The sequence below is a fragment of the Psychrobacter sp. NPDC078501 genome (assembly GCF_044900935.1).
Taxonomy (GTDB): Bacteria; Pseudomonadota; Gammaproteobacteria; order Pseudomonadales; family Moraxellaceae; genus Psychrobacter.
The window spans coordinates 1-57671 of sequence record NZ_JBJDOS010000002.1; the positions used below are offsets into that span (position 1 = coordinate 1).

Sequence of the window (57671 nt, forward strand, 5' to 3'; positions counted from 1 at the left end):
TTTATGAGAACAGTGAGCAGCTCAGCTTTGTGGTCACTGGTGCTGATAATGCAGCCATTGACAATACCGCTGCCACGGGCACGATTGTTGATGAATCTGATGCTACAGATCCAGGTGACGGCAGTAACACCGATGGTGATAAGCCTACGGCGATTGTTACTGGAGACAGTGTGACTGAGGGTAGTGCTCTTGAGTTCACCGTGAATTTGAGTAACCTATCTGAGTCTGATACTACAGTAGAACTTACATTGGCCAATGGCTCAGCATTACTTGGTACAGACATCGAAACGCCTGTCCAAGTGAGCTTAGATGGTGGTAACACCTTCAGCACAGTTACGGTTGCCGTAGATGGCACCTTTAGTGTCGATGTTCCAGCCAATAGTACAAATGGCATTATCGTGAGTGTCCCTACGGTTGATGACAATATTGATGAACCGAATGAGACCATCACGCTTACAGCAAGTACAAGCGGACAAGTCACTCCAAGTACAGCGATTGGTACCATCATTGACAACGATGATGCGCCTATTATCTCGATTGATGGTGCGGTCGTAGTTAATGAAGATGCTGGTACGGTCACTTATACCGTCAGCTTAACCAACCCATCATCAACCGCTGTGACTGTTGACTATGCGACGAGTAATGGAACTGCCACTGCTGGAGCTGATTATGGTGCAAACTCAGGCACGTTGACCTTTGCAGCAGGAGAGGTAACCAAAACGGTAACGGTTGCTATTACTGACGACACTCTGTTTGAAAATTCTGAAAACTATACTATTGCTTTATCTAACCCGTCACTCAATGCCAGTATTGATAATGCAAAGAAAAGCGTTACCACCACTATCATCGACAACGACACAGCACCGACTATCACGGTTGATGATGAAGATGGCACGCTTACTACTGCTGACAATAGTGTTATTGAAGGAACTGGTGACACTGTGACTGGCGCTATCGATATCACTAACCCGCAAAGTGTCGCAGCGCTGACTATCAACAGTGTCGATGTAACGACAGCCACTACTGCTAACCCTATCATTATCAATGGTAGCGAAGGCAAATTGGTCATTACTGGTTACAACTCAGCCACAGGTGCGCTCACTTATGCATATACCGAAGATGGCAGTGCTGAAACGCATAACCCTGCTGGTGACAACGTATTAGATCAATTCACAGTCAAGCTTACCAACACTGCTGGTGGTACTACATCTGATACGTTAGACATTCAAATTATCGATACAGTACCTGTTGCCAATCCAGACACCAATACTATGACCGAAGAGACAGACAAGGTCACTGGTAATGTGCTTACGGCTACTGGTGCCGCTGCAACAGATGTCGCTGATAGTTTAGGTGCAGACGCAACACTCGTTACGGCTGTAGAGTCAGTAACATTTACTACGGTAGCGGTTACACAAGGAGACTATGGTGTGCTTTCGCTCAATGCAGATGGCAGCTACAGTTACGATCTTGATAATGATGCAGTGCAGTATCTTTCTGTCGATGATGAACCTTTAATAGAAACGTTTAACTACACCATCAGAGATGCTGATGGCGATACCAGCACGGCAACCTTGACTGTGACTATCAATGGTACCAATGACAGACCTGTCATCACTAATGTCGCGAATGGTAATAACATTATCGAAACCGCAGCGGCAATAACAGAACAGACAGATGATACTGCTATTACACGAACGGGTACCATCAGCTTTACCGATAGTGATAGTAGCGATGAGCCAGAGATTAGTGCTATAGCATCAAAAAACATCTACGTCTATGATCCAAGTAATTCGACATTTACTGATGCTGAGCCATTGTCAACGCTTCAAAAAGCAGCGTTAGACGGTATTTTTTCAGTCGCAAATGATACGGGTAGCTTTACAGATGGTATATGGAGTATCAATGCATCATCCACAGTGCTTGACTTTATTCCTGCTGGCGAAACCATTACTATTCGTTATGCCGTACAAGTTGACGATAATAAAGGCGTAATTACGGCTGCTGATGGTAACGAGCTTAGTACTAGTGAAATCCGCTATGTTGAAGTAACCATCACTGGTACTGATGATAGTATTGCGCTTGTAGCTGATACTGCTAGTACTAATGAAGATATTATTCTATCAGTGACGGCCGCTAATGGTATCTTTAAAAACGATACCGCAGACGTTGACGTTAATACAGAGTTAACGGTTGAAAGTTATACTATTAATGGTATGACAGACACTAATGGTATACCAGAACCCTTTAACGTAGGTGATGTTACTAACGTTACTATAGACGAAGTGACCATTGGTGAGCTGACCATAAATGCGGATGGTAGCTATACCTTTGAGCCTGCGGCAAACTTTAGCGGTACAGTGCCAGAGATTACCATTAAGGTAAACAATGGCCCTGATGCCGCAACCCCAGAAAGCGGTACAGAAACCCTAACCATCACCGTCAACCCAGTATCAGATGCCCCCAATATTGGTGACGATATTAACCTAGAAACAAATGAAGATACCACCATTGCCTTAGGCTTAACCGCACCTGTCATCGTAGACAGTACAGACTTAAGCAGTAATGCCGATGACAGCCCTGAACGTATCGGTTTGATTACCTTAACAGGTATCCCTAATGGCGCTAAGCTTAATTACGATGGCGTGAACCCTGACAAGGAAGATGGTAGTCCAATCACTATTTTCTTAAATGATAGCGATATTTTCCTTGACAGCATTAACGCTGCTGATGCTAAGTACTCAATGACCAAGAAGCAGTTTGAGGAAATGACCCTTACGCCACCTGAAGATGATGCTACAAACTTTGATATTCAAATGTCGGTAACAGAGTATGAAGTGGATAATGACGGCAATATATTGGCAGGAGTAGATGGTGCAACTTCTAATACAACTATCAAAGTTGATGTCCAAGCCGTAACTGATAGCGAAGATAAAAATGATCCTAATAATCTAGATAATCCACATGACGATAATGATGGCTTTAGTGAGTTTGGCTATACTACAGGGACAGTGGTCTCTATCGATGGGAAATACGAAGTTAGTGCCAAAGAAGGCGAGTCTGTTGACTTACCGATCACCACCAATTTTGGTGATTTAGTATCGGTAGACAGTGACAGCACCGAAAATTACGGCTTTGTCATTAATGGTCTTGAACCAGGAACAAAGATTATATTTACGCCAGCTGGTAGCAACACTCCTGATCCTGATTATATTGCAGACAGTAACGGTCAAGTATTAATTGGTGTTGATGCTCTTGATGATGACGGTAAGCCGCTCGCTACAAAACTTGCTGTCAATGGAACATCAGAGCCGAAAATTAGCATCGAAACGAATGAGTATAACTCGCTCGATATGGAGAACATTACCGTATCTTTATATACTCAAGATCATGATGCTGACTCTGATATCGTTGATACTTCTGTTGAGCTAATAAATACGGTTACAGTCGATATGACTGTGACACCTGTTGCTGGTCGAGTAACAGCCAGAAATGTTAGTACTACTGAAGATACTGCTTTTTCACTTGCTGAATTTAATTTCCGAGTCGGTGATAACTTGTCGGGCAATGAAACTATTCCAGAAATTGTTGCTGAAATTACGTTCAAGTTGCCAGCAGGTTGGTCATATACCGATAACGATGATATAGCTATAGTAGCTCCTGATAACACAATTACTATTAATATGACTAACTCACCTGATCTAAGTGGGTTTTTACTCACGCCAGCTGCACATTCTTCAGCAGATACTAACATCGAGTTCAGACTGACTAGTACAGATTTTGATGATGATGGAGGTACTCCAAACCCTAGTTTTGATACTACTATCACGACATTGACTAGAAAAGTAACAGTTACACCAGCTGCCGAAAGAATTGATGAAGACAGTGCTATATCAGACACCGATAATGATGGTACGCCTGACCTAACCATCAATCCAAATTATGACTTTAATACACAAGCGTTAGAGGACACCGCATTTGCATTGAGTGAGAGTGGATTTAACTTAGGAGATGGCTGGTCAAACCAAGACGACACAGCGGATTTCGGGGTTAATGATGGTGCTGTCACAGGTCAGACAGACTCAGAAGAAACGTTTGCGCTTTTAACCTTTGGTAATAAGGTAAATGGAGTAAATGGAGCATTTAGCTCGGTTGTCGGCGCGGTATTTACTTATACCTATGAAAACAGTGCAGGCGTAACGGTAACCGAGACTCTCGTCGATAACGGCAGTGGCGTTGAGATTCCGGCCGCCTATCTCAATACAGTCACTGTCAAGCCGCCACAAGATTATAGTGACTTTGACCTTGATGCTGGCTCAAGCACGGTCGTTAAGGTACAAGCCAAAACCATCGATTATGATGAAAATGATGGTGCTAGTGTGACGGCAACCAGTGGTGAGAGTTATCTAACCTTTACGGTTAAAGGGGTTGCTGACCCAGTCACATTGGGTGTTGACCCAGCATATGGTAATGAAGATCAAGCATTAGCTGACGACGGTGATGGTGGTAATGGTGGTAATGGTAATAACCGTGATGGATCGTCAGATGCAGTAATTGATCCTGCTCTTGGCATTGAGCTAAATATTCGTCCAAGTTCACGTGATAATGAGGGTTCTGAGAAATACGAGGTTAAAATATCTGATATTCCAGTAGGAGCAAAGCTTTATATATATGATGAGCTTAGTGATACTTACGCTTTACATTATGAAAATACAGGTTCAACTCTCGGCAGTACAACCATATCCAACTATAAGGACGTAGATGGCTTGTACTTTGTTCCTACTGAAAACTTTAGCGGTACTATACCGCTTATAGTTCAGGCAAAAAGCATCGAAGTTGATGGTAGCGAAACCGCATTTACTCCGGATCCAGGACTAACATTACCAGTTAAAGTTATTGGCAAAGCCGATCTTATCTTAAATGATGATCTGGGAACTAAAGAGGCAACGATAGTTGATAGCGATGGAAACTCTATTGCTAAAGACTACACTTATGTGGGCGTCGAAGATGCTAATGGTAACAATATAGCGTTAGTAGAGTTTTTCGATGACCCTACCAGTATTGCTGCTTATGATGGCGATGCTCCGGCTGCTGAGCAGGTCACTTATAAAGTGACAGGGCTACCTGCAGGATTCGATATTACAGGCGCCGTGTTCTTAGGTGGTAGTGGTGAGACGCGTAGCTGGTCTGTGTCTTTAGAGTCGCTTCAAAATGGTGCTGCAAAATTGGTAACGCCTGATAATTTCGCTGGTGAAGTTGGTTTTACTATTACAGGAACGACCACTGAAACAATATCAGGTAATAGTGTTACCCATACTCCTAAAGACGTATCTATTCTAATCACGCCTGATGCTGCTGATGGAGTCGTCAATAATCCGCAAGTGGTAGCGGTCGAAGATGAGTGGACGACGATAGACTTTAACGCTGCTTTTAAAACTACGGATGCATCTATAGGCGATGAAGTACTTGATACAATTACTTTAAACCCTGCTGACTTAGGAAACGTGTTATTACTTGTTAATGGTACTGCCTATACATCTGGCGACTACACCTTTAATGCCAGCGATAAAATCGAAGTAAAATACAATAGCGCTAACGAACATAGTGATGTTCCTTTTGATATTGGGTTTGATTATACGTATCTCGACACCGTGTCATTAGCAGATAATGCCACGATTAGCGAGTCTAAGACCAGCAATGCAACCGTAAATGTGACTTTCAAAGCAGTGACTGATCAACCGACCATAGAATTAATAGATGAAGCCACTGCGGACAATACTATTAATAACAATGGCTTAGATGATACGGCTTCTGTCACTGTTTCTATATCCTCACCAGATAAAGACGGCTCAGAGAGCTTTACGCGTCTAGAAGTTAGTAATGTTCCTAATGGTATCATCGTACAAGGTGGCATCTTATCAGGTGGCATCTGGTATATCGATGTGCCAAACGAAGCCATTACTACAGGTAATAACCCTACCTATGATCTGGTCTTAAAGCGTGATGGATCAACGATTAATATTCCGGCAAATACTTTTGGTATTAAGGTAACAGTCATAACCCAAGATATCAATAACCCTCAAAGTATCGACGGCGCCGAAGCAACAGCCACTGATATTTTTGAAGTTGTCTTAACGCGTAGTAATACTGAAGGTAAAGATCCTGAACCAGTAGATCTTGTCAATACGTTAACGGTCAATACATTGATAGCAGACGAAGGAATACCATTTAACTTGGGAGCACTGTTAGATGCCACACTTGATGATACCAATGCAGCCAACGTCGTTTCTTATAGTTTCTCGCTGACTGATGTACCAGAGGGTACTACTATCACTAGTGATAATAGTAATGTGAGCGTGCAACAAATTGCTGGGCAATATATTATCAGCGTCAGCGACGCTAGTAGCCTCACACCTGAAGCAGCACTTAATGCAATAACGGTGACACCGCCAGTAGACTTCAGTACCAATGTGCCTGGTGGCAGTCAAGATTTTGGCTTTGATGTGACCTTTACTGCTCTGGACAATGCAAACCGTGAAGACGCTTTGCCAGCAACTAGCGTCAGTATAGTAGTAGCGCCAGAGACTGATCTATTTGATAATAATGGTCAGACTTCAGTCGTTTCAACCGATGAAGATATAGCAGTGGATATTGTCATTGATCTTACCAACAGTGCGGATGGTAATTATGTGTCACTAGTGGATGGTAAGTTATATATTAAGATCGATGAAACAGAATTAAAAACAGGATCAGGTACTGCTGGCGAATTAGAATATAACGGTATAACGTTGACACCAGACATTGACGGTAATTATATAGTCGATCTAAACAATGACGCAGGAGACTTAGTTAATCCTCCTGACAGCGTTACTGTTCAATATACCCCAGCTGCTAATGCTGATGGTAGTGCCACCATCACTGTAAATGCTTCTCACAAAGAAGTGAGCGATGTGGCTGACGATGGTGCTGTGGTTGACTACGAGTATCAATATAATGTCGAAGTCATCGCCCAACCTGATGCGCTTAATATCTTCAAATCTGGTACCGAAGAGACTACTGCTACAGTAATAGGTGCTGAGGATACCAAGATCGCTATTCCTTATGAGATTGGTTTAATTGACACCCAAGGTGACAGCGATGGCAATGGAGGTACTGTGAAGGATAGTGCCACTGCTATCAGCCTAGATAATGTACCTGAGGATTATTTAGTTTCTTATATTAGTGGCAAAGAGGTAGATGGCAACCCTATATTTACATTGGCCAGTAATAACGGTGGCTTAAACGGTAATTTATGGACAATCGATGCAACTAAGATTGACACATCTTTTGAAGACAATATCTTTATCCAAGCGCCTGAGAACGTCAGTGGTACTGTTGCAGGTATTGAGGTGAAAGTCGTTAGTGATAGCGGCGTAGTTAGTGCCCCACTCAAAGTGACTCTTGTTGTGACACCGGTCGCGGATGAAGTTACATTTAATCCATCGACTGTACTTGGCTCTCAAGGCGAGTGGACAGCGCTTAATTTGAATGCGGCTATGGTAGATATTGATGGTAGTGAAACGGTCAATGTGATACTGAAGGGCACTAACCTGTATGGTAATGTGCTCAGTGTTAAAACTAACAGTGGCACTCCTCTAGAAGATGTTGGGTTTGTTTTTGATGAGGTTACTGGCATTGGCACTTATACCATTAGAGGCGTCACACCAGCTCAGCTAAATGAATTGCTTGTAAAAGGAGGCGCACCGTACAATGGTACGTTAAAGATTAGCTTGGAGACGGTTGAATCAGCGAATGGCGATAGCCTGACCATCGATGAAGTAAATTTACCTGTCGACATTGCTCCAACGTTTATTTTCAATGGTACTGATGCTGCTGATAAACTGATTTCAGTCAATCAAACCGCGGCACTCAAATATTCTGGTGGCGATGGCAATGACACCTTTATCGGTGGTAGCGGTAAAGATACCCTGAATGGCGATGCTGGAAATGATACGTTAATTGGTGGAGCGGGTAACGACACGATCAATGGTGGCGCCGATGACGATACGATAGATGGTGGTGCTGGTGCCGATACGTTAAATGGTGGAACGGGTAATGACACGATAGTATTTGATGCTGCTGACTTGTTGATGGATGGTGGCGCAGGTATCGATACTTTATTGATTAATATGGCCAATACTACTATCGACTTTGGTACTTTTGATTCATCTAAGTTTGAAAGTATTGAGGTTATCGATATGACGGGTAATGGCGCGCAATCACTAACCAATCTGTCGACCAGTGATGTGCTTGAGATCATTAGTGATACGGTCATGACTGATAAAGATTTAATCATCAAGGGTGATGGCGGTATTAACGGTGATTCAGTGACACTGACCAATGAATGGACCAGCAATGGTACTACGAGCCAAAGTGGCGTCAGCTATAACGTCTATAGCTTCTCTGATACCAATGGTAACCATGATCTGTTGATTCAGACTGATGTGAATACTACTATCCTATAGGTTTATTCACCTAGTACAGATTTTGATTTTTCATAAAACGTCATTGGATTCAATCCAGTGGCGTTTTTTTGCATTCATATTATGGCTTTTTCTAGATGTATTTTGGTATGTAAAGTTATATTGACTCTATTAATAGCGATTCTTGTAAACTCACTCACTAGGATCTGACCCTGGTGGGAAGTCATGGCGTAGCTGCGCGACATTAGCAGTAGGCACTGTATCTGTGAAATTATTTAGATCGCTATGCACGTATTGTGTGACAGCTGCTATTTGCTCATCGCTCATCATGCTGTGAAATGATGGCATACCGCGCAGGCCATTGATCAACACACTAATAATATAGTATTTCGATTGCATCTTGCTGTTATTGGCTAGCGGAGGGTAGTAGCCAGCGCCTTGTGCGCCTTCACCTTTTTGCATATGACAACCTGCACAAGAGTCATCGTAGAGCTTTTTGCCATTGGTGGTAAAGAAACCCGTCTCGCCTTGTGGGCTGCCTTCAAACTTGGTAAGCCATTTCTGCATGCTGGCATCATCATTCATTTTCGGTATTGAGCGTACATCGACTATATTGGTAGTAGGCTCAGCCAATTCTGCTTTGGACATATATACGCCGCCCCATGCGCCTTGATTGCGACTGGCTTGATTGTCAAAATTGTTGTCGAAAACCATGGGCGCTGTTTGCTGACTCGCGATAGTAACTGCGTTTTTTGCCTTGTACTGACTACAGCCTGACAACGTTGTTAATGCGATTGACCCGCCAACCATAACCGTCATCATTGCTTTGTCCCAGCTGAGCGAGCTAGACAATTTTATCTGGTTTACTGTCACCATATTCATGATTATTCCTAATATGCCTAGGCTCATTGTTATCATCCTTGCTTCAACGATAGGCGTGTTATACAGAAGCTTATTAAAAAGACACTGCTACCCGAGTTTCTTGGCCTTTTGATGTAAGCGTTTGGCAGCATCCATACCGGATAATATCGCGCCCTCTTGCCATGCAGGAATATGTGAGCAATGCTCTCCTGCTAACACAATACGATGATCTATCTCGCATAATGTCTCATAGTACTGCTCACGACTTGACTCGCTCCAAATACCGTAGCAGCCAAGCGACCAAGGGATACGGTGCCATGCGACAGAGGTGCCCGAGCGGAACTCTTTGGTATATTGCGGATGAATCTGTTTGCCATAGGCGAGCGCGGCATTGATACGTTCTTTAGGAGTCAACGAGTTAAATTTGTACGAAGTCTCGCCAAACCCATACGCGCCAAGTAGTACACCTGAGCCTGAGCTAAACATATCTTGTGACGGGTAGGAGATTTGTGAGATAGGCATATCGGTATAAGTGATGCCGCCATAGATCCATTCATCCTCTTCCCAAAACCTTCGTTTGAACTCCAAACCTACTTTATACGAGCTGTCATAAGGAACGGCTGCCATGGCTTGTTTCATTGGCGCGGAGACATTGATATCAATCTGCGTCAATATGGACAAAGGAATCGTACAAATGCACCAATCTGCGCGCACTGTTTTGGTGGTACCGTCAGGGCTATTACTATCGACATAGTCAACGGTAACCCCAGTTTCGTCTTGATTGATTTTGGTGACTTTGGCATTGAAGGTAATCATCTCACGGCATTCACGTGTGAACGCATCACCGATTTTCCCCATACCGCCGACAGGCTGAAACATCGTTGGTTGATGCACATGCACGGTATAGTTGCTATAAATATCCGACCACATACCTGAGTCTAGTAGCTTATCCATCGGTATGGGTGTTGATGGCTTGGCATCCGGCATCAGACCACCACCGGGATATACACTATAGCCACGATGCTTACCAGTTTCATGGCTTTTGACGTAGCGATAGTTGTTATCTAGCACGCCCCAGCCCTTGAGACCTTCGAGTAATTTTTCTTTGTCCTCTTTATCAACTGTGCTATCGAGACTGCCTTTATTCACGGCTTTGGACAGCAGTTCTGACACATAGCCACGAATATCGCCTTGCACTTCGCCCAAGCGCTGCGGAGCCCCATCGAAGTGATTGGTACGGTGTAGATAAGCGCGATCATTGGTTTGGATAAAAGGCTGCAGTGCCACACCAAATTTTTTGCAGTAATGGAAGACCGCGTAGTGGTGGATGGGCAATCGCCATGGACCACCATTGAAATAATTACCTTTTTCAAAGTCGCAAGTAACTTCAGCACCGCCTAATTCAGTGTATTTGTCACCACTATTGAGTGTCCAGCTACGTCCACCGCCACGATTTTGGTACTCAAGCACAGTCACTTTATAGCCTGCTTTGCGCAGCTCATAGGCAGCAGTCAGACCACTCAATCCTGCACCCAAAATCAGGATGCTGGCACCAGCCGGTGCGCCTTTAAGATTCATCTCTTCTTTAAAGCTCGACTCAGATGCAAACCCCAACGTGGTCATCGCTTGATACATCGCGGTCGCGCCTGCCGTCTTGCCTATCATGGAGAGCAGTTGTCGCCGCGTAGGGGATTGGAGCAGGTCATTCATAGGATTATCCTTATCGTGCTAAGTCTTTGCGTTATTATTGAAAATACTAATTTAGGCCTATTCTTTATAGCTAGCTTTTTTCTTTTATCACGTGTGTGACGTCAGCCGCGCTGACATCGCTGTTAGGTAGACCACCAAATGTGACTCGTACATAGTTAGTGATACTAGCGATTTGTGTAGGGCTTAAATCTTTTGAAAAGCCGGGCATTTTTGGTGCTGTGTTAAATGCACCTTTTGCGCCAAAAGCAATCACACCAATTAGTGCATCAGGTTTTACGCGGCGAATACTACTCAAACCAACGATGGAGGCGTAGCGTGCATCGGGCTGGGCGTAACCGTCGACGCCATGACAGCTAGCGCAATGTGTCAGATACAACTCTTTTGGCGTGTTGCTGTCCAAGTTATTATTGCTGCCGCTATTGTTGACACTGCTGACAGTATTGGTTTTGGCGCGCGCCAGATAGTCTTTTTGCTCAAGTAAGTTATAAGTAATGGAGTTGCTGACTGGCTGCGGCAGGCGAGACACATTGACTGGTATCAGATAGTCATCAGTCTTAATGGCTGGGACGACTTTTAAGTAGTCAGCCATCGCTATCAGGTCTTCGTCGGTGAGGTAGCGTGTACTATGCGCCACGGCTTCTGCCATTGGCCCGCCCGCGTAAGCGCGCTTATCAAGCGTGCCTGTACGCAGGTAAGTTACGATGTCCATTTCGCTCCAAAGGCCAATACCTGTTTCGTTGTCAGGCGTAATATTTGGTGCAAACCATTTACCAAGTGGTGCGCCAGATAAGTAGCGGTCTTTATCAAGACCTTGGGTTAAGTTGCGCGGCGTATGACAGGTACCGCAGTGCTCTAAGTTATTGACCAAATATTCACCGCGCTGCTGAGTGTTCGTCAGCCCTGAGCGATTTTCAGTAGAGGGCACATTGATGACATTCCATGCCAGCATTAAGCTACGGATATTTAACGGGAAAGGCAAATGAGTGGTTTTTTCAGGTGGTTTGTCTACGATAGGAACGGTCTGAAAGTACGCGAACAAGGCGCTGATATCCTCATCTGTCATGCCATGATAAGACGGATAAGGCATCGCAGGATAAAGCTGATGATTGGGTGCACGACCTTTTTGCAAAGCCTTTTTGAAATCGGCTTCAGTATAGTTGCCGATGCCATAGCGCGTCGATGGTGTGATATTGGTTGAATAGATATTGCCAATGGGTGTCTCAATTGGTACGCCGCCACTATAGTCATCACGGTGGCAAGCCATACAGTCAGCGGTACGCGCCACGTAAGCGCCGCGATTGGCAAGCGCACTATTAGCAGGGCTAACATTTGGTAGGGTTATTCGACTGGGCCAAGTTTCCATTGGTAGGGTAACCGTGCCTGCCATCACGACGTTAGACACTAAGCTGAATCCCAACGTTAATGTCAGCGTCAGTGTTATTACTGAAGAAAACGACAATGCTGGCACGATTTCAGAAAGTGGCTTCACAATGTCCTTATAATACCGATGAATCATGTCTAATTCCTTTTTAAGCTTTCTACAAATCACTACCTGTATCTATTAAGACAGTGGCGAAACGTTAAAAATACTACTGTCTGGCGGCTTCGATCTTGATACTTAAGTCAAGGTTTTTGGTCAGTCCGAACCAAGCGAATTTATTGATATTCCATTTTGTGCGATTAATCGTAGCAGTGAACTGGCCACCGCAAACATCCTTCCTGATGCTCGTGTTTAGATAACAACCGAACTTAGTCGCGGTTAAGCTAATTGGGTGGGTCTCGCCATGCAGTGTCAATTGTCCATCTACCCGAGTGACCTGCGGGCTTTTTTTATCTTGATTAAAATGCCATTTTGTCGATTCGAAATATGCTGAAGGAAATCTCTGCACATCAAAAAATTCAGGCCCCGTTAGACTATTATTAAAAGAAGGGTTGCCCGTATTTAAAGAGTTTATCGGTATGATCAATGAGATTTCGCCTGATCTTCGGTTTGGATCGTATTGCAATTGACCTTTGATATTATAAAAGCCACCAGTCGTGGCTGAACTCTTAAAGCGTTCGATAGCAAATCGAATATGAGTGCTGGCAGGATTAATAGCGTAACTGGCAGCTTGACTGCTATTTGCAGCGCCTACGAGCAATAATGGAATGGTCAAAAAAGAATAGATATGCGACGGTTTTGGCCTAGTAGACAACAAGCGCATAGCTACATTCCTTTGCAAGTTACTGAAATAGAGGAGCTTATTCACAAGCGCTATCCTTGCGTTTGCTTAACAATAAGCCAGTGATTGTTTATTATTTATACAGGGTTTCTCGAATACTTAGTAGTGCTATTTTAGTAAAGAGATAACGAACAAATCTGTCATGCCCGAACGTCCATTCAAAGTACTGATAAATAAGTATTGATACCTAATTATTGAAGCTAAGTACTGAATGCTAGGTGCTGACTTTAGAGTGCTCAATGTTAGACAAGCTAAGACCAGTATGTCTTTTATCATCGCTAGTGCTGTGTGTTTTACTCTTAATTGATTGTTTGAAGAATAGGGCTGCGATCGCACAGGCTATGGTTAATGACAACAGCATTGAGACCAATGTATGGCTAAAGAAATGATCGCCAAACAGCATCTTATATAGCCCCATTGTCCAGCCCAAAACGGTTACTGATATGACTATCTGGTAGCGGTATTTTCTTAATGTCGGTAAAAAAGACAGTCCATATAAAGAAAACCCTGCGCTGGCGTGAGCTGCTGGGAAGCATCTGGCAGGCGTTGCTGCTACGATGTTTTGCCAAAGATTGAGGTAGGGCAAATCCCCATTAAAAATAGCTAAGTCATTTGGGCAACTAACATGGGTGACGCCTTTGAGCGTGGCAATAGTAGCAGGTACAATAGCCAATATAATCAGTAGGTAGCCAATCTCGCGCATAGGTAAAGGAAGCATAAATTTATCAAGCTTATTATGACTGAGCTTACTGCGATCTAGCTTATTGCAGTTTAGGGCAGTAGCATTAAGCCTTGACTGTCTATACTTGATGATTAAAACCGCTATGAGATAGACAGCCAATAGAATCAATAATGCTTTGGGTAAATCATAAAAGATAAATGCATAAGGCTGCGCGCCTTTTTCGAGTAGCCAGTGACCATTGTTGTAAAAAAGCTCACTGATGCGTACATCTAATTGGCTATGCTCAAAAACTAAGGTGGCAATGATGGTTACGCACAGTAGTTTTAGCCAGTCCCAAGCCATTGAGTGGTTTTCTAAAGTCATGGATACACCTGATAACGTATATTAAGTGATGGAGCTTCCAGCATGCTGCTATAAAAAAATAGACAACTATAAAAAGACAGACAGCACCATTAACCATAAAACGGTTAAGAGAAATAACGACAAAAATTGTGCAGCAGAGCCGACATCTTTTGCTATCTTTGCGAGTGGATGCTTGGCGGTTGAGGTATGGTCGACGCAAGCTTCGATACCCGTGTTGATCAGCTCAATAATTAAAGATAAAAAAGACGCGATGACTAGCATCATTTTTATACCAAGCGCAAAAGGCATAACGATGACAGCAGCTAGCAGTACAAGATTGAGCCACACAACTTGTCTAAAAGCCGCTTCAAATTTATATGCGGCTTTAAAGCCGTCCATTGAATAGCCAGTAGCTTTTATAATGCGGAGGATTCCTGTTTTACCTTTGGCATGACTCGCAAAGCTATCAGCTGCGAGTGCATTATCATGTGCTGTTTGGTTGACAGAACTATGCTCGGCTGATGGTTCTATAAGGTTGGTATGAGTGATTTGCTTCATAGGGCATTCTTAACGGTCTATTAAAATTAAGATAGCCTGAGTATAAGACGGGAGAGGTTAAGAAAACGTTAAGAGGATATAGAGAGGTGAGAATAAAAAGTAATGGATATTGAAATTTATCATTTCCCAATCAGTAATTATGATTGGGAAATGAAGATGTCTTTGGACTATCACAAGGTTATTTATAATAAATACTAAAGGTGCTACCACCTGAGCGATTGGCCTGATGAGTGAGCTGCCAGCCCATATGTGACATGATACGCTGGACGATACTGAGTCCTAAACCTGAGCCTTCAACCTTATGTTTTGTCTCATGCTCTGACAACAGGATTGTTTGATCTTCTTTATACTGATGTTCTAATCGCTCAAACCGTTCATAGAGTAAAGGCATCATCGCTTCAGGAATACCTAAACCAGTATCAGTCACCATGATTTTTTCGTCATCGATAGTAATGGTTACTTCGCCATCATCGGTATATTGAAACGCATTTTTTATGAGATTGCCCAATGCCATTTTTAGGAGTTCGGGGCGTACGTAAGCGCTGTATTCTTGCTCAGCAATTACCTGACAAGTGACAGACTTATAACGCAGTAAGTACTTTAGGCGCTGCATTTCCGCTAAAGCGATACTGTTAATAGAGGTTTGCGGTGCATCTAACTTTTCAGGCGCGCGCGATAGTAGAAGCAGAGCGGTGATAATCTCAGAAGTTTCTTTGGCAGTAGTGCTAATACGATTGGTAAACTCATTTAAGTGGCTGTCAGCGTCTAGTTGCGAGGCCAACACCTCGGAAGCCCCCATGATAATAGTCAATGGCGTGCGTAACTCGTGGCTGACATCACCAGTAAACAGTTGCTCGCGCTTGAGGTACTGTTCTAACTTGTGGTTTTTCTCATCGATAGCCCTTGCCAAGACACCGACCTCAGATGGCAAGTGTGTCAAATCGCTTAAGTTATGATGATCGGTTTCGACAGCTCGCTTCAAATCTAATAAAGGCTTGATGATTTGTTTAGAGGACAATTGGGAGAAGATAGCGGCGATAAGTAAGCTTAGAATCACGGCTACCTTTAACGTATCTGCAAAAATGTCTTCTAGGTGCTCAAATATCGCCAAGACTGGGTAATTTCCCATCACCATTTCGGTGTTTTCTAGATAAGTCAAAATATAGGTTTGACCGTCTTGGGTGTAGGCAAAAAGATGCAGGTTGGCATGACCTGCTCCAGAGGCTTTATTAACAGTGACAGAGGTTTCTTGCACCGTGTCATTGGCTATCGCTTGTAAACTAGTAGGTGCTTTATCATAGCGATAAATCTTGATACCTGGATCAGCGATATAGATAGGCTGGTCACCGTACTTTTCTTGACTAAGCTCTAGCTGCTGCAACAGGCGAGCCTTGACCAAATCTTGCTCTATTCGGCTCTCTGCGTATAAGAAAATACTGACAAAAGCTGCGCACAGTAATAATGCGAATATGAAGTAAGACAGTCTGAACTTATTGGCTATCGAGTCTATATTGAGCATGGCATGGGACAACTTAATAGAAAAAGGCGATATATAACAGGGCTATATATAATAGAGCGACAAATACGGTACGGTAAGTCGATTAGTAAATTGGATAAGGTTTATTCAATTCATACTGCAATCATGACTACGCGCTTGCTGATTTATTAGGGTCAACAATTTGGTAGCCCACGCCAGGCACTGTGACTATCATAGGTGTGTCAAATGGCTTATCAACCTGTGCGCGCACACTATGCATATGGGTACGCAGTGCATCACTACTGGGTATGTCTAGTCCCCATACTTTTTCTTCAATCTCAGTTTTACTGACGACTCTAGGCGCTGCACTCATTAGGATGTGCAATATTTTAAAGCCAGTTGGGGTAAGCTTCAGTGATTGTCCCTCACGCATAATAGTATGCTCACTATTGTTCAAGGATAGCGCTCCGACAGCAATACTGTGGGCAAAATGATCGTCCTCGGTGCGACGTATGAGCGCTTTGATACGGCACTCCAGCTCAACCAACGAAAACGGCTTGACCAAATAATCATCAGCACCGCTATCAAACCCAGCCACTTTATCCAAGATTGTATCGCGAGCCGTGAGCATTAGCACAGGAGTCTTGTCATGCAACTCTTCCCTGAGTTTTTTACATAACTGCGTGCCATCCATACCTGGCAGCATTACATCTAGCAGTATCACGTCATAACGATTGTTTGAGGCAAGTGTTAGCCCGCTATAGCCGTTATGTGCGTTGTCCAACTCAAACCCTTTTGGCTCAAAAAAAGCATAAATATTGGCCACGATATCGGGGTTGTCTTCAATGACGAGTATCTTGTACATGATGCTGACCTAAAAAATAGTGGTTACCTAAAAGGACTGAGTAATATAAGAACGTATGTAGTGAGCTGTTTTAACAAATTATTTGGAATAACTCGCTTTTAACCACTCAATTAGAATGGGACAGTTTGAAAAAAGTTGTTTCACCTTTGACTTCATCGGTCGTAATACCAAAAAAGCTAAGCAATGTCGGCGTAATAAAATCATGCGACACTGGCTGATTGACCATGCTAGAAAGACTTTCAGTATCGATACTATTCCTGTTGGGCGACCAAACTATCGTAGGCACGTGTTTTTGGGTATCTGGTGCGAATTTATAAGGCAAGCCGTGCAGGTAGATATTATTTTCACCCAAACTCTCCCCATGATCACTAATATATACCATTACCACATCATAATCTTGCTCATAAGGTTTTAACGTATCAATCACATTATTCAAAAAATAATCGGTATAACGAATCGCATTATCATAGCCATTTATCACAGACTGAGCATCACATTTAGACAGCTCATTGGTCATGCAAACAGGGTTATACGCTTCAAACTCTTTAGGATAGCGCTGATAATAGGCGGGGCCATGATTGCCCATTTGATGCAGCAAAATAAGTGTGTCTTTCGGCATTTCTTTCTGTGAGCTGCCTGACTTTACAAGTTCATCAAACCCGTCAAGCATACCGATATCTCGGCATTCAACATCGCAGTTGGGGTTTGTGTCAGCTGTTTTATAGTCTTCAAAAGTAACGCGATCAGCCACGCCTTTTGAGCTAGAGTTATTGTCGCGCCAAACGACATTGACCCCTTGCTTGCTGAGCGTATCTAGTACGTTCTCATTATACTTGGCGGTATCGATATCATAGTCTGCTCGATTTGCATAACTGAACATGCAAGGCACAGAGTAGGCAGTAGAGGTGCCGCAAGAGACCGCATTTTTAAAGCTATAAAGGTCTGACTGCTTTGAGAGCAGGGGTGTGGTATTGCGTGTATAGCCGTTTAAACCGAAGTGATCTGCGCGAGCCGTTTCACCAACCACAAACACCATCAGTTTAGGTTTACCGCCGCCATTCACACTATTAGCAGGTGCCACGCGTTTTGCGTCTGTCGCATGCAGCGCCAAAGTATCAGGACGGCGTAACTCATCGACATAGTTTTCGCCAAGTTTGATCACAGAATAAATAGGCGTGATCGGGTTAGCATAGGAGCGAATTTGTTTATGCTGACGAAAGAAGCTGGCGTACTGGTCACCAAAGGGTAAAAGACAAGCTGCGATCAGTGCGATAGACAATATCAACGTGGCTGTTTTTTGTAGAATACTGCGTTGCCAAGTAAAGCGTTTTAAACGAATTTTGCTAATAATAAATGCTGGCAACACGCCCAGTAGCAGCACCCGAATGACCATGCTAGGGGCAAACAACCCCATCGCCTCTGCTTGATCGGTCTCTAGACTGTTGATCAGCATGTTTGTGTCAAATATCGTCCCATAAGCATCGGTAAAATAACCACAGATGGCAGCAGTAATCAGTAGCGCAATCAACACTGGTTTGGCAATGGGACGATAGCAAAGCAGCTGTAATACCAGCCACATCAGTCCAAACAACAAACCAGTAATAGACAGGATGAATCCGATGTTTTTGCTAAATGGATAGATAGCCAGCACCTGCTCAAAGAACCCAATATTTGCGGTCGCTACCAAATATAAAGCCACAATGAAAATAAGATAACTGAGACTTATCTCACGATCATAGAGCTTACTAAGGTAGCTGGTCTTTGTATTGGCGTTGGGTGCTTTGATTTTTAGCACATTGGTCTTGATGACTTGAGGTATGGACATACAGATACTTCTCAACAGATGGTAGGAAACGTCATTCCTTACCATAGCAAGTGGTCTGTTAAGAAGATGTTAAGGCAGTTGATGCTAACTATCATAAGTTGGATGTTGTGTGGATTGTTGAGACGATTTTATATATTCAAGTCAGGCAGGATTCATCATTGCCATCAACTGGGGTTTGTCCTTTATGGTGATAAAACCATAGTGCATATCGATAAGATGCTGCTTTTGCCACGATTGAATGATTTTATTGATGGTTTGTCTGGTAGTGCCAAGCATAAAGCCCAGCTCTTCTTGCGATAAGCGTAGCTCTATTTTGATGTCGTCTCCTATTTGCTTACCATAAGTGTCGATCAGTCCAATCAGCATGCTAGCCAGTCGCGCCGAGGTATTAAGTGAGGTAGCATCATCAATCCAGTCAAATGCTCGGCGGATTCGCTCGCAGGTTATAAGCGCGAGGTGCTTGTATAAAATCGGATGCAACTGCGCTGTCTGAATGACTAGATTTCTTGGGATTGAGATGAGCGTTACTTTATTAATCGTCCACGCATCATGGGTGCGAGGATTGTCATCTATGATAGATATCTCACCAAACCACTCGCCACTAGATAGATGCGCCAGTGTCATAGCATGGCCACTAGCGCTCACATTACAGACTCTAATCGTTCCCGACACGACAAAGTGTAGCGCCGCATCATCGCTGTCACCGATGGCATGAATCATTTGACCTTTTTGGTATACCTTTAACACCGCATCGCCTGCCAGTAGTGGCTGCACAATGGCTGGTAATTGACTAAACCATGGGTCGTTATTTAAATAATGATTGATATTCATAAGTGTAATGTTTTTGACAGATTTGGTTTTATAAAATGGTGTAAAGTAATCATTCAGGATATCTAACACAGTAAAGGAATACACCATGCAAACAACTATGCAAACCGCGACATCGACCGATTCAACCTCGAGTGTACACCATAATATGAGCGAACAAGAGTGGCAGATGCGCGTAAATCTTGCCGCCTGTTATCGAATGATTGCCTCTTATGGCTGGGACGATTTGGTATTCACTCATATCTCTGCGCGCGTACCAGGTACTGAGGATGAGTTTTTAATCAATCCGTACGGGATGCTATTTGAAGAGATTACCGCCTCTAGTTTGGTCAAGGTCAATAAAGCAGGCGAAAAAGTAGCGCCATCAGAGTTTGATGTTAATCCAGCTGGATTTATCATTCATAGTGCTGTGCACGAGGCTCGTGATGATGCGCATTGCGTCATTCATTTGCACACAAATGATGGCGTTGCCGTCTCAGCGCAAGAAAAAGGTCTACTACCTATCTCGCAACAATCATTATTTCCACTATCTAACTTGGCATACCACGACTACGAAGGCGTCGCATTAAACCCTGAAGAAAAAGTACGTTTGGTTGCTGATTTAGGCGATGCTCACTTTATGATTTTGCGTAACCATGGTCTGCTCACCTGTGCCGATACGGTCGCCAATGCGTTCTTATACATGTATATCATGCAAAGAGCTTGCGAGATTCAGATCAAAGCACAGAGCGGCGGTGGTGCCTTGACGCCGATACCAGCCCAAATATTGGCAGGTATCCAAGCTGCATCAGAGCAAGTCACCCGTGGCGCGAATGGCGATATCGCATGGCCTGCATTGTTGAGAAAATTGCGCCGTACTGACCCATCATTTGAGGAGTAAGTCTCTAATGATAACTCTTGATGAGTGGCAACGGCAGGGGCAATATGAATCCATTCATGGGTATCAAATCTTTACTCGGTATGCAGGGGATAAAAGTGCGCCCGTATTGCTATTGATTCATGGTTATCCTAGTGCCAGTTGGGATTGGGAGGGCATGTGGGATGCGCTAACCGAGCATTATTATGTTATCACCCTCGATATGCTGGGGTTTGGGTTGTCAGACAAACCCAAAAACGCGCGCTATCTAATCAGTGAGCAGGCTGATATTTATCAAGCGGTTTTAGAAAAACTGGGCGTTAGTGATTATCATATATTGGCGCATGACTATGGTGATACAGTGGCTCAAGAGTTGCTAGCCAGACAAGTTGAGGGTAGCGCTGAGCGACACATTGCTAGCGTATGCTTTTTAAACGGTGGTTTATTTCCTGAGACGCACAAACCTATCTTGGTACAGAAACTATTGCTATCGCCACTGGGTCCTCTGGTATCAAAGCTGATTAATAAGCAGAAATTTGCGGGCAGTTTACAACGGATATTTGGCCCCAACACGCAGCCCACAGTAGAGGTGATAGATACGCTATGGCAGCTGTTAAATCACAATGATGGATTGGGCGTGATGCATAAGCTAATTAACTATATGCCCCAACGTCAGCAGTACCGCGAGCGATGGGTAGGCGCGATTATCAACAGTACTGTACCGATTAAATTGATTGCTGGCGCCAAAGATCCTATCTCAGGTCAGCATATGATTGATCGTTATCGTCAGCTGATACCCAATGCTGATATAACCAATATGCCTATGCTAGGTCACTATCCGCAGATAGAAGATGCCGCGGCAATCACAGCGGCCTATCTACAATTTAGACGCAGTATTCTGTAAGTACAGTTCAATCTAATGAACGCAGGGCATCAAATGGTGCTCTGCGTTTTTTATTCTATTATCATCCTTTAACTCTCAAGAAAATGCATCATTCTAAATGAGACTAATATCCGTGAGCGTAGTCACAAAGCTGTGCAAAAGGTTTTTGATAAAATGATCACCAAAAAACGGTGAGTTATCATTAAGTGAGCTATATGCGCAGTGCTACAAGATATTGAAGACTTGATAAAAAGATATTTTGAAAAACTTGAGGTTTTGGAGCGTAGTATAAGAGACTATCTTTTAAGTGTATTATGAGAATATAAAGTAATCGAGTAAAGCCTAACAGATATAACTATTCTTAAAAGCTGTTATAAGTGGTTCCATTATACCAGTCTGTTTTAAGTAGTCTGTTAATAGGTTTTTGGGGTGAAATAGCTGGTTCCGCTGAGGTATACCTTTTGAGAGAAAATAATTTATTTGTAAAAATTTATACTTGATACCCATTTATTATAGCTCGATCATTTAATAGGCTATAGACTTTTTCAAATAGCTCATCAGCTTTCTCATGACCATCATGATAGTCATGCCAAAAATTTCCATGGAACTCGATTGGTTGTAATCGATAATAGCCCTTAAAACCACTATTCAATTCATACCACTCCCAGTTTTGAGGTATTTGAGAGTCAATCACATCAAAGAGCGCTAAGCTGAAAACACAAGGTGTTCCATCATCATTTCTTCGGATAGTAATTAAAGGTTGTTTTTCATCTGGTCTTATACTAATAGAAATAACGATATAGTTCTTTCCCAGCGTTAAAGAGCTATTATTATCATCCAACTTTGTGTATTTAACGATCATGGTGTGATAGTTCCTTTAATTTTATAGTGATTAAAGTATTCTCGAATACTAGCAGCTCGATGCCTGTATAGCGCACCGATCATAGATAGAGTATGTATGGTAAGTACACCATAAAGTACACTGTGGCTATCTCAGTAATTCAAAACCTCGATATCATTAGCCTAAAGTCAAAGATTCAAGTCCTCACTAGGGAACCGAACCTTTAGCAGCCTTATTTTGGCTTTTTTCACTGACTATTTTAGATAAGTTTAGGCTTTAGCGCTGTCTACCCAAGAGAACTCTTCTAAGATACGCATCCATTGATCGTCTAATCCCGCCTTTAGTATTAATGGCTCACCAGTGACGGGGTGGCTGAGTGCCAAAGTCTGAGCATGCAGCAACATACGCGTGCACTCATAGTGAGTACGAAAAAATCGTGTATGACGTATATCACCGTGACTGGTATCACCCACAATGTGATGGAATACATGCCTCATGTGCCGACGTAGCTGATGTTTGCGTCCAGTTTCAGGCGTTAAGCGAACCAGACTATAGCGGCTAGTGGTATGCTTTTTTGATACTGCAAATGGCAGCTCAATTTGTGCCAAACTTTGCCAGTGGGTGACCGCTTCTTGAGCAGGTTTATCTAAGTTGGCAAATTTATCGGCAATGGCGTCGGGCTTAAAGCTCAACGCATAATCAACAGTACCTTGCTCAGACATAAAGCCACGCACCACGGCCAAATATTGCTTGGTCACTTTGCGTTCAGTAAACGCTTCGGTAAGGCTGCGTGCCACGGCTGAGCTCTTGGCAAATAACAACACACCTGATGTAGGTTTGTCTAACCTATGTACTGGAAACACATGGCAGCCTACCGCATCACGAGTAAGCTGCATGGCAAAGCTTGTCTCACCTTTGTCCAGCCAACTGCGATGCACCAACAGACCAGCTTCTTTATTAATCGCTACTATATACTCATCTTCATAGATAATTTCTATTTGATCAGCAGTATTGCCTTCGATATCCATGTTTTCATTGCTCATATTTTAGATGCGTCAATTATATATTCTTTTTATTGTACCTGTAGTGGCATAATAAATTTAGATAGTGATGCAGAGAAAATACGCGGTATACAAAGGAACGATGATAAAAATTAACCATATCGGCTAAAAAATACCCGCAACGGCGTTTATATCTTTACCGTTAGCAGAAGCGTTAATATAAATAGTAAAACGCTAAATGATAAGATGTCAGCTGCCGATGTATTGAGCATGGAAGTACCAACAACCATTCTACGCTCATTATTTGTAATATATGGAGTATCAAGAAAGGAGTAGGTTTATGAGTATTCAAACGTTTGAGCCAAAGCTGGCTGATGTCGGCGGTATTCCAATCGCACGTTTATTACCCAATAAAGGCAAAAAACCGATCGGTGCGTGGTGCTTTTTAGATCATGCAGGTCCTGCTGATTTTGGTGAAGATGATGCAGGGATGCAAGTGGGTCGCCATCCGCATACTAATTTGCAGACTTTCAGCTGGATGCTAAATGGTGAAGTGCTGCATAAAGACAGTTTAGGTAATGAACAGGTTATTACCAAAAACCAAGTCAATGTCATGACCGCAGGTACAGGTCTGCACCAAGGTATCAGTCATACAGAGCAAAGTGTCTTTCCAGATACGGGCGGTTCAGAAAATGCTGCACGTGGTATCAGTATGGTGCAGCTATGGATTGCGCTTCCCACCGATCAGAAAATCGAACGTAGTTTTCATCATTATCCTGAGCTACCGACATGGAGCGAGGGCAACGTAGAGATGATACTGACGACAGGCAGTTATACCAATACATCAGGTGAGACATTTGCAGCGCCTACCATTCAGTATTCAAAACTGGTTGGTATAGATGTGTACTTCAAGCAAGATGGCGAAACGACATTGAATTTAGAGCTAGGCTTTGAGTACGGTATCTTGGTTTCAGAAGGGGAGGTAGAGTCCGAAGACAAGGTTTGTCAGCAAGATCAGTTATTCCGTTTTCATGATAGCGATGTCGCCAATAACAAAAGTATTAAGTTGGCTGCCAAAAAAGGCACACGTATCATGTTCATCGGCGGCGAACCGCTTAATAACCGAGTGCTAATGTGGTGGAACTTCGTTGCTGATAACAAAGCTGAGATTGAACAATCTATTGTTGATTGGAATAATGGCCATGAGCGTTTCGGTAATGTTGACTCTGATATGAAACGTTTGCCTGCACCTGAATTACCTAAGGGTTTTAAAGGCTGATTACAGTTTGTCTCGCCACCTCAATATTTGACCTTAACTCGTAGAAAACTGCTTAAGTAAAATACTGCTTAAATAAAATAAGGGGAGTTTGACGTAAGGATTAGAAAGGATAGGTCGATCAAACATCAAGTCCTGATTACCATAATTACCACGATGTTAAATCATATGCGAATCAGGACAATATTTGAGATATAGCTCAGTTGGCTTACAATCAAAACGCCAATGCTTAAGTTCTATAAAGGACTTTTACGACATGCCAGCCAAATTTGGTCTTTACTAAATGCGGGGTAAATAGTTCGCCAGTAAAGCAAACCTTATCGAATGGCCCTACCATATCACCTTTGCCAAACTCGCCTAAGCTGCCACCTTTTTTACCTGATGGGCAGGTTGAGTATCGCTTGGCCAGTACATCAAACTTAGCACCTTTCTTAAGCTTGGCAATAATGTCCTCAGCTTGTTCTTTATGTTTTACTAAAATGTGCAATGCGCTAGCGGTACGAGCCATAATGTAACCCTTTCATGAAATATCAATTATCAGGACATTATATCACTACTTACTTTGGTTGCTAACCTCACTTGCAGGTGCTGATTTCTCCCAAGTCATCCTTATACAATCGTGACTATAGGGGTTGAAGAAAAGAAGTTTTAGTCATGTAATGTTTTATTTAAAATATAGTCTTTATTTAAACTACAGCCCTTAAATGACGGACATAAAAAAAGCCTCAATCTTTAGATTGGGGCTTTTCGAATTGGGGATCTGTACTTTACTCATATTAAATCACGGAATCAAACTATCTACCAAAAGCTGAGTACTAGTGTTTAATGCCTCATTAGCGAACTTTTTATTTCTCAAGCTATGATTGCACACCGCTTCAGTTTGCGTAGAAAAATCAGAATAGTGCTGAGTCACCGCCCAAATATGAAAAATCAAATGGATGGCAGACACGGACTTAATCTTGTTATCTGCAATCCAGCCATCAATCACTGCCACCTTTTCACGAACCAAAGACCTTAAAGGGCCTTTTAATACGGCCATCAAATGAGGTGCCCCTTGTATAATCTCTAACGCATATAGTCTCGATGCTGCAGGCGATTTTTTTGAGATTTTATATTTTTCTTCAATATAGGTCTTAAGGGCAACCCTTGGATCTTGGTTGGCGTTAATCTCACTCAAAGGCGATAGCCACTTACTCAGCACCTTTTCTAAAACAGCAACATACAGAACTTCTTTACTTTGAAAGTAATAAAATATATTCGATTTAGATATATCAGCCTCTTCGGCAATTTGCTCCATGCGCGCGCCATTTAACCCCTCTTGGGAAAATACGATCAATGCAGCATTGATGATATGTTCTTTCTTTTTTAATATCTTTGCACTCGTCTCTGTCTCTTCTTTTAGTGCGTATTCTTTCACTATATTTTCCCTCATCGTAAAGCCATATGAACCTAATTTTAAATGATAGTTAATTCAATTTAAAAAAGGGTCGAAGTAACCAAAGGCAGATGCTACTGGTTGATCAAAACCGATATGCCAACTACTCCAACAGCGAGCAATACCATATCGGTTTGCAGGTTCACTAACTATAGAAACCTGCTGTTGACCAGTCTTTTCTGCTGCTTATTCCACCTTATCTTCATCCAAACCGCCATCAAAATGTACTTATAAACAATTTATACATTTGTGCACTATTTTATAACACTTTGCACCAATTTATAACAGCCCGCACTATTTCTCTGCATATTTTTAGACCATATGGTTTAATAATTTTTGTATGAAAATAATATAAGTTATTGATAAATAGCAACTAATTAATTTGGCATAAATTATGCTACATAAAAAACATGAAATAATCTTTATTTCTTTTATCGCTCTTTTCTTCCTCAAACGTATAGGTGAAATCATGGAAATAGGTATTTTTTGTCCGATTGGCAACAACGGCTGGTTAATTTCAAAAAACGCGCCGCAATACAAACCAACATTTGAGCTAAATAAACAAATTGTGCAACGGGCTGAGCACTATGGGTTCGATTTTGCGCTTTCGATGATCAAACTGCGCGGCTTTGGCGGGGAAACTGAGTTTTGGGATTACAACCTCGAGAGCTTTACTTTGATGGCAGGACTTGCCGCAGTCACGTCCAAGATAAAAATCTATGCCACATCAGCAACGTTGGTCATGCCACCGGCAATCGTAGCGAGAATGGCATCAACGCTTGATAGCATCTCAAACGGGCGTTTTGGATTGAATGTCGTGACTGGCTGGCAAGAAGCAGAATATGGACAGATGGGCATGTGGCCAGGTGATGATTATTTTGGTAAGCGCTATGACTACCTATCTGAATATGTACAAATTTTAAGAGATCTTTGGGCAACAGGCCAATCTGATTTGAAGGGTGAGTTCTTTCAGATGAATGACTGTCAAGTGAAGCCCATTCCAAAAGCGGATATGAAGATTATCTGTGCGGGCCAATCAGATACGGGCTTGGCGTTCTCTGCGAAATACGCTGATTACAACTTTGTCTTCGGTAAAGGTCTGAACACGCCAACTGCCTATGCCGGTATCAATGATCGCTTAAAAGTACATACGGATCAGACGGGTCGTAACGTTCCGACCTATGTCCTCTTTATGGTCATTGCAGATGAGACCGATGAAAAAGCGCAGGCAAAGTGGCAATCATACAATGATGGCGCGGATTTTGAAGCCATTGATTGGCTGCAGTCACAAGGTGGTAAGGACAAAACCTCAGGCAAAGATACCAACGTTCGCCATATGGCCTCAAGCGTTTCACCAGTCAATATCAATATGGGTACGTTGGTTGGTTCCTTTGAAAACGTCGCCAGCATGTTAGACGAAGTCGCTGAAGTACAAGGTACAGATGGCGTTCTATTGACCTTTGATGATTTCGTGCAAGGCGTGGAAGATTTTGGCAGTAAGATTCAGCCTTTGATGAAGAGCCGCATCAATGTTGATACCCCAGTTGCCAGCCAAGCTGTCAGCGAAGCCTAATAAAAGGAGCGGATATGAATTCGGTTAATACCATTTGTGCAGACTTTACCAAGGAATCCTCTCCTGTTTTAGAGTCGTTGCCTGAGCCTATCAAATTAGATCCATCACAAACCGCGTTGATCGTCGTGGATATGCAAAACGCGTATGCCAGCCAAGGTGGTTATCTGGATTTGGCTGGGTTTGATGTCACAGCGACCAAACCCGTCATCGATAAAATCAAGCAAGCCGTAGATATTGCGCATCAATCTGGTATACAAGTCATCTATTTTAGAAATGGTTGGGATAACAAATATGTAGAGGCTGGTGGTAGTGGATCGCCCAATTATCACAAGTCAAATGCCTTAAAAACCATGCGTAAGAATCCTGAAATTGAGGGAACGTTATTGGCAAAAGGCGGCTGGGATTACGAGTTGGTCGACGAGCTGAGCCCTGCGCCTCAAGACATCGTTATAGATAAACCTCGTTATAGCGGCTTTGCGAACACTAACTTCGATAGCGTATTGCGGTCACGGGGCATACGTAACTTGTTGCTCACTGGTATCGCGACCAACGTCTGTGTTGAATCTACGCTTCGAGATGGATTTTTCCTTGAGTATTTTGGGGTGTTATTAGATGACGCTTGTTATCAAGCAGGGCCAGTAGAAGCTCATGACGCCACACTATATAACGTAAAAACCTTTTTTGGTTGGGTGTCTGATGTTGCCAGCATGCAGCAGTGTTTTTCAGATAGCTAACGTCTTACTTAGCCAGTTTTTAGCAACCTAAACCACGATTTTCATACTTAATCCAACCGCAATAGGAATGTAGATATGTCTAAACAAGTGATTATCCCTGAAGGTACCAGCAAACCATTAGCCCCTTATGTACCAGCGACTAAAGCCGACAACATCGTCTATGTCTCGGGCACCTTGCCCTTTGATGAAAACAACGATGTCGTACATGTGGGTGACGCCGCTGCTCAAACTCGCCATGTGTTAACAACGATTCAAAACGTTATTCAAACCGCTGGCGGCGATATGGATGATGTGACCTTTAATTCGATCTTTGTAAAAGATTGGGCAGATTATGACGCGGTCAATCAAGTCTATGCAGAATTTTTTCCCAATGAAAAGCCAGCAAGATTTTGTATCCAATGTGGATTGGTTAAACCAGATGCTTTGGTCGAAATCGCGTCCATAGCGCACATTGGATAAAAACCTGTTTAAAAATAACTGCAGTTAGTGAATTTAAAGTTACCTGACATCGAACCCCCTAGCATTGGACTGTAGTAGGGCGCTTTAGTTGACTACACATGTGGCGGAATATTGTTTAAAAGGAAATGACAGATGAATACAGTAATTAAAGAAAGCCAAGTAACGCAATCCTCATTAATGAAACATAAGTCTAAAGAATCATTCACCTCTACGGCAGGAAACTTAACCGACATGCAGCAGTCTTTTAGAGATGCGATGAGTAAGTTGGCGGCTGCCGTGAACATTATTACCACTGAAGGTCCAGCAGGGCGGGCAGGATTTACAGCCTCAGCGGTGTGCAGTGTCACTGACGAACCGCCAACCCTATTAGTGTGTCTAAACAGAAGCGCTTCTGTGTATAAATTTTTTAAAGAAAATATGGTGCTATGCGTCAACACACTTGGTCTTGAACATAAAGATTTGAGCGGTGTTTTCGGTGGTAAAAAGGCGCTGGAAGAAAGATTTGAGCAAGGCAATTGGTCCACTCTGTCAACCGGATCGCCTGTGTTAGAGGATGCTAGCATTTCTTTTGATTGCAAAATCAAGCTCATCAGCTCAGTGGGGACCCACGATATTCTTATTTGTGAAGTATTGGATATCAAACACAAACCTGATTGTGAAAGTCTCATCTATTTCAATCGAGACTACCATCAATTAAGTAAGTGCAAAAACTAAGTATCACACCTCTACTTTTTTTAAGGATATTCAAAATGGATAAATGGTTTGTGAAATGGCGTCCCTACACTGGGAACCTAGAAACGACACCGGTAGGTATCAATGAGTACTTGCCAATGGGTAAAAGTGTGGTGTTAGGCGCACAGCACTCATTCGCAATGTTTGGTGCGACAATCTTAGCTCCCTTACTGATGGGCTTTGATCCTAGCTTGACCATGCTGATTACGGGTATAGGCACGATACTTTTCTTTCTTATTACTGGCGGTCACGTACCAAGTTATTTGGGCTCTAGCTTCGCATTTATCGGAGCGGTCGCAGCAGTAACAGGGTATAGCGGCACGGGTATCAATCCAAATATTGGTATCGCCCTGGGAGGTACCGTTGTCTGCGGGATTTTATATGCACTGATGGGTCTGCTGGTGATGAAAACAGGGACAGAGTGGATTGAGAACTTGATGCCACCTGTGGTCACTGGGTCCATTGTGATGATTATCGGGTTGAACTTAGCGCCTGTCACCATACAAAGCGTTATCGGCAGTAGCTTTGACTCTTGGATGGCGTTAGTCACCGTATTATGTATTTGTTCAGTTGCCGTATTTACCAAAGGTATGGTCAGACGCCTGTTACTGTTAATCGGGCTAGTCGCCGCATATTTTATTTATTTCCTATTAACAAACGTCTTGGGCATGGGCACGCCTATTGATTTTAGTCCAATTGCAAATGCCGCTTGGTTCGGTATTCCAACCCTTTATTCTCCTGTCTTTGAGACCAGTGCCATATTAGTCATTGCACCTGTCTTTATCATCTTGATCGCTGAAAACCTTGGGCATTTCAAAGCAGTAGAAGCCATGACTGGCAAAAGCATCTCGCCTTATATGGGTAGAGCGTTCTTCGCTGACGGCCTTTGTACCACGCTTTCAGCCTCGGTAGGCGGTACTGGTATGACGACTTATGCAGAAAACATCGGCGTGATGGCCGCGACCAAAATTTACTCTACAGTCGTCTTTGTCATAGCCGGTGTTTTCGCAATCTTATTGGGTTTATCCCCTAAATTTGGCACGTTGGTCAGCACCATTCCTGTGCCTATTTTGACCGGTGCTTCAATCGTTGTCTTTGGTTTAATCACGATCGCTGGTGCGCGCATTTGGATGAATGCAAAAATTGATTTTAGTAAGAATGGCAATATGTTGGTAGCTGCCGTCCCAGTAATCTTAGGTACTGGCAACTATTCACTAAACATTGCAGGCTTTGATTTAGGCGGTATCGGTACCGCTACTTTTTTAGCCATTCTTATGAATCTCGTTTTCAATTTTAACAACAAACAAAAAGAGGTGAGCGTGTCCACTGAGAGAGAAATCGCTACATCAGAGCCGCTCTTAAAACTCAATCCATAAATTTTAATCCCTATTTGATATCACCTTAAGGAATCGTGTCATGAATACAGAACCACGCAGCGTACAACAATTGATTAATGGCGAATTTACCGAGTCAACTACCACAGAATGGATTGATATCACCAATCCAGCCACTCAAGAAGTTATCGCTAAGGTACCACAGTCAACACCTGAGGAAATCGAGCAAGCCATCAAAACAGCATCTGAGGCCTTTCAGAGTTGGCGTGTCACACCCATTAGCAAACGAGCGCGTGTGTTTCTAAAGTATCAACAACTGATACGTGAAAATATGGATGAGCTGGCAGCGCTACTGACTGAAGAACAAGGTAAGACACTGGCAGATGCTAGAGGTGATGTATTTAGAGGTCTTGAGGTCGTAGAACACGCCTCAGGTATCGGTAACTTGCAGCAAGGTGGCTACATTGAAAACGTCGCCAGTAGTGTCGATATGTATACCGTGCAGCAGCCAATAGGTGTCTGTGCAGGTATTACCCCCTTTAATTTCCCTGCCATGATACCGCTATGGATGTTTCCAATGGCCATCGCCACAGGCAACACGTTCATCTTAAAACCTTCTGAGCAAAACCCAATCGTTACCATGAGATTGGTCGAGCTGGCGCTTGAGGCCGGTATACCAAAAGGGGTGTTAAATGTGGTTCATGGTGGTAAAGATACAGTGGATGCACTGTGCGATCACCCTGACATAAAAGCGATATCTTTTGTTGGCTCAACTGCGGTGGGTAAGCATGTGTATGATCGAGCCGGTCAGGCTGGCAAACGTGTGCAATGTATGATGGGTGCGAAAAACCATGCCGTTATCATGCCTGATGCCAATAAAGAACAAAGTCTGAATCAGTTGGCAGGAGCCGCATTTGGTGCAGCAGGGCAGCGATGCATGGCACTGTCTGTTGTGGTATTGGTTGGAGAATCTAAACAGTGGGTTGATGAGATTGTAGAAAAATCAGCACAGTTAGTAGTGTCTGCTGGCAAGGATGACAAAGATTTAGGTCCGCTAATATCTAAGCAAGCCAAAGCCCGTGTCGAGCGCTTAATCCAAGCCGGTATAGACGAAGGGGCAACTCTCAGGCTAGATGGTCGTGGTTGTCAGGTAGCAGGTTATGAGGATGGTAACTTTGTTGGTCCGACTATCTTAGATCATGTAACCACTGATATGAGCTGCTATACCGAAGAGATTTTTGGCCCTGTCCTATGCATTATGTATGCCGACACGCTTGAGGAAGCGATTAAGATTATCAATACCAATCCAAATGGTAATGGCACCGCAATTTTTACCCAGTCTGGCGCTCATGCACACAAGTTCCAACAAGATATCGATGTTGGACAAGTTGGTATTAATTTACCAATTCCAGTACCGCTACCAATGTTTTCATTTACAGGGTCTAGAGCCAGTAAGCTTGGTGACTTAGGTCCTTATGGTAAGCAAGCGGTACAGTTTTATACGCAGACTAAAACCGTGATCTCACGCTGGTTTGATGAAGATGCTAGTGAAGGCGTAAATACTACTATTTCTATGAAATAGCTATACGGCCATATCAAACGTAGGACGTTATGTAGAGCGTGTGATTAATTGAACACAGGCTCTACATAACAACATACAAAAGCAAATATAAATGCAAATGGTGGATTTTATGAATATCAATACAATACCAGAAATCATTGAAGATATTAAAGCAGGCAAGATGGTCATAATCATGGATGATGAGGATAGAGAAAACGAAGGTGACCTGATCATGGCAGCCAGTTTGGCCAAACCTGATGATATTAACTTTATGATTACCCATGCCAGAGGTTTGGTTTGTTTGACCTTGACCTCCGAGCGTTGCAAAAAATTAAAACTACCTCTCATGTGCAAAGACAACCAAGCACCTTATAGTACAAATTTCACCGTTTCTATTGATGCAGCAAAAGGGGTAAGTACCGGAATATCAACGGCAGACAGAGCTCAGACTATCAGAACTGCCGTGTCTCAAGACGTTACCTTTGATGACGTCGTAACCCCAGGTCATATTTTTCCATTAGTGGCTAAAGAAGGCGGTGTTTTAGAGCGGGCTGGGCATACTGAGGCAGGTTGTGACCTAATGAGACTGGCTGGCTTGGAGCCTGCTGCGGTTATTGTAGAAATCATCAACCAAGATGGTGAAATGGCTCGTAGAAATGATCTGATGAAATTCGCTGATACTCATAATCTAAAGGTCGGTACCATAGACGCGTTAATTAAATATATTAAGTCTCAAGAGGCTGTTGAAAATAAAAGTAAAAATGAAAGCAAAGTCGCAAGTTTCGAAGAAACCGTAACGTATGAATATGATGAAAGCGATGAGCGTACCGCTGAATTGATTTAGTCATTTTAATTTAACTTGATTTTATAAGCTATTAGATACTTTTACTGCAATTTGAATTTTACTGAAATTGGATGAAACCCTATGTTAGTTAAAAAATATCCTTGTAAGAACGACACGTTAGAAACGGTCGTATTTAGTTCAGGTTTAGGCGGGCATGCTGATTTTTGGTTACCTCAAATTGAGAGTTTTACCGAGCATTACAATGTGATTTGTTATGAACAAGAGGGGGTATCACCTGATAGTGATCTCTTACCCGATGACTATTCTATGCAAGATTTAGCAGAACAATTAATTGAAATTTTGAAACAAGAAGAGCTGTCTAACTGTCATTTCGTCGGTCACGCACTTGGCGGATTTATCGGTATGGAAGTCGCTTATAAAGCGCCAGAATTATTAGATAAACTGGTCATCCTAAATGGTTGGGAAAGCCTCGATCCTCATACTATTAAATGTTTTAGCATGCGACAAAGCTTGATAGAAAATACAGGGGTAGAGGCATTTGTACGTGCCCAAGCGATATTTTTATACCCACCGATCTGGATCTCAGACAACATAGACGCACTCACACAAAAAGAAGATAAAGCCATCGCTCACTTTGCGCCAGTCGAGAACGTCTCAACGAGACTAAAAGCCTTGCAGGCTTATCAGCCCCTGATAAATGCCAAGCATATCAAAAATAAAACGCTAGTTTTAAGCAATCTTGATGATGTGTTGGTGCCATGGCAACGCGGTCTGGCTTTAGCCGATAATATGCATAATGCTCAATTTGAGTTGATGGTGACAGGTGGCCATGCCAGTACAATCACAGAGACCTGCTCAACCAATAACAAAATCCTTCAATTCTTATCCAAAAATTAATATCAATTAGGACGTACTATGACTGATTCCCTATCGTTAACCTCAGAAGGTCTTGACCAACTGTTTGGCAAGGCCAGATCCTTTAATGCTTGGCAAAAAAAAGACGTACCAGATGCACTACTTGAAGAGATCTACCATTTAGTTAAAATGGCACCTACCTCGGCCAACTGTTCACCGGCGCGGTTTGTATTTCTTAAATCCGATGACGCTAAAGCGCGCTTAGAACCAGCACTGTCATCAGGTAATATCGAAAAAACAATGACAGCACCTGTCACAGTGATTGTCGCTTATGATGAAGAGTTTTATGAGCAACTTCCCAAATTATTCCCACATACGGATGCCAGATCGTGGTTTAACTCTAGCCCTGAACTCATAACAGAAACGGCGTTTAGAAACAGTTCTATGCAAGCGGCCTATCTGATTTTGGCTTGTAGAGCCTTGGGTTTAGACACAGGCCCAATGTCTGGATTCAATAATGAACTGGTAGATAAAACCTTTCTTGAGGGTAGCAAATGGACTTCAAATCTACTGATTAATATAGGTTATGGTCAAGAAGATCAATTGTATAGCCGTCTTCCAAGATTGGACTTTGATGAAGCTTGTCAGATTTTATAAGAAACGAGTTATTCAACCATGTGGAAGGGTAGCTGCTTTGGACTGGGTTATTAAGTGAACCATGATGACGCTTAATAACCATTTTTGATTAAAAGGCTCTGAAACTAAAGGTTTTCCGCTACAGCTCTTTTATTGCAGACATAAAAACAGCCCCAATCTTGAGATTGGGGCTATCTACATATGCTAGGTATAAGCATACTCAGAGCTGGTGGTAAATGTGACTATTTTAATGAATCAACAACATTAATATCACTAGATTACAGACCAAGTAGGGCTAGAGCGTTGCATTCTGAGACAGTGCTGAAAATGTTATCTCTGTATACATTCATATTACAAACTCGAAAGCAGAACACTTGTTTCACTATTCAAAATACCATCAATCTCTCTGACTTGACGCAGCACTTCATCAAATTCTCTCAAGCTTGTAGTATGTATCTCTCCTACCAAATCCCACGCCCCATTTGTCGTATGCAGCTTAATCAATTGCGGAATACCCCGCAGTTTCCTAATCACTTGTGAAGTAGATTTTCCTGTTACTTCAATCATCATCATCGCTTTAACTGTTTCTTTATCTAGTGCCTCATGCACTCGAATCGTAAACCCCAAAATAGCACCGTTGTGAATCAGTCTATCCAATCTGTTTTGGACAGTGGCACGAGAGACTTTGAGTTTTTTAGCCAGGTTTGAGATGGTTGCTCGACCATCTTGTCGAAGTTCAGATATCAGTTCGCTATCTAAAGAGTCATAAGTGTAATACGCCATAAAGATGCTTCCTTCATTGGATTTTGACATTATGATAAGTAGTACCTAACAATGTGTCAAAAAAATGTCCATATTTGGTAAATTATTGACATTTTAACTGACAATTATAATTGGTAGCATATTAATTGTCGGTTAAATAAATAATATTCAAGGAATGGAGCAAAATTAATGTCTAAATTTATCGTATCACAGAAGCAGGGTGTGCCATTTGTTAGCGTACAGGCGATGGCTGAAATCATTAGTAATTATGGTATAGAGCAGACGATAAAAGAATTGGTAGATGCTTTAGAACAAGATTTTTCTCGTTGGGATAGTTTTGAAAAATCCAGTCGCTTTGCTTCTCATTCCAAAGACGGCGTCATAGAGTTGATGCCTGTCAGCGATGGTGAAATGTTTGCGTGCAAATATGTCAATGGCCATCCTATCAACACCAAGCGCGATTTGCAGACGGTAGCCGCTTTTGGCTTGTTGTCTGATGTCGATACAGGTTATCCGATTTTATTGACAGAAATGTGTATTTTAACGGCCTTGCGTACGGCAGCGACTTCTGCACTGGTTGCCAAACATTGTGCACCCAAAAATGCCCAGACTTTAGCGCTTATCGGTAATGGTGCTCAGGGTGAGTTCCAAGCAATGGGTATGAAGGCAGTCGTGGGTATCTCAAAAGTACGTTTGTATGATGTCGACCCAGCTGCATCTGGAAAAGTGGCGCGCAACCTTGCCGATTCAGGCCTAGAGATTACTATTTGCAAAACGGTAGAAGAGGCGGTTGAAGGTGCAGATATCATCACTACCTGTACCGCAGATAAGAAAAACGCCACCATTCTTCGTGATGATATGGTCAAAAAAGGCGTCTATATTAATGCCATCGGTGGTGACTGTCCTGGCAAAACGGAGCTAGATGCCAACATCTTGTTAAGAGCCGATCATGTAATCGTGGAATTTGAACCGCAAACCCGTATTGAAGGCGACATTCAACAGCTCTCTCAAGATTTCCCTGTGACAGAGTTTCACCGCATCGTAAACGGTGAAAAAGAAGTACGTACCAATGAAGATAACTTGGTTGTATTTGATGGTGTTGGTTTTGCCTCAGAAGACTTTACGGCTTTGGTATTTTTGCGTGATTTGATTAAAAAGCAAGATGCATATGAGCTGCTCGACTTGATTCCTCAGCAACAAGACCCTAAAAACCTCTATTCGGTCGTAAAAGCTCATAGCAAAGATCGTAGCCTAGAGACGGATGAATCGATGGCCGTATCATAAGTCATTTGAATATAGAAAAATAGGAGTTCAATGCCAGATTTGGACTCAAATGATGGAAAAATTGTTTTATTTAATAGAGACAAAATAATGAATGATTTAATGAAAAACGTGCGAATAGTAGAAGTTTATTCAGATGTCGCAGGGCATAAAAAAGGCGCGTCACTAGGAATCGATGCGTTGCGCGCGTCATCAAAAGAGATGAATGCAGACTACTATGAAAAATTGCAACTTGATAGTATAAAAAATGAATATATACATGAAGAAGAGTCATCATTTAAGCATGCAAAATACGCCGATGTCATTGAACCTGTTATTTCTAAATTGGCGCATAAAATCAAAGATATAAGAAACGAAAATCAATTTCCGATTGTTATTGCAGGTGATCATTCTAGCTGTGCGGGCACCATGCACGGTCTAAAAATGGCACATCCTGATGCTGAAATCGGCGTGGTTTATATAGACGCACACGCCGATTTTCACTCACCATATACCAGCGGATCAGGAAATATGCATGGCATGCCTTTGGCAATGGCTTGTGCCATTGATAATTTGGAATGTCAGCGTAACGAGCTTTCTGAAAAAGAAAAAGAGTATTGGGAAAAGTTGAAGTTTATGGCATCGAGCGAGCCATCAATTAAGCCAGAAAACGTGGTGTTTTGTGCCGTTAGAGACTATCAAGAAGAAGAGATGGATCTAATTAGAAGACATAAAATCCCTTTATATAGCGTGGCTGAGATAACCCAAAAAGGCATCAGTTCTACCGTAGAGGAAATCTTCAAAAAACTAGAATATTGTGATCATATCTATGTCTCGTTTGATGTTGATAGTGTCGACCCTTTATATGTTCCAGGCACCGGTACACCTGCAATGAATGGCCTGTCATACGAGCAAGCGATGCAACTTAACATAGAGTTAATCAAGAATAAGAAAGTATGCTGCTGGGAAATGGCAGAGATAAATCCTTTGTATAACAACTCAAAAGATGACTCGACCAGAATATTTAAAATTTTAGAAAAAGTGACCCACACACTTTTGAGCAATTACTAGTACTGAATATTTAAAATGAGTAAAAGAATCTAGCCTAAAGGGGTTTGTTAAAACCTTCTTTAGGTTGGTTAAAAAGGGACTGCGAGTAAAAATAATATGGACATTATTAAAGCCAGCGCTGCAAGTCGAGATGTTAGCGGTATCAATATCAGACAATTTTTGAAGTTCTTTATCCCATCTATTATAGGTTTGATGCTTTTCGTATTTCCAATTCCTTATGTTGACGGTAAGTTTGTCACCTATGCAGAAGGATTTACCATTCCTATATCTGTATTGAAGGATTATATACAGGGTTATATCGGTAACCTTTTGCCGTTATTGGTTGTCACCTCAATCATGATTACCTTGTGTTGTACCTTATATACTAAAATCATGAAACCTGCATTTATTCTGAATAATGCGTTTCTAAATAATTTATTAAACGTTACAACGCCTTGGCTTGTTATTAGGATGCTTGGTGCGTTCTTTGTTGTCGTGACCTATTTTAAATTTGGGTTTGAGTCAATATATTCAGACAATATTGGCGGCTTAATATTATATGAGTTAATGCCAATACTTTTTATCGTCTTTTTCTTGGCTGGATTGCTGCTACCATTATTGCTTGATTTTGGCTTGTTAGAATTTTTTGGGGTTCTACTAAGTAAAGTAATGAGACCTTTATTTGGCTTGCCAGGTAGGTCATCTGTAGATTGTTTAACGTCATGGTTGGGCGATGGCACTATCGGTGTGTTATTAACCGATAAACAATTGGAAGGTGGGTTCTATACCAAAAAAGAAGCGGCAATTATTGCTACAAGTTTTTCAGCAGTGTCGATTACATTCTGTTTGGTTGTCATTTCTCAGGTTAAGCTCGAAAGCTACTTTATCAATATGATTGGGGTCGTTGCTTTATGCGGCATTGTTTGTGCGCTAATAGTTCCAAGGTTATTACCTTTATCTAGAATTGAAGATACTTATACTATCGAAAACAGTGATAGAGATCATGAAACCATTCCCGAAGGAAAAACGTTATTTACCCACAGTTTACATAAAGCTGTCCAAAAAGCAGATAAGAGCCCAAGTTTTCTTACTTTCTTAAGAGATGGGCTAAAAAATATTTTGGATATGTGGATTGGAATATTGCCTGTCGTTATGGCAATTGGCACTATGGGTCTAATCGTTGCAGAAGAAACACCTGTATTTGATTATTTAGGTATGCCGTTTATTCCATTCTTAGAATTATTGAACATACCTTTTGCTGCAGAAATGTCAAAAACGATTATGGTAGGTTTTGCCGATATGTTTTTGCCAGCTATTATCGGTTCTTCAATCGAGTCAGAACTAACTCGATTTGTTATCGCTTGCTTGTCAGTGTCTCAATTGATCTATATGTCAGAAGTCGGCGGATTGATTTTAGGGACAAAAATTCCCGTGAGCTTTTTTCAACTATTAGTCATTTTTCTATTGAGAACCATTATCTCGTTACCAATCATTGCGGTGTGTGCTCATATGATTTTTTAAATAGAACTTTCTAAAAGTTGGCTACACTACGTCTAAAAAAACCACCTTGATAGGTGGTTTTTTGCTATCAGTATTAAGCTATAGTTTAATTCAAATAATTTCGATATAAGGAAATCGAGTTCAAGCGATACATAATTTCTTGCAACCATACAAAAATAGATATACGTTTCGTATATTAAGATATTTTTATGGGTATTGTTAAAATTGATGATGAACTGCATGAAGATATTCGTAAAGCAAGTGCCGTCATGGTGCGCTCCATCAACGCTCAAGCTGAATATTGGATGAAGATAGGCATGCTTGCTGAAGCCAACCCCAATATGTCTTACAACCAAATTATCAATGAGCAAATGAGACAAGCTGATGTCAATGTAAGGAACCTTATAGATGGATAAGGTCATACTTAAAAGCGCAGCAGAATTGGAAATCATGCGCGATTCTGGGCGACTTCTCGCCTCTGTCTTTGATTATCTTGATGAGCAAATTACAGTTGGTACTTCTACGATGGATATCAATAACCTTGCTGAGCATTATATCGTCAATCAGTTAGGTGCGCGTCCAGCCAGTAAGGGTCAGTATGGTTACCAATATGCATTGAATACCTCAGTGAATAACGTGGTCTGTCATGGCATTCCTTCAGAGCAGCAAATACTCAAATCGGGTGATATCGTGAATGTGGATATTACCCTAGAACAAGGGGGTTTTATCGCTGATTCTAGCAAAATGTATTTGATAGGTGAGGTGTTGCCCCTTGCAAAACGCTTGGTTGATCAGACCTATGAAGCGATGTGGGAAGGAATACGAGTGGTGAAACCTGGAGCAACGCTAGGTGATGTTGGTCATGCCATCCAAAGTTACGCTGAGCAGCAGGGCTATTCTGTAGTGCGAGAGTATTGCGGTCACGGTATTGGACGCGAAATGCATGAGGGACCGCAAGTTCTACATTACGGACATCAAGGAAAAGGTCTAGTCCTACAAGAAGGTATGACATTTACCATTGAACCGATGGTCAATCAAGGTAAAGCCAAAGTTAAAGTCAAAAAAGATGGTTGGACCGTAATCACCAATGATAAAAAGCTATCTGCTCAGTGGGAGCATACCATTGCGGTTACTTCTGACGGCTATGAAGTTCTCACTCTTCGAAATGATGAGCTTATTTAAACGATTTAACATTTGAACGGCTATTCGGTAAGGCATTTTTATAATTCAGAAGCGCCTTTTTTAGTGTTTTATGTGACCATTATTTGAGCCCGTTATGGCTGAGAATAAAGTGACTGACATTAAGGGCAAAAGCCTCTGCTATGATTACAATCAGTAGCAAAGGAATATTTTATATACAAAGATATCTACAGAACTGCTTTTGTCGCGCCAGCCGCCCGTTCGATCAATAAATCCACGGGAGCATCAGGACTTAATGTACCAAAGGCCAGTCCATGCTCATTCCCAATCCTAGAACGACAGAATGCTTGAGCGATCTCCGTATGTTCAGTCTGTAGTAGTATCGAAGCCTGTAGCATCAATGCTAGGCGCTCAATCACATAGCGACTACGGAACTCCAGGGTTTGCGTATCCTCAAATCGCTCTATTAGTAGGTTTAGTTCTGCATCATAATCAGCATTTTTCCCTGCTGCCTGCTGCAGTTCCTTAAATAAAGCTCGCTGAGTTTCTGGTTCCTTTTTTAAGGCACGCAGCACATCTAGACATTGCACATTGCCACTGCCTTCCCAGATTGAGTTTAGCGGTGCTTGCCTGTACAGACGCGGCATAATAGTCTCTTCGACATAGCCATTACCGCCCAAACACTCTTGTGCCTCATTGATAAAAACGGGCGCGCGTTTGCATATCCAATACTTCCCAATCGCAGTAGCAATACGAGCGAGCGCGGCTTCATGAGGGTCTGTTTCTAACCTATCAACAGCGCGCGCAATACGCATTGTTAGGGCTAGAGCCGCTTCTGACTCTAAGGCTAAGTCTGCCAATACATTACGCATAATAGGCTGGTTGACTAATAATTTACCAAAGGCCTCACGCTGACTGGTGTGATGAATCGCTTGAACGATCGCTTGGCGCATTTGAGCTGAGGAGCCAATCATACAGTCAAGTCGGGTTAGCGCGACCATCTCGATAATGGTAGGAATGCCGCGACCTTCAACACCCACTAGCTCACCGAATGCACCTTGAAACTCTACCTCGGAGGAAGCGTTTGCCCAATCTCCTAATTTATCTTTTAAGCGTTGAACTTGTACGGCATTAGGTGTCCCATCAGGCCGAAAACGTGGTACTAAAAAGCAACTAGGACCACTATCAGATTGAGCCAAAACGAGATGAGCATCACACATTGGCGCTGAGAAAAACCATTTATGCCCAACGATTTCATAAGAGCCATCTGCTTGTCGTGTGGCTCGAGTCGTATTGCGGCGTAAGTCTGACCCACCTTGTTTTTCTGTCATGCCCATACCCATCGTACAGCCTAGCTTTTCTTCCATGGGCAAGCTACGCGGATCATAGTGTTCGGATAATAGCTTTGGCAGCCATTTTTCGGCCAGTGCTGGCGAATGACGTAGGGCAGGGATAGCGGCATAGCTCATAGACATGGGACAACCAAATCCAGCTTCAGGCTGTGAGCCGAGATACATGACTGCCGCCCGAGCCACGTGAGCACTATCACGCTCTTCATTGCGCCAAGCAAAATTGCTCATGCCATATTTCATTCCTGCACGCATCAGATCATGGTAAGCCGGATGAAATTCTACTTCATCTATACGCCGCCCATAGCTATCAAAGTTGCGTAATTTAGGCTTGTTTTCATTGGCTAAGAATCCGCTAGTGATCAGATCTCCACCAGTCAGTGCGCCAAACTCTTTCAAGTGACTTGCTGCCCAAGCAGCACCCTCTCGTGCGACAGCTTCTTTGAGCGCTGTATCTGTTTCCCATGCATTATAATTGGCTAAGGCAAAAGGTTGATTCTGCACCTCATGGGTCTTAAATTGATTTACAATTGACATGATGATTATCTTCCCTGATTTTAAATGTCATTTACTAAGTTTCAGTAGTTAAGTAACTTACACGATCAGTATTACATATAAAAAATAATTCCGTCAATAGGTGTAATATGAACAAACCAACGCCTCGTTTATTGCTTTTACGCTTACTTATGGTGGCAGAAGCAAACACACTTAGTGCTTCCGAAGCGGTGCTGGCAGGCTCTATCTTTGGTATGACAGAAAATAGTATACGTGTGACGTTGGCTCGTCTGATCCAAGCGGATCTTGCTGAGTTGATTGGTCCTGCCACCTACAGACTCGGACCGAAAGCTCAAAAATTGGGCGCTGATGTGGCCTTATGGCAGACAGCAGATAAAAGAACGATAGAATCCGATGGCTCATGGATAGCGGTAGCTACAGGTGGGTTACCTCGCAGTGACCGTAAAGCGCTGCGTGCTCGTGCTCGCGCTTTATCATTATTGGGGTTTCGTGAACTAGATAAGGGGCTTTATCTGCGCCCTAATAATTTATTAGGCGGTGTCGATGTCGTCCGTAAGCGTCTATTGGACTTGGGGTTAGAAGATGAAGCCGCAGTTTTTAAAGCCAATGAATTTGATGAGGTTAGGCAGAAAAAAGCACGAGCACTTTGGTCAGACATGCATCTTGAAAAGCATTATAAGGAGAAGTCGCAGCAGCTCACCGACTGGCTAAGTGGTTTGGATGATTTGCCGTCCCACGTGGCGCTTCGAGAAATATTCATGCTTGGAGATGCAGGTATCCGCAGTGTTGTTTTTGACCCTCTACTTCCTGCTCCCTTAGTAGATGAAGAAGCACGGCAAAAGTATTTTGAGACGGTGCGACGTATTAATGAAGAGGGTAGGCGTCTATGGTTTGCGTTTTTTGAAGAGGCCAAATCGTTAGAATCTGTTTAACCAAGTCATTAGAATCAGTTTAAATAGATAAAGTGAAATGGTGGCATAGTAATTATCAGACAGCAGAGACACTATCTATAGCAATGAATAAGCATTAATTATTTGCAGCTATTCAGATAGTATTTACTGTGAGCCATATGGCGAATTTTCATGACAAGAATGATCAGCAAGCGCATTTAATATGCCACATGACTTCGCTGGTGCGCTACTGACGCATTTCTGCCGCAAAACACTTAAGTGTTTTTTTAACTGCTTTAGCTCTTCTATACGTGTTTCTACAGCACGGATATGTTCATCCAATAAGGTATCGACATCAGCGCAATCTCTGCTAGGCTCTTCCCAGTACTTAAGTAAAGTCCGTACTTCATCTAGCGTCATATCGAGTGTGCGACAGTGCAGGATAAACTGTAGACGTTCAATATGGCTTTCACGATATAAGCGATAATTCCCCTCACTACGCGCAGGCTCTGGTAATAGCTTTTCTTTTTCATAATAGCGAATGGTTTCTACTGTAGCGCCTGTACGCTTAGCAAGTTCTCCAATTTTTATTAGCATAGTTATTCCAAAGTTATCTCACAGTTCTCTTGAAGTTATTACAAAGTCATTTCAAAATTGAAAACATTAAAGTAACTATAAGGTTTAGCCCTAAGTAAATCAAGTTTATACAATTGCATATAAACGGCCTTGACTCTGAAGCCACTAGAGGGTTCACAATAGCGTTATCAAATGAATTCTTATAATGAGGCAGTTTATTATGCAATATCGTATTGAAGGTATGGACTGTGCCAGTTGCGTCAGAAAAATTGAAACTGCATTAGAACGTATGCCTGGTGTCTCTGACATACAGCTTAATTTTGCGACTGAAAAGTTAGAGCTATCGCTTGCCCCTGATTCAGATACTCAGTACAGCGATATTGAAAAGACCATCAAGCGTCTGGGTTTTGGCATATCTGCCACTACTGATCAAGCAAACGCAGCAGACAGCATTAGTTATAATCTATTAGATACGCAGCAACAGCGTTGGTGGCAAACCAGAAAAGGTAAGCAAGTGGTTGGTCTCGGCGTCTTGATGAGCGTCGCCTACGCGTTGGCATTACTTTTTCCTGATTATGGCATGTGGGCATTTGCTATTGCCGTCGTTGTGGGTGTTTTCCCTTTTGCCCGAAAGTCTATGACCTTGGCAATGACAGGCACCCCGTTTTCAATTGAAATGTTGATGTCTATCGCGGCAATTGGCGCGCTTATTATTGGTGAGGCTGAAGAGGCGGCAGCGGTTGTCTTTTTGTTCTCCGTCGGTGAATTGTTAGAGGGTGTGGCAGCAGATCGTGCCCGTGCTGGCATCAGAGCATTGGCATCATTGGTTCCAAAGACTGCGATTTTACTTGATGCACAAGGCGGACAACGTGACGTTCCGGCAGCTTCGTTGCAGGTCGATGATCTGGTATTGGTACGTCCTGGCGATAAAGTATCCGCTGATGGTGTCATTGTTCAAGGTAGCTCTAGTCTTGATGACTCACCTGTTACTGGCGAATCAATTCCCGTTGCCAAGGCGATAGGTGATACGGTATTTGCAGGATCAATCAATATGGATGGAGCGCTGCAAATCCGTGTACAAAAGACAGCTGCTGACAACACCATTGCACGCATTATTGCTCTTGTAGAGCAGGCGCAAGCCTCTAAAGCCCCTACGGCTCGTTTTATTGAAAAATTTAGTCGTTATTACACCCCAGCGGTGATGGCTATCGCTGCACTGGTTATTATCGTTCCGCCGCTAACGATGGGCGGAGAATGGGCGACTTGGTTATATCGTGGTTTTGCACTGTTGCTAATCGCCTGTCCTTGCGCGCTTGTACTATCTACTCCGGCTGCCATTGCATCAGGATTGGCTGTCGGTACACGCCGCGGTTTACTTATCAAAGGGGGCAGCGCTTTAGAAACCATTGGTCGCGTGAATATTGTCGCTTTTGATAAGACAGGTACGTTGACTAAAGGCAAGCCACAGGTGACCGATGTTATTGCCTTTACACAGAAGCAATCAGTACACGAATATCCAGGATCTGAAGGTCATAATGAGATACTAGCGCTGTTTGCCAGCGTTGAGTCCGCTTCTAGTCATCCACTGGCAAAAGCGATTATTGATCATACCAAAGCCGCTAATATCTCTATACCGATAGCTTCAAATGCCTATGCTACTGCGGGAAAAGCAGTACATGCAACGGTAGCCGGGCGCCCTTTAGCCATTGGATCACCGGTTTATGCTGCCACTGAAACATCGATATCACTAGAACAAGATGCAAAAATTGAAGCACTACAAAACGAGGGTAAGACGGTCTCAGTTTTGTTCGATGAGCAGAGCTGCGAAGTGCTTGGGTTGGTTGCGCTACGAGACGAATTGCGAGAGGATGCTCAGGCAGGAGTGGCACAGCTCAAAGCGATGGGTGTGCGCTCTGTGATGCTGACAGGTGATAACCATCTGACGGCACAGGCTCTTGCTAGTCATTTAAATATAGAATGGAAAGCTGAGCTATTGCCCGAAGATAAGCTACGTTTGCTCAATGAGATGAAGGATAATAGCAAGATAGCAATGATTGGTGATGGTATTAATGATGCGCCAGCATTAGCAACCGCAGATGTGGGCATTGCCATGGGTGGCGGCACGGATGTCGCTATCGAAACGGCCGATATCGCATTATTAAAAAGTCGTGTTACAGACGTTGCTTATCTCATTGCCTTATCGCGCGCAACCATGTCCAATATTCATCAAAATGTGATGTTTGCGCTTGGTCTAAAATTCATATTTCTAATCACTACTTTACTAGGTATTACCAGACTATGGATTGCTGTGATAGCGGACACTGGTGCAACGGTACTAGTAACTCTCAATGCTTTACGCTTGTTAAGGTTTAAAGGAGCTCAACCACTAACAACTTTGTCCAATGCAAAGTAAGTATGAAGTTATTGTTAAAATCGCGGTTTGATTCTCTATTCTAATGACTAAGAGTGGCATCGTTAAGATTTTGGTTTAAAAGGTTTTGAGAATTGTAGGATCAAAAAACCAACTATTGATAAGATGATAGCAATCTCATAGCGACTATACGCCACCGATATCCCAATGGCGGCTGTATTCCACAATCCAGCCGCAGTAGCAGTACCCTTTGCGCCACTTTCATTTTTAAAGATAGCGCCACCGCCAATAAAACCCATTCCAGTGATTATGCCATACATAATTCTAGCCTCAGCATCGGCGTCTTGATAAATGTCCATGCCCACTAGCATAAAAGCACATGAAGCAATCGTGACTAAAGGAAAAGTCCTCAAACCTGCACCATTATCTTCAAGTTCACGGTTAAGCGCGATTGGTAGTGACAATATGAAAGCAATACCTAATTGAAAGGCATGATACACCAGAACATTTAGACTAAAATCGAAGTTAAACATAGTAATAACTCAGAAGATATTTATGGCATGGTTTACTTTAAAAAATATAAGTATAAATAAAGAATAACAGAAATTAGTAAGTCGTAGTGTCTAAGATCTAATTGATAAAATTTGTGAGGCACTAGATATCGAAGTAGGTGATTTATTTACTTATGTACCTAACGAGTCGCTAGATAAAGAGAAGTAAATAAATCTTGAGAGTGTTTTAGATAATTTGGGGTAGAGGTCAAAAGTGCTACTCTGGAAGGAATGCTAAATAGAGAGCAGGCACAACTTAGGCACAATTTGGGCACACACGTTTTTTGATGACGTTTGCTGAAAGTGAGAAAAGAGGAAATTTGAATCGACGTATAGTTTCCTTTTCCGCTACAGCCCATATTTTACGGACAAAAAAAAGCCCCAATCTTAAGATTGGGGCTTTTCGAATCTGGTAGGCGTAATCGGATTCGAACCAACGACCTCTACCATGTCAAGGTAGCGCTCTAACCAACTGAGCTATACGCCTATTTAGGTTGAGCATTTTAGCAAGTTTCCCAGACTTTGCAAGTCTTTTTTAGCTTAAACCTCTTTTATTATCATAATATCTGCTATTCAGGCTTATATTAGTTATTTAGATATATTTTTGTGTATATTTACTAAACAATAAATTTAAACGGTTTAGTTTTTATTGTTAATAAACGGGGTGACGCTAATGATTAAACCCTTATAACTGGTATGATATCTCCCTAAACAACGTAATCGTCATGATAATAATGGCTTAAAGTCAGTCATGCTGACTAAGCGTTAAACAAATATTAAAAACAGTTGGAGAATAACATGGGTCTCTTGGTAGACGGGCAGTGGCAAGACAAGTGGTATGAGACAAAGGAGAGTGGCGGCCGCTTTCAGCGTGAAGATGCTGGTTTTAGAAACTGGGTAACGGTAGATGGTAGCGCAGGGCCTACAGGTATTGAGGGCTTTAAAGCCGAACCTGACCGCTATCATTTATACGTGTCGCTAGCCTGTCCTTGGGCACACCGTACCCTTATCTACCGCAAGCTTAAAGGCTTAGAAGACATCATTCCGATATCTGTAGTACATCCATATATGGGTGAGTATGGTTGGACGTTTGCAGAAGGTGCAGGCGTCGTTGCTGATCCAGTTATCAATGCAGACTATGCCTATGAGCTGTATACCAAGGCAAAGCCAGACTATACAGGCCGAGTCACCGTACCTATCTTGTGGGATAAAAAAACAAACACAATTGTGAGTAATGAGTCATCTGAAATCATTCGCATGTTTAACTCTGCCTTTGATGAGATTGGTGCGCTAGCAGGTAATTTTGTGCCAGCAGAGTTATTACAAGAAATTGATGATATCAATACCTTTGTCTATTCAACTATCAACAATGGCGTGTATAAGACAGGATTCTCTACCACACAAGAGGCTTACGAAGAGGCCGTGATTGAGCTGTTTGCGGCATTAGATACACTTGAGACGCGCTTAGCACATCAGCGTTATCTCACAGGTAGCACTATAACTGAGGCAGATTGGCGACTGTTTACGACGTTGGTTCGTTTCGATGCTGTCTATGTTGGGCACTTTAAATGCAATCTGCGTCGTATCGTTGACTATCCAAACCTTTGGGGCTATCTGCGTGACTTATATCAGGTACCTGGTATCGCAGAGACGGTAAATATGAATCATATCAAGCAGCATTATTACACCAGTCATGCCAATATCAACCCCACGCGTATTGTCCCTACTGGCCCAGTGCTTGATTTTAATGAAACACATGACCGTGCACGTCTATAGTTTTATTTATCAGAAGATATTCAAAAAAAGCCCCAGCGACTAATAGGTAGCTGGGGTTTTTACATTATAAAAGTTAGTGTAATTACTATTAGGCATTGTTTAGCTGGCGGGCCGCTTCTAGAGCGAAGTAGGTCAAGATGCCATCAGCACCAGCACGGCGGAAGCCAATCAGCGACTCTAAAATTACTGCATCACTTAACCAGCCGTTTTGAATGGCTGCCATATGCATGGCATATTCGCCTGAGACTTGATACGCAAAGGTGGGTACGCCAAAGGTATCTTTGACTTCACGAATCAAATCAAGATAAGGCTGACCTGGTTTGATCATGACCATATCTGCGCCTTCGTTGATATCCATAGCCACTTCATGTAGCGCCTCAGCACGATTGCCAAAGTCCATCTGATACTGTTTCTTATGGCCACCTTTTAGGTTGCCAGCACTGCCAACGGCATCACGGAATGGACCGTAGTAGGCAGACGCATATTTGGCTGAGTAAGCCATAATAGCCGTATTCACAAAACCTTCTGCTTCAAACGCGTCACGCATGGCCTTGATACGGCCGTCCATCATGTCACTAGGAGAGATGATATCTGCACCGGCGCGCGCATGTACCAACGCTTGCTTGACCAATACTTCGATGGTTGCATCATTGATGACGTAACCACTGTCATCAAGTAGACCATCTTGACCATGTGAGGTATAAGGGTCTAGCGCTACGTCAGTCATGACGACCATTTCTGGCACAGCATCTTTGACCGCTTTTATCGTACGTGCAGTTAGGGCGTTTTCGTCATAAGCGGCGCTACCGTCTGGTGTTTTCAAGGCGTTATCGATCACAGGGAAAAGGTCGATGGTTGTGACACCTTCTGCTAACAGTTCTTTGGCATAGTTGATAAGCAAATCAATCGACAAGCGTTCAACGCCCGGCATACTAGCAATGGTTTCGCGCTGGTTTTCACCCTCTAATACAAAGACAGGGGCAATAAAGTGCTTGGGATGCAGCTCCACTTCACGAATCATTGAACGTACATTGTCGTTGTAGCGCAGACGACGTAAGCGAGTAGCAGGGTATTGACGGTTAAAGGTATAGCTCATAATAATTCCTTGTGATTGTTTTAGGGCGTGTCCTCATTTTAAAAATGGTGATAAAAATGAGATAAATTGCCGTCAAACAAGGAAAATAGCGCAGATAATATCGGGATATTAACCAGCTATTTAACGATGTTTGGCAAAATTTAGCCATTTTTAGCCCGTTTAGATATGATCAATTGAATTGAGGACACGCCCTAATAGTTATCATATTACATGGTTAAAATAATATCGCTATAAGCGGTATTTTATAGAATTAGCTTATCAAAATCTGTGCTTTATAAGTGGCTGTATATAAAGAGAGCTTACATAAAGTGAGCCTACTATAACCAAAAGACGTTAATAAAAGCAAAAAGCCCCACCACGTTAAATCGGTAGGGCTGATAGTACGTATCGACTGTCAATATGATGATAGAGCTGCGTCATCAGATTAAGGCTGGGTCATTTAAGGCTCAACAATCTGGGTCACAGGAACTTGCTCAACACTATTATTATTGAAGCGAGTCTCTTCAGTGACCACGCCGACAGCGGCATCCTTCTTACCATCATCATTAACATCGACGATAGCAGTCGGTTTAAAAGTAGTCGTTTCTACCGCTTGCGACTGCTTGATGGCTACAGCTTCTTGCGGCGTAGTCACACGCGCTGAACCAGCTGCTTTGATGGCATTTGTCGCTTTGGTTTTTGCACTAGTAGCAGTTCCAGTGACAATCTGTGCCAAGTTAGTGTGCTGCGGTACAGGAATGACAGACGGTACATCAAGGTTCGCACCGCCACCAAGCGCTTGGTACAACTCAATCTGGCTAACGATTTTCTGTAGCTCTAAATCTAGGATACCTTGCTGAGTAGAGAACAGTGAACGCTGCGCGTCAAGTACGTCCAGATAGTTCGAGATACCTGCTTTAAAGCGCGCATCTGCTATCTGATAGGTCTGCTCAAAATTATCCTGCAGACGATACTGCGCCTCTAACTGCTCACCGAGCGTCGCACGTGTAGCAAGTACATCTGACACTTCGCGGAATGCCGTTTGGATAGAGCTCTCATAACTAGCAAGCGTTTGCTCACGTTCGATTTGAGCCACATCATAGTTGGCATCTAAACGGCCTGCATCAAAGATAGGGACGCTAACGCTAGGTCCAAACGACCAGCCAACGGCACCATTTTTGAACAAGTCATTTAAGCTGCCGCTACTGACGCCCACACTACTGGTCAAGCTAATAGATGGGAAGTAAGAGGCACGGGCCACTTCGATATTCGCACCAGCAGCTTTTAGGTTATATTCTGCCTGTAGTACATCAGGGCGATAACGTAGTAATTCACTTGGTAGACCGGCATTGAATATCTGCTGGCTAGTGATATTACTGACGGCAGGTGTTGGGATAAGTTCGTTTGGAATAGCGCCACCAACCAAGTACTGCAATGCATTGCGTGATTGAAGAACGCTGGTCTGGGCACGTAATACAGCAAGCTTGGCATTTTCTAATGAGGCAGAAGACTGTAGTGAAGGTAGCTTAGGATCAATACCTGCTTCAAAACGTTTATCCGCGATAAATAATGAACGCTCACGGCTTTCAACTGTAGCTTCAGCCAGTTTTAATTGCGCTAAGCTATAACTTAGGTTGGCGTAGCTTTGGGCAATATTACTAATCAAGCTGATTTGGGTCGCATCTTTGGCTGCTGTGGTCGCCAAGAAATTCTGCAATGCTTGATCTTTTAAGCTTGAAATTTTACCCCAAAAGTCGAGCTCGTAATTGGCAAGGCCCAAGTTGACACTGTAGCTACTACTAGCGTTTCGATCAGTACGATTCTGTGCTGAACGAGTATAACCAGCACTGCCATTAATAGCAGGTAAGTCATTAATATCGGTAATCTGATACTGTGCACGAGCTTTTTCAATAGCTAAGCGCGCACTCTCAAAGTCTTTGTTGTTTTCAAGACCGAGAGCAATCAGACCCTTTAGGCGCTCATCGCTATAAAAATTCTGCCAGCGCTGACTGGCGATGCTTGCTTGGTCAGCACTACTGACAGTCTCTTTATCAAATGCACCGTAAGATTGCTGCATAGGAATATTCGGCTCTGCTAGCACAGGACGCATATCCGCTTTTGGAATAGTGTTACAAGCGGCCATGCTGATTGCCAATGCAGTCAGCCCTAACAGGCGGCCACTGCTTTTGCGCAAACGAGATAGTGCTGGCTGCGCATCGATAGCTGTAATAGCTACCGATGACGAGTTGATGATAGATGTTTTTTGAGCACTCATTGTGTATTGTCTCCAAGACTTGCAGGCTGATAACTCTCAGAAGGTGTTGGGTTATGCGAGTTAGGCGTACCATTGCCACCATCTTTATCATTGGGTGTGTTGTTCTCATATTTATGCGGGAACGCACTACGCACCCAGATATAGAACATTGGGATAAAGAAGATACCTAAGAGGGTTGCTGTGATTACCCCACCAACAACACTAGTACCAATAGCGTTTTGACTGCCTGAACCTGGCCCATTCGCCAAGAATAATGGCACAACACCCAGACCAAAGGCAAGTGAGGTCATGATAATCGGACGCAAACGCTGGCGTGCTGCGGTCATGACGGCCTCTCTGAGACTGTAACCTTCTTCTTGGTGTTCTTTCGCAAATTCAATAATCAAAATGGCGTTTTTGGCGGACAGACCAACGACAGTCAGTAGACCAACTTGCAAGTAGATATCATTGGCAAAACCACGTAGCCAGGTAAATATCACTGCACCCAATACGCCAAGTGGAATCACTAGTAACACAGAGAAAGGAATCGACCAGCTCTCATACAAAGCCGCCAAACATAAGAAGACAACTAGGATTGAAAGCGCATAAAGCATCGGCGCTTGGGCACCTGATTTTTGCTCTTCCAATGACATGCCTGTCCACTCATAACTGATACCCTCAGGTAGCTTGTCTATCATCGCTTCCATCGAGCTCATTGCTTCACCAGTACTTAGTCCTGGTGCGGCGCTACCTTGGATGTTCATTGACGGTAGGCTGTTGTAACGAGTAAGACGCGGTGAGCCTGACTGCCACTCACTACTAGAGAATGCATCGAACGAAATCATATCATTCATGTCATTTCGTACATACCATTTACCAATATCATCAGGGTTGGTACGGCTACTGGCTTCACCTTGTACATAGACGCGTTTGATACGGCCACGATCGATAAAGTCATTAACGTAGCTTGAGCCCCACGCTGTTGAGATAACGCTATTGATATTGCTTAGTGACAGGCCATAAGCCGCCGCTTGTTCTTGATTGATATTTATTTTAAGTTGTGGCGAGTCTTCTTGACCGTTAGGACGTACGCCAGCCACTTGATCGTTCTGTGCGGCCATACCTAAGAGCATGTTTCGAGCTTCAAGTAGCCCGTCATGTCCGAGGTTGCCACTGTCCTGAATCATTAAGTCAAAACCACTGGCATTACCAAGCTCAGTAATCGCAGGTGGGACGATGGCAAATACTTGTGCCTCGTTTAGCTGCGTAAAGAAGTACCCCATTGCTCGACCAGCGACAGCTTGAGCGGTGTTTTCATCGCCCGAGCGTTCCTCCCAGTCTGATAAGCGCACAAACGCCAGACCCATATTCTGACCTTGACCTGCAAAACTAAAGCCTGCAATGGTAAAGACCGAAGCGATATTATCGGTTTCTTGGGTATCGTAATAGTTTCTGACTTTATCCAATACGTCCTGCGTCTCATCTAACGTAGAGCCAGCCGGAAGCTGAACCAAGGTAAACATAATACCTTGATCTTCTTCTGGTAAAAACGAGCCTGGAATACGTAAGAACACGACCGCCATGATACCGATGATGGCTGCGTAGCCGATCATATATAACCATTTAAAACGAATACTTTTGCCTACAAAGTTTTCGTAAGAACGGCTAAGTTTGAAGAAGCCGCGGTTGAACCAACCAAAGAAGCCTTTTTGCTTTTCGGTACTGCCTTTTTCATGACTTTTGCCACGTTTTAGCAATGTCACACATAGGGCAGGGGTGAATACAAGCGCGACCATGGCAGAGAGCACCATGCTGGTAATCAGCGTAATAGAGAACTGACGATAAATCACACCTGTTGAGCCACCAAAGAAGGCCATCGGTACGAATACTGCGGACAAGATAAGCGCAATACCAATAACGATTTTACTGATTTCACCCATCGACTGGATAGTTGCGTCTTTGATAGAGATGTGAGGATCTTCTTCTAGTATTCGCTCGACGTTCTCTACGACGACGATCGCATCATCGACCAGTAGACCGATGGACAATACCATGGCAAACATGGTCAATACGTTGATACTAAAGCCAGCAACGTATAGCACTGCAAAGGTACCTAATAGAACCACAGGTACTGCAAGCGTTGGAATAATGGTTGCGCGCCAGTTCTGTAAGAAAATGAACATGACGATAAATACTAAGACAATAGCCTCAATAAGTGTATGTACTACTTGCTCGATAGAAAGCTTCACGAATGGCGTTGTGTCATAAGGAACAACTGATGCTAGACCTGTTGGGAAGTTTTGCTCCAGCTCTGCCATACGCGTGGCAACCGCTTCGCGAGTTTCAAGCGCGTTAGCACCACCCGCAAGCGAAATACCTAGACCAGCGGCTTCTTGTCCATTATATAAAGACAAAATACTATAGTTTTCACTACCGATTTCGACATCTGCTACATCGCCCAAACGTACTTGCGCACCAGAAGTATCCGTTTTTAGTAGAATGTTTTTGAACTCTTCAGGCGTTTGTAGATAGCTTTGAACAGTAACAGTGGCGTTGATAACTTGTTTGTCTGTGTCGGCAGGTGCTTGCCCCAATTGACCAGCAGATACCTGAGCATTCTGTGCTCGTATCGCATTGACGACATCTGAAGGTATCATGTTGTAGCTACGTAGGCGTGATGGGTCTAACCAAACACGCATCGCATAAGTAGAACCAAAGACCTGAACGTCACCCACACCTTCGACACGACTGATCGAATCGAGGACGTTAGAGTTAATATAATCGGCAATATCAGACCGATCCATATTGCCGTCTTCAGAGATAAACGCCTGTACCATCATAAAACTGCTAGATGATTTATTGACGTTGACACCTTGACGCTGCACTGATTCAGGTAGCGAGCTCATCGCGGCTTGTAGTTTATTCTGTACTTGTACTTGCGCAGTATCAGAGTCGGTACCATTTTCAAAGGTTAGCGTCACTGACGCACTACCATTCGACGAGCTCGACGATGACATATACATCAGGCCATCTAGGCCTTTCATACGCTGCTCAATGATCTGTACTACTGAGTTTTCTACGGTTTGCGCATTGGCACCAGGATAGCTTGCACTAACTGAAATCGTTGGTGGTGCGATACGTGGATATTGTTCAATCGGTAGATTAAGAACGGATATCACCCCGATGAGCATGACCAAAACAGCCAGCACCCATGCAAAAATAGGGCGATTAATAAAAAAACGTGACATAGTATATCCCTAAGTCTTCCTGTCTTGAATGGAATTAGTTGGCAGCGGCTTCTGTTGGTTTTTTGGTAGAAGTCTCGTCGCCAGCTGGCTTTTTATCCATCGTTTTTGCGGCTTGCTGCGGCGTTTTGGTATTAGTCGCATTTGGTGCAGCTGGTGCCGGATTTGCGCTTTCTAACGGTTTGGCGACCACTTCTTGGTCAGGTTTGACCTTAGCACCGCCAATCACAACCACTTTGTCACCTGCTTTCAAGCCTTCAGTGACGACCCATTGTCCATCGTAAGTACCATTAATGGTGACCGGACGTACTTGGATTTTATTATTTTCGTCAACGATATAGACTTGCGTCTCACTCTTAGGCGTACGAGTGACCGCACTTTGCGGGACAAGGGCTGCGTTGGTAATAACACTCTGTGTCAAACGTGCCGTGACATACATACCTGGTAGCAGGATATTGTTGCTGTTTGGGAAAATAGCACGCAAAGTGACAGCGCCTGTTGACTCATCAACTTTGGCTTCAGATAGTGCAAGCTTACCGCGTACTGGATAGACAGAACCATCTTCTAGTACCAATTCAACTGAGTTCATACCTGGCTGAGCAGTACCATCTGCTATCTGCTGACGAAGCTTTAGCAATTCAGAAGAAGACTGGCTGATATCGACGTAGATAGGGTCTAAGCGTGAAATAGTCACCAATGGATCTGCTTGACCAGCACTGACTAGAGTACCAGCAGTGACGCTAGAGCGATCAGTACGACCGGTAAGCGGTGCGCGTACGATTGTACGGTTTAGATCTAAGGTACTGGCTTCTAAACCTGCTTTTGCGGTCTGAATGCCTGCTTTTGCACTCTCAATACCTGCTTGAGTTTGACCGACAGCGGCGGCGGCACTTTGTACAGCTGCTTGTGCCGTACGCACGGCTGTTTGTGCTTGATCGTACTGCTGCTTTGAGATGGCATCAATACTGACCAGACCTTGCAGACGTTGTAAGTCATTTTGCGCTTGTGCTAATGACGCTTGACGACTGACCAACTCAGCTTTTGCATTGGCATTGTTTGCCACAGCAGTTTGATAGTTAGCCTGTGATTGCTGTACGGCAGCTTGGCCACTCGTTACAGATGAGGCATAGTTGTCAGTGTTGATGCGATACAGTGGCTGACCTTTTTTGACGTTGCTTCCTTCACGGAATAGTACTTCGTCAATCACACCGTTGACCTGTGGGCGGACGTCGGCAGTTTGATAAGCTGCAGTACGACCAGAAAAAGTTTGTACTTGAGGGACGGTATCGAGAGTGACTGTCTGAACGTTGACAACCGCAGGCGGCATTTGCTGCTGTGCGGCTTGCTCACCAGCGGCGTCCTCGTTGTTGTCACAGCCAACCAGTACAGCTCCAGATAGTACAGATGCTATTACAAGCGCAAGATAAGAGTGCTTCATCAATGTCCTCGGCAATATATATAAATAGTGACAGTATAAAAATCGATCAATAAGTTTGGCGTACTGAATATAAGGGTCTTGCTAATGCTAAACAAAAAGAATAAATAGCCTAAGCTAGCATTATTTATTCCAGTTTCAGATTATCCAGTTAGCGAAATATGACTAATAGAAAATCTGACATCGATATGGATTAAGTATCGAAAGGATTATTTAGCATTAATTGTTTAAGCAAACCACAGAATGGATTAATAAATTTAATGAGTCATTATAAACTATTGGGGTAACCCCACAGTCAAGTAGTTTGCGATATGAGCTGGACCGAAAAGCGGTAATATTACAGTTTACGAATTAATAGATTACCGTCATAGTAAGCGTCGTCTCTATTAACAGCTAATAGAACCATGCACAACCTAGTATCAAAATATATTGTAAACTTTTGTTATAAATCTAAAACCCTATAGTAACTAAGGTTTTTAAACGACAGAAAATCGACTTTGTGAACAAAATGACAATTTTAGCAACCCCTAATTACAGTCATAAAAAATAACTATCGCTATGTCCCTAACAAACGTCATCAAAATTTGACCGACTGTCAAAAAGCCTTATACGATTATAGTACTGCAAAGATGTATGAAACTTAAAGAAAGGTAACGATTTGGCTGACACACTAGTTTTTAAGAGGGTAGTTTTTAATTTATGAGCTTTTATTTATCAATTGCTAAAGAAATTTGCTAAAAAGCCATGCTAAAAAATTCTGTCAAAAAAAGAGTCGTCTTAATTAGTTAATAACACAGACGACTCAGCTTTAACTATACTAGTCGGGCGCTAGCGAGTTTAGTCAATTGATATAAGCCTGTACGATAACGGTTATCAGGTAGTGTGCTCAGTGCTTCTTGTGCCAGTTTGGTTTCTTCCAGTGCGCGCTGCTTACAATAAGCCAATGAGCCAGAACTACGTACCAATTCAATCAGCTGCTCAGCGTTTGGTGTCTTACCCGTTTGAACGGCGATACGTAACTGCTCATAGCCTTCAGTGTCGCTGTCTTTGAGTAGCTCGAGTGCTTTGATAGTCGGTAGGGTAGGTTTGCCTTCAGCAAGATCATCGC

44 protein-coding genes, 1 tRNA gene and 1 pseudogene (1 of these 46 running past the window's edge) are annotated in these 57671 nt (G+C 42.9%); 22 read left to right on the forward strand and 24 right to left on the reverse strand.

What is annotated here, in order from left to right:
* Window positions 1-29: 29 nt before the first annotated feature.
* Complete coding sequence (locus tag ACI2IW_RS02990; RefSeq protein ID WP_404692601.1) at window positions 30-8504, forward strand: Calx-beta domain-containing protein; 8475 nt, start codon at window positions 30-32, stop codon at window positions 8502-8504.
* Between the two features lie 150 nt (window positions 8505-8654).
* Here the strand turns inward: ACI2IW_RS02990 and ACI2IW_RS02995 are convergent, their stop codons facing one another.
* From ACI2IW_RS02995 to ACI2IW_RS03040, 10 genes are all read right to left on the reverse strand, one after another.
* The gene (locus tag ACI2IW_RS02995) at window positions 8655-9284 is read right to left on the reverse strand and encodes a c-type cytochrome (RefSeq protein WP_404692976.1); all 630 of its coding nucleotides are present in this window, start codon (window positions 9282-9284) and stop codon (window positions 8655-8657) included.
* A gap of 147 nt (window positions 9285-9431) precedes the next feature.
* Window positions 9432-11033: an NAD(P)/FAD-dependent oxidoreductase gene (locus tag ACI2IW_RS03000; RefSeq protein ID WP_404692602.1), complete on the reverse strand. Its 1602-nt coding sequence runs from the start codon at window positions 11031-11033 to the stop codon at window positions 9432-9434.
* Window positions 11034-11103: 70 nt separating this feature from the next.
* Window positions 11104-12420 carry a c-type cytochrome gene (locus tag ACI2IW_RS03005; RefSeq protein ID WP_404692977.1) on the reverse strand — a complete coding sequence of 439 codons (1317 nt, stop codon included), beginning with the start codon at window positions 12418-12420 and terminating at the stop codon, window positions 11104-11106.
* 202 nt (window positions 12421-12622) lie between these two features.
* On the reverse strand, window positions 12623-13237 hold the full coding sequence (locus tag ACI2IW_RS03010; protein WP_404692603.1) for a YceI family protein: 615 nt from the start codon (window positions 13235-13237) through the stop codon (window positions 12623-12625).
* Window positions 13238-13469: 232 nt separating this feature from the next.
* Window positions 13470-14300: a PAP2 family lipid A phosphatase gene (locus tag ACI2IW_RS03015; protein ID WP_404692604.1), complete on the reverse strand. Its 831-nt coding sequence runs from the start codon at window positions 14298-14300 to the stop codon at window positions 13470-13472.
* Window positions 14301-14366: 66 nt separating this feature from the next.
* The gene (locus ACI2IW_RS03020; RefSeq protein ID WP_404692605.1) at window positions 14367-14837 is read right to left on the reverse strand and encodes a diacylglycerol kinase; all 471 of its coding nucleotides are present in this window, start codon (window positions 14835-14837) and stop codon (window positions 14367-14369) included.
* A 178-nt stretch (window positions 14838-15015) separates the two neighbouring features.
* Entirely contained in the window at window positions 15016-16356 is a 1341-nt protein-coding gene (locus ACI2IW_RS03025; RefSeq protein ID WP_404692606.1) for a sensor histidine kinase, read from the reverse strand.
* Window positions 16357-16483: 127 nt separating this feature from the next.
* Window positions 16484-17179 (reverse strand): response regulator transcription factor, encoded by a 696-nt coding sequence (locus tag ACI2IW_RS03030; RefSeq protein ID WP_404692607.1) that lies wholly within the window; start codon window positions 17177-17179, stop codon window positions 16484-16486.
* A 106-nt stretch (window positions 17180-17285) separates the two neighbouring features.
* Complete coding sequence (locus tag ACI2IW_RS03035; RefSeq protein ID WP_404692608.1) at window positions 17286-19004, reverse strand: phosphoethanolamine transferase; 1719 nt, start codon at window positions 19002-19004, stop codon at window positions 17286-17288.
* A 141-nt stretch (window positions 19005-19145) separates the two neighbouring features.
* On the reverse strand, window positions 19146-19835 hold the full coding sequence (locus ACI2IW_RS03040) for a Crp/Fnr family transcriptional regulator (RefSeq protein WP_404692609.1): 690 nt from the start codon (window positions 19833-19835) through the stop codon (window positions 19146-19148).
* An 85-nt stretch (window positions 19836-19920) separates the two neighbouring features.
* Between ACI2IW_RS03040 and ACI2IW_RS03045 the strand changes: the two genes are divergently transcribed.
* Both ACI2IW_RS03045 and ACI2IW_RS03050 read left to right on the forward strand, forming a co-directional pair.
* Window positions 19921-20712, forward strand: a complete 792-nt coding sequence (locus ACI2IW_RS03045) for a class II aldolase/adducin family protein (protein ID WP_227673240.1) — start codon at window positions 19921-19923, stop codon at window positions 20710-20712.
* Window positions 20713-20719: 7 nt separating this feature from the next.
* A complete protein-coding gene (locus tag ACI2IW_RS03050) occupies window positions 20720-21592 on the forward strand; it encodes an alpha/beta fold hydrolase (protein WP_404692610.1) in 873 nt (290 codons plus the stop codon).
* A gap of 469 nt (window positions 21593-22061) precedes the next feature.
* On the opposite strand, the gene ACI2IW_RS03055 is transcribed toward ACI2IW_RS03050, so the two are convergent.
* Window positions 22062-22433 carry a hypothetical protein gene (locus tag ACI2IW_RS03055; RefSeq protein WP_198325452.1) on the reverse strand — a complete coding sequence of 124 codons (372 nt, stop codon included), beginning with the start codon at window positions 22431-22433 and terminating at the stop codon, window positions 22062-22064.
* A gap of 248 nt (window positions 22434-22681) precedes the next feature.
* A complete protein-coding gene (gene truC, locus ACI2IW_RS03060; RefSeq protein WP_404692611.1) occupies window positions 22682-23455 on the reverse strand; it encodes a tRNA pseudouridine(65) synthase TruC in 774 nt (257 codons plus the stop codon).
* A gap of 298 nt (window positions 23456-23753) precedes the next feature.
* On the opposite strand from truC, the gene ACI2IW_RS03065 reads away from it, so the two are divergent.
* Entirely contained in the window at window positions 23754-24692 is a 939-nt protein-coding gene (locus tag ACI2IW_RS03065; RefSeq protein WP_404692612.1) for a pirin family protein, read from the forward strand.
* Between the two features lie 226 nt (window positions 24693-24918).
* Here ACI2IW_RS03065 and ACI2IW_RS03070 read toward each other — a convergent pair whose 3' ends face one another.
* Both ACI2IW_RS03070 and ACI2IW_RS03075 read right to left on the reverse strand, forming a co-directional pair.
* Window positions 24919-25197, reverse strand: coding sequence for a peptidylprolyl isomerase (locus ACI2IW_RS03070; protein WP_102078430.1), 279 nt, complete (start codon window positions 25195-25197; stop codon window positions 24919-24921).
* 273 nt (window positions 25198-25470) lie between these two features.
* Window positions 25471-26106, reverse strand: coding sequence for a TetR family transcriptional regulator C-terminal domain-containing protein (locus ACI2IW_RS03075; RefSeq protein ID WP_347163264.1), 636 nt, complete (start codon window positions 26104-26106; stop codon window positions 25471-25473).
* Window positions 26107-26593: 487 nt separating this feature from the next.
* Between ACI2IW_RS03075 and rutA the strand changes: the two genes are divergently transcribed.
* From rutA to ACI2IW_RS03120, 9 genes and pseudogenes are all read left to right on the forward strand, one after another.
* On the forward strand, window positions 26594-27697 hold the full coding sequence (gene rutA, locus ACI2IW_RS03080) for a pyrimidine utilization protein A (RefSeq protein ID WP_290176503.1): 1104 nt from the start codon (window positions 26594-26596) through the stop codon (window positions 27695-27697).
* A gap of 14 nt (window positions 27698-27711) precedes the next feature.
* Complete coding sequence (gene rutB, locus ACI2IW_RS03085) at window positions 27712-28431, forward strand: pyrimidine utilization protein B (protein ID WP_404692613.1); 720 nt, start codon at window positions 27712-27714, stop codon at window positions 28429-28431.
* A gap of 75 nt (window positions 28432-28506) precedes the next feature.
* On the forward strand, window positions 28507-28890 hold the full coding sequence (gene rutC, locus ACI2IW_RS03090) for a pyrimidine utilization protein C (RefSeq protein WP_057761062.1): 384 nt from the start codon (window positions 28507-28509) through the stop codon (window positions 28888-28890).
* A gap of 132 nt (window positions 28891-29022) precedes the next feature.
* Complete coding sequence (gene rutF, locus ACI2IW_RS03095; protein WP_191114002.1) at window positions 29023-29604, forward strand: NADH-dependent FMN reductase RutF; 582 nt, start codon at window positions 29023-29025, stop codon at window positions 29602-29604.
* A 35-nt stretch (window positions 29605-29639) separates the two neighbouring features.
* Window positions 29640-30998, forward strand: coding sequence for a solute carrier family 23 protein (locus ACI2IW_RS03100; protein ID WP_404692614.1), 1359 nt, complete (start codon window positions 29640-29642; stop codon window positions 30996-30998).
* Between the two features lie 40 nt (window positions 30999-31038).
* Window positions 31039-32538, forward strand: a complete 1500-nt coding sequence (locus tag ACI2IW_RS03105) for a CoA-acylating methylmalonate-semialdehyde dehydrogenase (RefSeq protein WP_404692615.1) — start codon at window positions 31039-31041, stop codon at window positions 32536-32538.
* 109 nt (window positions 32539-32647) lie between these two features.
* A pseudogene (gene ribB / locus ACI2IW_RS03110) lies at window positions 32648-33331 on the forward strand (3,4-dihydroxy-2-butanone-4-phosphate synthase); the annotation flags it as partial.
* A gap of 111 nt (window positions 33332-33442) precedes the next feature.
* A complete protein-coding gene (gene rutD, locus ACI2IW_RS03115; protein WP_404692616.1) occupies window positions 33443-34219 on the forward strand; it encodes a pyrimidine utilization protein D in 777 nt (258 codons plus the stop codon).
* Between the two features lie 18 nt (window positions 34220-34237).
* A complete protein-coding gene (locus tag ACI2IW_RS03120) occupies window positions 34238-34834 on the forward strand; it encodes a malonic semialdehyde reductase (RefSeq protein WP_404692617.1) in 597 nt (198 codons plus the stop codon).
* Window positions 34835-35164: 330 nt separating this feature from the next.
* On the opposite strand, the gene ACI2IW_RS03125 is transcribed toward ACI2IW_RS03120, so the two are convergent.
* A complete protein-coding gene (locus ACI2IW_RS03125) occupies window positions 35165-35596 on the reverse strand; it encodes an Lrp/AsnC family transcriptional regulator (RefSeq protein ID WP_057761040.1) in 432 nt (143 codons plus the stop codon).
* A 168-nt stretch (window positions 35597-35764) separates the two neighbouring features.
* Here ACI2IW_RS03125 and ACI2IW_RS03130 point away from each other — a divergent pair, with 168 nt between their 5' ends.
* The 5 genes from ACI2IW_RS03130 (at window position 35765) to map (ending at window position 40567) form a co-directional block, all read left to right on the forward strand.
* Window positions 35765-36859, forward strand: coding sequence for an ornithine cyclodeaminase (locus ACI2IW_RS03130; protein ID WP_404692618.1), 1095 nt, complete (start codon window positions 35765-35767; stop codon window positions 36857-36859).
* A 30-nt stretch (window positions 36860-36889) separates the two neighbouring features.
* On the forward strand, window positions 36890-37906 hold the full coding sequence (locus ACI2IW_RS03135) for an arginase (RefSeq protein WP_404692619.1): 1017 nt from the start codon (window positions 36890-36892) through the stop codon (window positions 37904-37906).
* 96 nt (window positions 37907-38002) lie between these two features.
* Entirely contained in the window at window positions 38003-39406 is a 1404-nt protein-coding gene (locus ACI2IW_RS03140; RefSeq protein WP_404692620.1) for a YjiH family protein, read from the forward strand.
* Window positions 39407-39594: 188 nt separating this feature from the next.
* A complete protein-coding gene (locus ACI2IW_RS03145) occupies window positions 39595-39801 on the forward strand; it encodes a ParD-like family protein (protein WP_057761037.1) in 207 nt (68 codons plus the stop codon).
* The gene (gene map, locus ACI2IW_RS03150) at window positions 39794-40567 is read left to right on the forward strand and encodes a type I methionyl aminopeptidase (RefSeq protein ID WP_404692621.1); all 774 of its coding nucleotides are present in this window, start codon (window positions 39794-39796) and stop codon (window positions 40565-40567) included. The genes ACI2IW_RS03145 and map overlap by 8 nt, the downstream gene beginning before the upstream one ends.
* A gap of 185 nt (window positions 40568-40752) precedes the next feature.
* Here map and ACI2IW_RS03155 read toward each other — a convergent pair whose 3' ends face one another.
* Complete coding sequence (locus tag ACI2IW_RS03155) at window positions 40753-42411, reverse strand: isovaleryl-CoA dehydrogenase (protein ID WP_404692622.1); 1659 nt, start codon at window positions 42409-42411, stop codon at window positions 40753-40755.
* 107 nt (window positions 42412-42518) lie between these two features.
* Here ACI2IW_RS03155 and ACI2IW_RS03160 point away from each other — a divergent pair, with 107 nt between their 5' ends.
* Window positions 42519-43322 carry a PaaX family transcriptional regulator gene (locus tag ACI2IW_RS03160; protein WP_404692623.1) on the forward strand — a complete coding sequence of 268 codons (804 nt, stop codon included), beginning with the start codon at window positions 42519-42521 and terminating at the stop codon, window positions 43320-43322.
* 123 nt (window positions 43323-43445) lie between these two features.
* On the opposite strand, the gene cadR is transcribed toward ACI2IW_RS03160, so the two are convergent.
* On the reverse strand, window positions 43446-43877 hold the full coding sequence (gene cadR, locus ACI2IW_RS03165; RefSeq protein WP_404692624.1) for a Cd(II)/Pb(II)-responsive transcriptional regulator: 432 nt from the start codon (window positions 43875-43877) through the stop codon (window positions 43446-43448).
* Window positions 43878-44076: 199 nt separating this feature from the next.
* Between cadR and ACI2IW_RS03170 the strand changes: the two genes are divergently transcribed.
* Entirely contained in the window at window positions 44077-46269 is a 2193-nt protein-coding gene (locus ACI2IW_RS03170; protein ID WP_404692625.1) for a heavy metal translocating P-type ATPase, read from the forward strand.
* A gap of 62 nt (window positions 46270-46331) precedes the next feature.
* Here ACI2IW_RS03170 and ACI2IW_RS03175 read toward each other — a convergent pair whose 3' ends face one another.
* Window positions 46332-46760: an MgtC/SapB family protein gene (locus ACI2IW_RS03175; RefSeq protein ID WP_290177554.1), complete on the reverse strand. Its 429-nt coding sequence runs from the start codon at window positions 46758-46760 to the stop codon at window positions 46332-46334.
* A 100-nt stretch (window positions 46761-46860) separates the two neighbouring features.
* On the opposite strand from ACI2IW_RS03175, the gene ACI2IW_RS03180 reads away from it, so the two are divergent.
* A complete protein-coding gene (locus ACI2IW_RS03180; RefSeq protein WP_404692978.1) occupies window positions 46861-46947 on the forward strand; it encodes a helix-turn-helix domain-containing protein in 87 nt (28 codons plus the stop codon).
* A 241-nt stretch (window positions 46948-47188) separates the two neighbouring features.
* Here ACI2IW_RS03180 and ACI2IW_RS03185 read toward each other — a convergent pair.
* A tRNA-Val gene (locus tag ACI2IW_RS03185) sits at window positions 47189-47265 on the reverse strand.
* A gap of 311 nt (window positions 47266-47576) precedes the next feature.
* On the opposite strand from ACI2IW_RS03185, the gene ACI2IW_RS03190 reads away from it, so the two are divergent.
* Entirely contained in the window at window positions 47577-48554 is a 978-nt protein-coding gene (locus ACI2IW_RS03190) for a glutathione S-transferase family protein (protein ID WP_404692626.1), read from the forward strand.
* Between the two features lie 88 nt (window positions 48555-48642).
* Here the strand turns inward: ACI2IW_RS03190 and hemB are convergent, their stop codons facing one another.
* The 5 genes from hemB to ACI2IW_RS03215 all read right to left on the reverse strand — a co-directional run.
* Window positions 48643-49650 carry a porphobilinogen synthase gene (hemB, locus tag ACI2IW_RS03195; protein WP_101206356.1) on the reverse strand — a complete coding sequence of 336 codons (1008 nt, stop codon included), beginning with the start codon at window positions 49648-49650 and terminating at the stop codon, window positions 48643-48645.
* Window positions 49651-50089: 439 nt separating this feature from the next.
* Window positions 50090-51904 (reverse strand): efflux transporter outer membrane subunit, encoded by a 1815-nt coding sequence (locus tag ACI2IW_RS03200; RefSeq protein ID WP_404692627.1) that lies wholly within the window; start codon window positions 51902-51904, stop codon window positions 50090-50092.
* Complete coding sequence (locus tag ACI2IW_RS03205; protein ID WP_341609692.1) at window positions 51901-55131, reverse strand: efflux RND transporter permease subunit; 3231 nt, start codon at window positions 55129-55131, stop codon at window positions 51901-51903. Before ACI2IW_RS03205 ends, ACI2IW_RS03200 begins: the two co-directional genes overlap by 4 nt.
* A gap of 34 nt (window positions 55132-55165) precedes the next feature.
* A complete protein-coding gene (locus tag ACI2IW_RS03210; protein WP_404692628.1) occupies window positions 55166-56566 on the reverse strand; it encodes an efflux RND transporter periplasmic adaptor subunit in 1401 nt (466 codons plus the stop codon).
* Window positions 56567-57375: 809 nt separating this feature from the next.
* On the reverse strand, window positions 57376-57671 hold the 3' portion of the coding sequence (locus tag ACI2IW_RS03215) for a polyprenyl synthetase family protein (RefSeq protein ID WP_404692629.1). 730 nt of this gene lie beyond the right edge of the window; 296 of the gene's 1026 nt are visible here — the last part of the coding sequence; its start codon lies beyond the right edge, outside the window — the gene reads right to left on this strand; the stop codon is at window positions 57376-57378.

Coding starts and splice junctions, on each gene's coding strand:
- ACI2IW_RS02995 (WP_404692976.1), bottom strand. CDS start 9,284: ATGATGACGGTTATGGTTGGCGGGTCAATCGCATTAACAACGTTGTCA.
- ACI2IW_RS03000 (WP_404692602.1), bottom strand. CDS start 11,033: ATGAATGACCTGCTCCAATCCCCTACGCGGCGACAACTGCTCTCCATG.
- ACI2IW_RS03005 (WP_404692977.1), bottom strand. CDS start 12,420: ATGGCAGGCACGGTTACCCTACCAATGGAAACTTGGCCCAGTCGAATA.
- ACI2IW_RS03010 (WP_404692603.1), bottom strand. CDS start 13,237: ATGCGCTTGTTGTCTACTAGGCCAAAACCGTCGCATATCTATTCTTTT.
- ACI2IW_RS03015 (WP_404692604.1), bottom strand. CDS start 14,300: ATGACTTTAGAAAACCACTCAATGGCTTGGGACTGGCTAAAACTACTG.
- ACI2IW_RS03020 (WP_404692605.1), bottom strand. CDS start 14,837: ATGAAGCAAATCACTCATACCAACCTTATAGAACCATCAGCCGAGCAT.
- ACI2IW_RS03025 (WP_404692606.1), bottom strand. CDS start 16,356: ATGCTCAATATAGACTCGATAGCCAATAAGTTCAGACTGTCTTACTTC.
- ACI2IW_RS03030 (WP_404692607.1), bottom strand. CDS start 17,179: ATGTACAAGATACTCGTCATTGAAGACAACCCCGATATCGTGGCCAAT.
- ACI2IW_RS03035 (WP_404692608.1), bottom strand. CDS start 19,004: ATGTCCATACCTCAAGTCATCAAGACCAATGTGCTAAAAATCAAAGCA.
- ACI2IW_RS03040 (WP_404692609.1), bottom strand. CDS start 19,835: ATGAATATCAATCATTATTTAAATAACGACCCATGGTTTAGTCAATTA.
- ACI2IW_RS03045 (WP_227673240.1), top strand. CDS start 19,921: ATGCAAACAACTATGCAAACCGCGACATCGACCGATTCAACCTCGAGT.
- ACI2IW_RS03050 (WP_404692610.1), top strand. CDS start 20,720: ATGATAACTCTTGATGAGTGGCAACGGCAGGGGCAATATGAATCCATT.
- ACI2IW_RS03055 (WP_198325452.1), bottom strand. CDS start 22,433: ATGATCGTTAAATACACAAAGTTGGATGATAATAATAGCTCTTTAACG.
- truC (WP_404692611.1), bottom strand. CDS start 23,455: ATGAGCAATGAAAACATGGATATCGAAGGCAATACTGCTGATCAAATA.
- ACI2IW_RS03065 (WP_404692612.1), top strand. CDS start 23,754: ATGAGTATTCAAACGTTTGAGCCAAAGCTGGCTGATGTCGGCGGTATT.
- ACI2IW_RS03070 (WP_102078430.1), bottom strand. CDS start 25,197: ATGGCTCGTACCGCTAGCGCATTGCACATTTTAGTAAAACATAAAGAA.
- rutA (WP_290176503.1), top strand. CDS start 26,594: ATGGAAATAGGTATTTTTTGTCCGATTGGCAACAACGGCTGGTTAATT.
- rutB (WP_404692613.1), top strand. CDS start 27,712: ATGAATTCGGTTAATACCATTTGTGCAGACTTTACCAAGGAATCCTCT.
- rutC (WP_057761062.1), top strand. CDS start 28,507: ATGTCTAAACAAGTGATTATCCCTGAAGGTACCAGCAAACCATTAGCC.
- rutF (WP_191114002.1), top strand. CDS start 29,023: ATGAATACAGTAATTAAAGAAAGCCAAGTAACGCAATCCTCATTAATG.
- ACI2IW_RS03100 (WP_404692614.1), top strand. CDS start 29,640: ATGGATAAATGGTTTGTGAAATGGCGTCCCTACACTGGGAACCTAGAA.
- ACI2IW_RS03105 (WP_404692615.1), top strand. CDS start 31,039: ATGAATACAGAACCACGCAGCGTACAACAATTGATTAATGGCGAATTT.
- rutD (WP_404692616.1), top strand. CDS start 33,443: ATGTTAGTTAAAAAATATCCTTGTAAGAACGACACGTTAGAAACGGTC.
- ACI2IW_RS03120 (WP_404692617.1), top strand. CDS start 34,238: ATGACTGATTCCCTATCGTTAACCTCAGAAGGTCTTGACCAACTGTTT.
- ACI2IW_RS03125 (WP_057761040.1), bottom strand. CDS start 35,596: ATGGCGTATTACACTTATGACTCTTTAGATAGCGAACTGATATCTGAA.
- ACI2IW_RS03130 (WP_404692618.1), top strand. CDS start 35,765: ATGTCTAAATTTATCGTATCACAGAAGCAGGGTGTGCCATTTGTTAGC.
- ACI2IW_RS03135 (WP_404692619.1), top strand. CDS start 36,890: ATGCCAGATTTGGACTCAAATGATGGAAAAATTGTTTTATTTAATAGA.
- ACI2IW_RS03140 (WP_404692620.1), top strand. CDS start 38,003: ATGGACATTATTAAAGCCAGCGCTGCAAGTCGAGATGTTAGCGGTATC.
- ACI2IW_RS03145 (WP_057761037.1), top strand. CDS start 39,595: ATGGGTATTGTTAAAATTGATGATGAACTGCATGAAGATATTCGTAAA.
- map (WP_404692621.1), top strand. CDS start 39,794: ATGGATAAGGTCATACTTAAAAGCGCAGCAGAATTGGAAATCATGCGC.
- ACI2IW_RS03155 (WP_404692622.1), bottom strand. CDS start 42,411: ATGTCAATTGTAAATCAATTTAAGACCCATGAGGTGCAGAATCAACCT.
- ACI2IW_RS03160 (WP_404692623.1), top strand. CDS start 42,519: ATGAACAAACCAACGCCTCGTTTATTGCTTTTACGCTTACTTATGGTG.
- cadR (WP_404692624.1), bottom strand. CDS start 43,877: ATGCTAATAAAAATTGGAGAACTTGCTAAGCGTACAGGCGCTACAGTA.
- ACI2IW_RS03170 (WP_404692625.1), top strand. CDS start 44,077: ATGCAATATCGTATTGAAGGTATGGACTGTGCCAGTTGCGTCAGAAAA.
- ACI2IW_RS03175 (WP_290177554.1), bottom strand. CDS start 46,760: ATGTTTAACTTCGATTTTAGTCTAAATGTTCTGGTGTATCATGCCTTT.
- ACI2IW_RS03190 (WP_404692626.1), top strand. CDS start 47,577: ATGGGTCTCTTGGTAGACGGGCAGTGGCAAGACAAGTGGTATGAGACA.
- hemB (WP_101206356.1), bottom strand. CDS start 49,650: ATGAGCTATACCTTTAACCGTCAATACCCTGCTACTCGCTTACGTCGT.
- ACI2IW_RS03200 (WP_404692627.1), bottom strand. CDS start 51,904: ATGAGTGCTCAAAAAACATCTATCATCAACTCGTCATCGGTAGCTATT.
- ACI2IW_RS03205 (WP_341609692.1), bottom strand. CDS start 55,131: ATGTCACGTTTTTTTATTAATCGCCCTATTTTTGCATGGGTGCTGGCT.
- ACI2IW_RS03210 (WP_404692628.1), bottom strand. CDS start 56,566: ATGAAGCACTCTTATCTTGCGCTTGTAATAGCATCTGTACTATCTGGA.